Consider the following 57,523-nt stretch of genomic DNA (forward strand, 5'->3'; position numbering starts at 1 on the left):
GCGGCACCGGCTCCTGCTGCTGGCCGGGCGGGTGGCTGCGGGATGGGCCCGGGACGAGCGCGCCGCCGGACTCCAGGCGGGTCTGCTGCTCGTCCTGAACTCGGCGCCGCCCGGGGGGCCGGTCCCGCCGCTGTGCGGCCCGTTCCGTTCGCTGCCCGCACGTACGCAGGGGCTCGTCTGGTACGGAATCGTGGAGCAGGAGCCCGCGGACCGTACGGCCGACTTTCTCGGCCTCACCCACGAGGACGTGGTCTACGGCATGGAGCAGGCGCTCCAGGCCATGGCCCAGGCCTGTCTGAAGTCCCGTCTCGCCGCCTCCGACGACCCCCAGTGCGGCGACTTCCGCCGGCTCATCGAGGAGTCGGTACGACCCGACCATCCGCGTGTCAGCGCCGATCTGCACACCCACATGGCGCACTGCGGACACTGCTCGACGGCGCACGAGGAGCTGTCCGCCCTGCGCGACAACCCGCGCGCCACACTGGCCGACGGCCTGCTGCCCTGGGCCGGCACGGCGTACGTCACGGAAGAGGGCGCGAACCCCGACGCCCACGCCCGACGAGGCCTCACCACCCGCCCGTCTTCGGCGGCCTGGCCACCGCCCCGTACCGTCGTCCTTGCCTCGGCGGTGGCGCTGGGCGTGGCCCTGGCCCCTCTTCTGGTGCTCCTGTTGTCCCCGGACGATGCGTCGACCCAGTCGCCCGTGTCGTCCCAGCAGGCGGTGGGCTCGACGGTGGTCCCGCCCCCTCCGCCGCCGGTGACGGTGACGGCCACCGTATCGGCGACCCCGTCCCCCTCGGCGACGAGCAGGCGCCCCTCCCCCAAGCCGAGTCCCACCCGGACGAAGACGCCCCGCCCGAAGCCGCCGACGCCCAAGCCCTCCCCGACCCACCCGCCGGACGGCACTTTCGCGCAGGTGGTGAACGTCGCCTCGGGCCTGTGCCTGGACATCCGCGACGGCTACATGGAGAAGGGCACGGACGTTGTCACGGCCCCCTGCGACGCCTCCCGCACGCAGCGCTGGCGGGTCGACTCCCGGCTCGACGTCCTCCAGTCGTACGCCGACCCCGACTTCTGCCTGGACAGCCGCGGCGACGTGGACCGCGGCGTCGGAATCTGGGAGTGCGACTCGGTCTACGGCTACAACGGCGACAACCTGAGATTCACGGTGGACGACGACGGTGTGATCCGCCCCGCCATCGACATCGCCACAGCCGTGACCCCGGCCTATGGCGAGAGCCTGTTCCTGGAACGGCTGAGCGGGAGTGCGGAGCAGCGGTGGCGGGCGGGGACGTCCTGACCGCCTCGGACCGCGCCGACGCCCGGGCTCAGATCTCGCGCACCCCCCGCCGCCACACCCCCGCCACCAGCGGGACGCCGGGGCGGTAGGAGAGGTGGACGTGGCTCGGGGCGTCGAGAAGGGTGAGGTCCGCCCGGGCGCCCGGGGTGAGGTGGCCGATGTCGGTGCGGCGCAGGGCGCGGGCTCCGCCGGCCGTGGCCGACCAGACCGCCTCGTCGGGGGTCATGCCCATGTCCCGTACCGCGAGGGCGATGCAGAAGGGGACGGAGGAGGTGAAGGACGAGCCCGGGTTGCAGTCCGTGGACAGGGCGACGGTGACGCCCGCGTCGAGGAGGCGGCGGGCGTTCGGCCAGTCGGCGCGGGTGGAGAACTCCGCGCCGGGGAGGAGGGTGGCGACGGTACTGCTGTTCGCCAGCGCGTCCACGTCCTCGTCGGTGAGGTGGGTGCAGTGGTCGGCGCTGGCGGCATCGAGTTCGACGGCCAGCTGGACGCAGGGACCGTAGGACAGCTGGTTGGCGTGGATGCGCGGGTGCAGGCCCTTCGCCCGGCCCGCGGTGAGGATCGTGCGGGCCTGGTCGCCGTCGAAGGCGCCCTTCTCGCAGAAGACGTCGATCCAGCGGGCGTGCGGGGCGCAGGCGTCGAGCATCTCGCCGGTGACGAGGGCGACGTAGCCGGCCGGGTCCTCGGCGAAGTCGGGCGGCACGATGTGGGCGCCGAGGTAGGTGACCTCGTCGGTGTGGCGGGCGGCGAGGCGCAGGGCGCGGGCCTCGTCCTCGACGGTCAGGCCGTAGCCGGACTTCGTCTCGAAGGTGGTCGTGCCCTGGCGGAGGGCCTCGGCGAGATAGCGGGTGAGGTTGGCCTCCAGCTCGGCGTCCGACGCCGCCCGGGTCGCCGCGACCGTCGTACGGATGCCGCCGGCGCTGTAGGCGCGGCCGGACATCCGGGCGTTGAACTCCTGGGTGCGGTCACCGGCGAAGACCAGGTGGGAGTGGGAGTCGACGAAGCCCGGGAGCACCGCACGGCCACCGGCGTCGACCCGGTTGTCAGTGGCGGGTGCTTTGCTTGATTCACCGGTCCACGCGATGCGGTCGCCGTCGACGACGACGGCCGCGTCCTGGATCAGTCCGAGGGGGGAGCCCCGTCCGAGGGAGGGGTCGTTGGTGACCAGCGTGGCGATGTTGGTGATGACAGTGCTGCTCATCGTGTCCTCATGGGTGGCGGATCCGTGGGCGGTGGTCAGGCGCGCAGGGCTTCGACGGCCCGCGCGAGGGCCTGCGGCACATCCGGTACGAGCGTGTGCGCGCCGTCTCGTACGACATGCCGTCCGCCGACGACCGTGTGCCGCACGTCCGCAGCGGTCGCCGCGAATACGGCCGTCTCGGCGCCGAGCCCGGGCAGCGGCCCCGCTGTCCTGACCGAGTCGAGCGCGATCGTGGTGAGGTCGGCGAGCGCGCCCTGCTCGATGCTGCCCGCCTCCTCCCAGCCGAGGGCGGCATGGCCGTCGGCGGAGGCCGCTCGCAGCAGGGCGGCGGCCGCCCAGTGGCCGCGGGTACGCGTGCGCAGCCGCTCGTTCAGCTCCATCGCGCGTGCCTCTTCGAGCAGGTCGATCACGGCGTGGCTGTCGGAGCCGAGAGAGAGCGGCGAACCCTGTCGTTGCAGAGCGACGGCGGGTCCGATGCCGTCGGCGAGGTCGCGCTCGGTGGTGGGGCACATGCAGGTGCCGGTGCCGGAGCGGCCGATCAGCGCGATGTCCTCGTCGGTGAGGTGCGTGTTGTGGACGCCGGTGGTGCGCCGGCCAAGCACACCGTGGTCGGCGAGAAGTTGCGTGGGTGTGCACCCGTGGACCTCCCGGCAGGCGTCGTTCTCCGCGGTCTGCTCGGACAGGTGCACATGGAGCGGGGCCCGCCGCTCCTCGGCCCATCGCGCCACGGTCGCCAGCTGGTTCGCGGGCACGGCCCGTACGGAGTGAATCGCCGCACCAATCCGCGCGTGATCCTGGTCCTTGAGAACTGAACAGCGTTCCGCCCAGGCGTCGGCCGTCCCGTCGGAGAAGCGGCGCTGGTGGGCGCTGGGCGGCTGCCCGAAGCCGGCGGAGAGGTACGCGGTGTCGAGGAGGGTGATACGGATACCGGCTTCGGCGGCGGCCTGGAGAAGGGCCTCACCCATCGCGTTCGGGTCGGCGTAGGGCGTGCCGTCCAAGGTGTGGTGCACGTAGTGGAACTCGCCGACGGCCGTGATGCCGGCCAGCGCCATCTCGGCGTACACGGCACGGGCGAGCGCGTGGTAGGTCTCCGGGGTCAGCCGGTCGGCGAAGGAGTACATGACCTCGCGCCACGTCCAGAAGGTGCCGGAGCCGACCTGGACGGTGCCGCGCAGGGCGCGGTGGAAGGCATGCGAGTGCGCGTTCGCCAGCCCTGGCAGCGTCAGCCCGCGCAGGACCTCGGCGCCGGGCGGCGGCGTGGGCGTGTCCGTGCGGACGGCGGTGATCCGTCCGTTCGCCACCTCGACGGCGACCCCCGGCTCGACGTGCGTGTCGAGCCAGGCGTGCTCCAGCCAGTACGTCCGCGTGCGGGGGTGCGTCACCTGCAGGCCAGCCCTTCCAGTACGTCGGCGAGTGCGGTCACCCCGGCCACGCAGTCGTCCTCGGCGGCGGACTCGGCCGGCGAGTGCGAGACGCCCGTGGGGTTGCGCACGAACAGCATGGCGGTCGGGATGCTCCCGGAAAGGATTCCGGCGTCGTGTCCGGCACCCGTGCCGAGGACGGGAACCTTGAGGTCGGTGTCCCTGCCCAGGATGCGGGCGAGTTCCTCGCGCAGGGCGTGGTCGAACTCGACGACGGGCGTGAAGGACTCCCGGACGACGTCGAGGTCCACGCCGTGGGCGGCGGCGTACTCCCGGGCGGCCTTCTCGACACCGCTGACCGCGGTGTCGAGGCTCTCCTGCTCGGCGGCGCGGGAGTCGAGCCAGCCACGCACCAGGGAAGGGACGGCATTGACGCCGTTCGGCTCGACCGCGATCTTGCCGAAGGTGGCGACGGCACCGGCGAGTTCGGCCTCGCGACGGGCGGCGAGGACGGTCTCGGCGTACGACAGCATCGGGTCCCGTCGGTCGGCCAGCCGGGTCGTGCCGGCGTGGTTGGCCTCGCCGCGGAAGTCGAACCGCCACCGCCCGTGCGGCCAGATGGCGCTCGCGATGCCGACCCGGTCGCCGGACAGGTCGAGCGCCCGCCCCTGCTCGACATGGAGTTCCACGAACGCGCCGATACGGGCGAGCCGTTCGGGGTCGGCCCCGATGGCGTCGGGGTCGTATCCGGCGGCCTCCATGGCCTGCGGGAGTGTGATCCCGTCGCCGTCGGTCAGCCGGTGCGCCTGCTCGACGCCGAGCTGCCCCGCGGTGAGCCGCGAGCCGACACAGGCGAGCCCGAACCGGGCGCCCTCCTCGTCGCCGAAGCTGACGATGGCGAGGGGCTTGCTGAACCGTGCGTTCCTGCCGCGCAGTTCGTCCAGTGCGGCGAAGGAGGACACGACTCCGAGGGGCCCGTCGAAGGCCCCGCCGTCGGGCACGGAGTCGAGATGCGACCCGGTGACGACGGCGTCCCCCGCGGCGGGATCCCCGAGCCAGGCCCACTGGTTGCCGTTCCGGTCGATCTCATAGGTCAGCCCGCGGTCCTCGGCCTGCGCCTTGAACCAGGCCCGGCACTCGGCGTCGGCATCCGTCCAGGCGAACCGGCGGTAGCCGCCGGAGTCGGGGTACCGCCCGATGGGAAGCAGCTCGCGCCACATCGTGTGAAAGGAGCTGCCGACGGGCTGTGGGCAGTCGTTCCGCAGGGCGGAGCGGGCCGCGCTCGGCGACGGGACGTCCGCCGACGAGGCATCCGCCCCCACCGCGGAGTTGCTGTGCCTACGCTGCACGTCGTTCACGCGTCGTCACCCTCACGCATGGGCACCCGGACCCCACGCTCCTGAGCGACCGACTCCGCGAGGTCGTACCCCGCGTCCACGTGCCGGATGACCCCCATGCCCGGGTCATTCGTCAGAACACGCCGGATCTTCTCGCCGCCCAGCTTTGTGCCGTCCGCCACCGTCACCTGCCCGGCGTGGATGGACCGGCCCATGCCGACCCCGCCACCGTGGTGGAGGGAGACCCACGACGCACCGGAGGCCACGTTCACCATCGCATTCAGCAGCGGCCAGTCGGCGATCGCGTCGGAGCCGTCGAGCATGGCCTCGGTCTCGCGGTAGGGGGAGGCGACGGAACCGCAGTCGAGGTGGTCGCGGCCGATGGCCAGCGGTGCCGCGAGTTCGCCGCTCGCCACCATGTCGTTGAACCGCTCGCCGGCCTTGTCGCGTTCGCCGTAGCCGAGCCAGCAGATACGGGCGGGCAGGCCCTGGAAGTGGACGCGCTCACCGGCCATCTTGATCCAGCGGGCCAGGGACTCGTTCTCGGGGAAGAGGTCCAGGATCGCCTTGTCGGTCTTCGCGATGTCGGAGGCCTCGCCGGACAGGGCCGCCCAGCGGAAGGGGCCCTTGCCCTCGCAGAAGAGGGGGCGGATGTAGGCGGGGACGAAGCCGGGGAAGGCGAACGCCCGGTCGTACCCGGCGAGCTGGGCCTCGCCGCGGATCGAGTTGCCGTAGTCGAAGACCTCGGCGCCGGCGTCCATGAAGCCGACCATCGCCTCGACATGCCGGGCCATCGACTCGCGGGCGCGGGTCGTGAAGCCGGCCGGGTCCTTGGCCGCGGCGGAGGCCATGTCCTCGAAGTCGGTGCCGAGCGGGAGGTAGGCGAGCGGGTCGTGGGCCGAGGTCTGGTCGGTGACGATGTCGATGGGGGCGCCCATGGCGAGCAGCTGCGGCACGAGGTCGGCGGCGTTGCCGAGGACGCCGATGGAGAGCGGGCGGCGGGCGTCGCGGGCCTCGGTCGCCAGCTGGAGGGCGTGGTCGAGGGAGTCGGCCTTCACATCCAGGTACCGGTGCTCGATACGCCGCTCGATCGCGCGCGGGTCGCAGTCGATGCAGATCGCGACGCCGTCGTTCATGGTCACGGCCAGCGGCTGGGCGCCGCCCATGCCGCCGAGGCCGGCGGTCAGGGTGATCGTGCCGGCGAGGGTGCCGTTGAACTTCTTCGCGGCGACGGCGGCGAAGGTCTCGTAGGTGCCCTGGAGGATGCCCTGGGTGCCGATGTAGATCCAGGAGCCGGCGGTCATCTGGCCGTACATGGTCAGGCCGAGGGCCTCCAGACGGCGGAACTCCTCCCAGTTGGCCCAGTCGCCGACGAGGTTGGAGTTGGCGATGAGCACCCGCGGCGCCCATTCGTGGGTCTGCATGACACCGACCGGGCGGCCGGACTGGACGAGCATCGTCTCGTCCTGCTTCAGCCCCTTCAGGGTCCGCACCATCGCGTCGAAGGAGCGCCAGTCGCGGGCCGCCTTGCCGGTGCCGCCGTAGACGACGAGCTTGTCGGGGTGTTCGGCGACCTCGGGGTCGAGGTTGTTCTGCAGCATCCGCAGGGCGGCTTCCTGCTGCCATCCCAGGGCGCTCAGTTCCGTACCGCGCGGCGCTCGTACGGGGCGGGGTCCTGACATGGTCTGCCTCCTAGCGGATTGTTGCTGCCGTTATTCACATCCTGACTCGCTGAATAGAACTAGTCAATACATCGGCCCGTCGGCATGAGCCCGTCGGGGGTGTTTGGCTGGACGCATGGGCGCGGACAGCGGCACCGGCATCGACACGACGGGGGACGCGATGGACAAGGGCAACGGCAGCGGCACCGAGCGGGCCGTCCGGCGTGACGAGGCCGTGCGGGCCGCCGTGGAGCAGGGGCTGCTCGCGGCCGACAGCCCCGTCGTCGGTCTGCTCGACGTCACCGGCATCCGGGAGTCGGCGGCGGAACTGAGGGAGGCGTTCGACGCCGTCGTGGCACCCGGCACACCCGTGCTGCACGCCTTCGCCGTGAAGGCGACACCGCTCGTCCCCGTACTGCGACTGCTGAACGAGGAGGGGATCGGCGCCGAGGTGGCGAGCCCCGGCGAGCTGGCGCTGGCCCGGGCCGCGGGAGTGCCGCCCGCCCTGACCGTGCTCGACTCCCCCGCGAAGACCCCGGCCGAGCTGCGCGAGGCGCTGGCGCTCGGGATCGCCGTCAACGCGGACAATCCGCAGGAGCTGGACCGTATCGACGCCCTGATGCGGTCCGCCCCCAGCCGCTCCCCCCTCGGAGTCCGGGTGAATCCGCAGGTCGGCGGGGGGTCCATCGAGGCCACCTCGACCGCCACGGCGACCTCGAAGTTCGGGGTGGCGCTGCGCGACGAGGGGGCGCGCGAGTGGGTCGTACGGGCGTATGCCGAGCGCCCCTGGCTGACCCGGCTGCACGCGCACACCGGGTCGCAGGGCATCCCGCTGTCCCTGCTGGCGCGGGGCGTGGCGGAGATCCACGCACTGGCCGAGGAGATCAACCGGCGGGTCGGCCGGCAGCAGATCGACACGATCGACATCGGCGGCGGGCTGCCCGTGGACTTCGGCTCCGACATGACGCGGCCGACGTATGCGCAGTACGCCCGGCTGCTGCAGGAGACGGTGCCGGGCCTGTTCGGCGGGCGGTACGGGCTGATCACCGAGTTCGGGCGGTCGCTGCTGGCCAGGCACGGAACCGTGGTGGCCCGGGTCGAGTACACGAAGAGCGCCGGGGGGCGGCCGGTGGCGGTGACGCACGCGGGCGTGCAGGTCGCGACGCGGACGGTGTACGTGCCGGAGGCGTGGCCACTGCGTATCGCCGCCTACGACGCCAAGGGGCGGCCCAAGACCGGGCCCGAGGTGATCCAGGACATCGCGGGACCGGCCTGCTTCGCGGGCGACCTGCTCGCCTCGGGCCGGGCGCTGCCCCTGCTCGAACAGGGCGACCACGCGGTGGCGCTGGACACGGGCGCGTACTACTTCGCGCACCACTACGCCTACAACTCCCTCGCCCGGCCCGGGATCTACGGCTTCGCTCCGAACGGTGAGGGGGGCGTCGCCTTCGCGACCGTCCGCGAGCCGCAGTCCGTCGAGGAGATCGTGGCCGAATCGGGAGGGGCGCACACCGACGCGCTCACCACCCTTCGCCCGCCCGGGCGCGGTTGACCGGCACCCGCCGACATGCGGCTCCACCAGGACCAAAGCGGAGTCAGCCGACCCACCTTAGCCACCCCGAGCATGTTCCGCCGGAAAATGCCGTAACGCTCACCCCTCGCGCACACGTTGCGTAGTTTCGCTGTCACTCAGCCGAACTCCAGGTGGGAGGGGAGTCACGGTGCCCGGAATCGACGAGTGCCTGCTGGAAGCCATGCGACTGCCCGGTGCCAGGGGCGCCGCGCTGGTCGACTGGACCAGCGGGCTGGCCCTGGGCACCGTGGGCGAGTCCCCGGGAGGGGATCACGAGACGGCGGCGGCGGAAGCGGCCGAACTCGCGCGGCTGGCCGCCGAGCAGCACGCCTTCGCATCCGACAGCGACCCGCAGGAGACGGAGGCCGACCCGCCGATCGAGGACCTCATCCTCAGCAACCGGGACAGCTATCACGTGCTGCGGTTCGTGCCGACGTCCTTCGACAGCAGCGTGTTCCTGCATCTGTGGCTGGCCCGCGCGGAGGGCAATCTCGCGCTGGCCCGCATCCGGCTGGGCGAGATGGCCGGACGGCTGGTGCTGGGATGACGGCTGTGAGAACCCCGCCGCCCCGGCTGCCGGTGCGGGACAAGGCGGCTGCCAAGGAGTGCGGCTGGGGCGGTGTGTCGCCGATGCTGACGCGGCTCGCCGCCGAGCGGGCCACGGGCGTCCTCGTCCGCGAGTACGGCACGCTCCATCTCGCCGAGGGCCAGGTGGTGCACGCGGAGAGCCCGTGCGCGCCGTCCCTCGACCTGCTCCTCGCCGTCCGCGGCACGCCCGACGCCGGCACCGGAGGCACGGAGGGCGAGACGAGCGGCCGGCACCGCGCCGCGTCCCGCCCGGCCGAGGGCGCCCCGGTCACACCGGGCGCGCTGGAGCTGTGCCGCCTGGTGGCGCTGTACGACGCGGCGTACTTCGCCCTCGGGCCCAGCAGCACGCCGGGCCGCTTCCGTTACGACGACGCGGAGGTGCCCGGCGCGATGCGGCCGGTGCCGGTGGCGGACCTGGAGCGGGAGACGCTGCGCCGCCGTGACCTGCTGCACCGCATCTGGCCGGACCAGAGGACGGACGGTGCGCCGCTGGTGCGGCCCGACGCGCTCGCCGCCCCGTCACTCACCGCCCGCCGGCGGGCGGTCCTGAACCGGGTGGACGGCGTCCGTACGGCGGCGGACATAGCGCGGGAGCTGGGGCGGCCCGCGTTCCACACGCTGGTGGACGTACGCCGGCTGGTCGCGGCGGGCCTGGTCTCCCCCCGGCCCCAGGCTCCCCCGCCGGAGCCCGCGCCCCGAGCCGCCGGTCCCGCTGATCGGGACCGCGATCCCGACATCACCCTGCTGAAGAGGCTCAGGGATGCGCTGGAGGCCCTTTGAACGGCAGCGACCGCGCGCCGAGAGGCGAGACCTGATGGCGGCGGAAGCGACGGCTGCGGAAGCCGAGATCCTGGACGAGCTGCGCCGGCTGCGCGCCCGTGTGCCGCAGCTCACCGGGGCCCTCGCGGCCGGTGTCGACGGTCTGGTCCTGGCCCAGGACACCCCGGGTGTCGAGGCGGAGAGGGTGGCCGCGCTCACCGCGACCGCCCGCGGCCTCGCCCTGCAGCTGACGGACGCGACCGGTCACGGGGACTTCCGCGAGCTGCTGGTGCGCGGTGTGTACGGGTGTGTGGCGACGTATGCGGCGGGACGGTACGCCGTGCTGACGCTGCTCGCCCAGGACCGCGTCAACGTCGGCCGTCTCCATCTGGAGGGCCGCCGCGCGGGCGCCCGGATCGGTCAGCTCGTCGACGCCCACGCCGAGGCGGCGGACCGGACACCCGCCACGTCACCCGCCAAGTCACCGAAGCCCGCCGCCAAAGCCACGAGAACGCCGGCCGACGCACCGGCCACGGAAGCGGCCGCCAAACCCGCCGCCAAGACCACCACACGAACCAGAACCGCGCGCGCCGCACGCGGCCAGACCGCCAACGCGCGCACCACCACGGAAAGTTGAGAGGAACGAGGAATCACCCATGGCCAACACCGAAACGACGCTGAAAGAAGCGCTCGCCTCCATCGAAGGCGCCACGGGCGTCGCGCTCGTCGACTACACCAGCGGCATGGCGCTGGGCACGATGGGCGGGAGCAAGGGGTTCGACCTGAACGTCGCCGCCGCCGGCAACACCGATGTGGTCCGCGCCAAGATGCGCACCATGGAACACCTCGGGCTCAAAGCGCAGATCGAGGACATCCTGATCACGCTGTCCGACCAGTACCACCTGATCCGGCTGATCAGCGGCCGTGGCGGCAACGGTCTGTTCCTGTACCTGGTCCTGGACGCCAAGCGGGCCAACCTCGCCATGGCACGGCACCAGCTGAAGAAGATCGAGGAGGACCTGGAAGTGTGAGCGTGACGTCGCGCTAGACCAGCGCCGCGGTGCGGCGGCGGGGCCCGCCCGGGGCCACGTCGCCAGCCGCGATGCCTGTGCTGCGGAACGCCTTGACCGGCTTGCCGGCCGGGCGTCCGCCCCGCACCCCGAGCCAGTCGACGCGCACCCACAGCAGGGCCTCCCCGGCCCGCTCGCGCCGCCCGATCCACGCGGCCTTGAGCCGCAGTCCGACGCCGCATCCGGCGAGCAGCATGCCGCCGGCCGCGGGCACGGCGAAGGCGCTGCCGAGCGCGGCGAGGACGGCGAGCAACAGCCACCAGCGGTGTCCCCGGCGCCAGGTGCCACCGTCACGGCACGGTCCTGGAGCACATCGTGCCGTCCCGCGCGGGCGACGCCCCGGGCTAGGGCCGCGTAGCGCCGGCGGCGGCCGTACGACACCACGGCCACGGCGACGACAAACAGCGCGGCCCCGGCCATCACCCCGATCCGCCGGCCGGTGACGCCCGGCACCAGGGCACCCACGCCCGCCGCCATCGCTCCGGCCCACCACAGGGGCGCGGCCCCGGCCCGTACGACGACGGCCACCCGAGCCAGACCCTGACCTCCGCGCGCTCCGCGTGCCACCTTCCGCCTCCTCGCCGCTCCGGCACTGTCCGGCCACGCACGCTAGCCAGCGAAGGTGAGACGAGTCTGAGAGCGGCCCGGGCGAGCCTTACTCCGCCGGCCGAAGAAGAGCCCCGCGGGCCTCACTCCACGAACAGCCCCCGCGCCGCCGCCTTCGCGTCGAACTCCTCCAGCCGTGCCTGCGCCTGCGGCAGGTCGTCGCACATCGCCTCCAGGAGCACCCGGCCGAGCAGCATCGGCGCGCAGGCGGTGTCGAAGGCGAGGCCGGTGCCGACGGCGGCGGGCAGCAGCAGGTCGGACACCTTGGCGACGGGCGCGAACGCGGAGTCGGCGACCGAGACCACCGTCAGCCCGGCCTCCCTGGCGTAGGCGAGCGTGTCCAGGACCTCGCGCGGATGGCGGGGCAGCGCGAAGCACAGCAGCGCCGAGGCACCGGCCCGTACGGCGGCGTCGATACGGTCGTGGATCATCGTGCCGCCCTCGTTGAGCAGCCGGACGTCCGGATGGACCTTGGCGGCGAAGTACGCGAAGCCGTACGCCTGGGAGGCCGCGGCCCGCAGTCCGAGCACCGGCAGCGGCCGGGAGGCGGCCAGCAGCCGTCCCGCCTTCTGCACCGGCCGCGGATCGGCGAGGAGCTCCGCGAGATGCCTCAGGTTCTCGATCTCGGCCTCGACGGCCTGCTGGTACTCGTTGTACGACGCCGTGTCCGCGGCCTGTTCGGCGGGCGCGACCTCCCGCAGATGCCGGCGCAGGGCGGGGTAGCCGTCGAAGCCGAGGGCGACCGCGAAGCGGGTCACGGAGGGCTGGCTGACTCCTGCCAGTTCGGCCAGCTCCACGCTGGACAGGAAGGGCACGTCGGAGGCGCGGCGCACCATGCTGTGCGCGATGCGCCGCTGGGTCGGCGTCAGCCGGCGCCCCTCGAAGAGCGTCTGCAGCCGTCCGGCCGGGCTGTCCGTCACCACCGCTCCCGTGTCCCTGTCCGCGCTCATGTCTCGCTCCCCCTCCAGATGTCAGTGAACCGGTCCAGCAGCCGGGCTCCGGATCGGGTCTCAGGCAGCGCTGACGCAACGCCCGTACTGCGGCGCCGAGTTCGCAGCCGGCCACGAGACGGTACGCGCCGCACGCGCGCAGCGTCTGCCGCGCGGCGGGCGAGGCGAAGCCGGCCTGTTCCCCGACGCCCCGGGAGAGTACAGCGTGGCCGCTTCATCACCCCGTCGAGGACCACCAGGCCGGAACGGCCGGTCCGTACAGCACCCGACACCCGAGCTCCCCTCACCCATGACTTATTCAGATATCAAGAACTCTGCATGACATTATGCAGACAGGCAAGGGCGACAGGGGGGCTATCCCCAGTGCGGCAGGCGTCCCCGCTCCCTAGCCTGAAACGCATGACCGGAATGGACGCTCGGGACACCGAGCTGAAGAAGGAACTCGACGCCACCCTGCACGCCCGCAGGGAACTGGGTGAGGAGTACGAGTCCGCGCTGGTCGACTCGTTCCTGGCGAAGGTCGACCAGCGCATCGACGGCGCCGTGGAACGACGGGTGCGCCGGCAGCTCGCCGAGCAGCAGATGGTGGTGGCCCGGGGCTCCCGGTCGCCGAAGGCCACGGACTCCTGGGGCGAGCGCTTCGGCTTCGGCATCGTCTCACTGGTCCTGGCGATCCCGCTGTCCGCGATCGGCGGCGGCGTGGCCCGTCTGCCCGGCCTGCTCGTCGCCTGGGCCGGCATCGTCGGCGTCAACGCCTTCCAGGCGGTCCGCGCGAACCCCGGCCTCTTCGGCGGCCGGCGCCGCGGGTCCTCCCGGGACGGCGACTGGGAGGACTGACCTCGACACCGCCGGCCGACCGGACGGGAGAAGCAGTGCGCGGGGACCGCCGCAACCCCCGTTGCCGGGGGGCGGGACGACGGCGGTCCCCGCGGGGACGCGGGCCGGGTCAGGGCCGGGCCTCCGCGTCCGTGGCGTCCATGGAGGTCCGGGAGCCGCTCCGGAGGTCCTTGGCGCCGTTCGGCGCCGGCCCGGGCGGGGAGCCTCCCCCAGTGCTGAACGCCTGGGAGTCCCCCCACCGCCCTGCCGACACCCACTAATGTGCCGGACCCGTGTTAAGCGGGTGCTGCGCGGACGTGACGCGCTCGTACCACTTCTGCGAAGTCCACCGGTCCGGTGGGAAACCTCAAGTTCCGCACCGGCACGGGCAGTTCACCGCAGGTTTCCCGTCACTTGCCGCCCTTGGCCAGGAAGGCCAGCAGGTCCTGACGGCTGACCACACCGGTCGGCTTGCCCTCGACGAGGACGATCGCCGCGTCCGCCGCGCCCAGCACCGACATCAGGTCCGCGACCGGTTCGCCGGAGCCGACCTGCGGCAGCGGCGCCGACATGTGCTTCTCCAGCGGGTCCTCCAGGGAGGCGTTCTTGCTGAACAGGGCGTCCAGCAGCTCGCGTTCCACGACCGACCCCACGACCTCCGCCGCCATGACGTCCGGGTGACCGGCGCCCGGCTTCACGACCGGCATCTGCGAGACGCCGTACTCCCGCAGCACCTCGATGGCCTGACCGACCGTCTCGTCCGGGTGCATATGGACGAGGGACGGCATGGCGCCGTGCTCCTTGTCGTTCAGGACGTCGGCGACACGGGCGCTGGGGCCCTCGTCCTCCAGGAAGCCGTAGTCGGCCATCCACTCGTCGTTGAAGATCTTGCTGAGGTAACCGCGGCCGCTGTCGGGGAGCAGGACGACCACGACGTCGTCGGGCCCGAGCCGCTCGGCGACCCGCAGCGCGGCGACGACGGCCATCCCGCAGGAGCCGCCCACCAGCAGGCCCTCCTCCTTGGCCAGCCGGCGGGTCATCTGGAAGGAGTCCTTGTCGGACACCGCGACGATCTCGTCGGCCACGGTCCGGTCGTACGCGGTCGGCCAGAAGTCCTCGCCCACACCCTCGACGAGATACGGCCGCCCGGACCCGCCCGAGTAGACGGACCCCTCCGGGTCGGCACCGATGACCTGCACCTTGCCGTCACTGACGTCCTTCAGATAGCGGCCGGTCCCGGAGATGGTGCCGCCGGTCCCCACGCCCGCCACGAAGTGGGTGATCTTCCCCTCCGTCTGCTCCCAGAGCTCGGGACCCGTCGAGTGGTAGTGGGAGAGCGGGTTGTTGGGGTTGGAGTACTGGTCGGGCTTCCACGCGCCGGGCGTCTCGCGCACCAGCCGGTCGGAGACGTTGTAGTACGAGTCGGGGTGCTCCGGGTCGACGGCGGTCGGGCACACGACGACCTCGGCGCCGTAGGCACGCAGCACGTTGATCTTGTCCGTGGACACCTTGTCGGGGCACACGAAGATGCACTTGTACCCCTTCTGCTGGGCCACGATGGCAAGGCCCACACCGGTGTTGCCGCTGGTCGGCTCGACGATCGTGCCGCCGGGCTTGAGCGCACCGCTCTCCTCCGCGGCCTCGATCATGCGCAGGGCAATACGGTCCTTCACCGATCCGCCGGGGTTGAAGTACTCCACCTTGGCCAGGACGGTCGCCCGAAGGCCCTTGGTCACGCTGTTGAGCCTCACCAGCGGGGTGTTGCCGACGAGGCTGATCATCGAGTCGTGGAATTGCACCGTTGTCTCCGGATGCTTGCAAAACAGGTCTGAGTGGTTCCGCCAGCCTATGGCCTGTTCGGCGCGTACGACGGTCGTTCACCGGCTGTGGGGATTGGGCGACGGTACGTGCGGGGCAAGCAGTGGGTGTACCGGTACGTGGAGGTGGCGGCGACGTATGACGAGCATGTCGAGGGCGAGGGTGGCCCGGCGTATCGCGGCCGGCGCGGCATACGGCGGCGGCGGGATCGGACTGGTCGGCGCGGCGGCCATGGGACTGCTGCTGGCCGAGGTCCAGCTGGCCAAGCGGCAGGTGGGCAACGGGACGGCGCCGCACGCGCCGAAGGCGCAGGGACTGTACGGCCTCGGGTACTCCGTACCCGGTGAGCCGCCCCTGCGGCTGAGGATGCTGGGTGACTCCACCGCGGCCGGGCAGGGCGTGCGCCGGGCCGGGCAGACGCCCGGTGCGCTGCTCGCGTCGGGGCTGGCGGCGGTCGCGGAGCGGCCGGTGGATCTGAGGAACGTGGCGCTGCCCGGGGCCTGCTCGGACGATCTCGACCGGCAGGTGGCGCTGGTGCTCGCGGATCCCGCGCAGGTGCCCGACGTATGCGTGATCATGATCGGCGCGAACGATGTGACCCACCGGATGCCGCCGACGCGTTCGGTACGTCATCTCTCGGCGGCGGTACGGCGGCTGCGCACCGCCGGTGCGGAGGTGGTCGTGGGCACCTGCCCCGACCTCGGCACGATCGAGCCGGTGCAGCAGCCGCTGCGCTGGCTGGCCCGGCGGGCCTCGCGGCAGCTGGCGGCCGCTCAGACGATCGGGGCGGTCGAACAGGGCGGCCGTACCGTGTCGCTGGGCGACCTGCTGGGCCCGGAGTTCGCGGCGAACCCGCGCGAGCTGTTCGGCCCCGACAACTACCACCCCTCCGCGGAGGGCTACGCGACGGCGGCGATGGCGGTGCTGCCCACGGTGTGCGCCGCGCTGGGGCTGTGGCCGGCGGACGAGGAACGCCCCGATGTCTCCCGCCGCGAGGGCTTCCTGCCGGTCGCACGGGCGGCCGCGGAGGCGGCTTCCGAGGCGGGTACCGAGGTCACGGCCGCGATGCCGACGGGTCCACGGGGCCCGTGGGCCCTCCTGAAGCGGCGACGCCGCCGCCGGGTCCCGGAGTCGGAGCCGGCCCCTGTCACTCCGTCGCCGCAAGCCGGCCCGTCCGGCGTTTGAGGACGAGGCCCTCCGGGCCGAGGGGGTCTGGGGGCGCAGCCCCAGGAACGCGCACCCCCGCAACCCTCACAGCCCCACGGCCGCAACAGTTCCGCCCGACCCCCGGAGGGAAAAGCAAGCGCTTAGAAAACTGCGGTCAGGGTCACACCCCCACACTCGTGACCCGGCTCATACGTCCGGGTAACTTCCCAGACAGCCCTGCCCGACCCCCCGGTATGTCTCTGGAGCCGTGATGCCCGAAGCCGTGATCGTCTCGACCGCCCGCTCCCCCATCGGCCGCGCTTTCAAGGGCTCCCTGAAGGACCTGCGCCCGGACGATCTGACCGCCACGATCATCCAGGCCGCGCTCGCCAAGGTCCCGGAGCTCGACCCGCGGGACATCGAAGACCTGATGCTCGGCTGCGGCCTGCCCGGCGGTGAGCAGGGCAACAACCTCGGCCGGATCGTCGCCGTACAGATGGGGATGGACCACCTCCCGGGCTGCACCATCACCCGGTACTGCTCCTCCTCGCTGCAGACGAGCCGTATGGCCCTGCACGCCATCAAGGCCGGCGAGGGCGACGTCTTCATCTCGGCCGGTGTCGAGATGGTCTCCCGGTTCACCAAGGGCAACTCCGACAGCCTGCCCGACACGCACAACCCCTTCTTCGCCGAAGCCGAGGCCCGTACCGCCGCCGTCGCCGAGCAGGAGGGGACGACCTGGCACGACCCGCGCGAGGACGGCCTCGTCCCGGACGCCTACATCGCGATGGGGCAGACCGCCGAGAACCTGGCCCGCGTCAAGGGCGTCACCCGCCAGGACATGGACGAGTTCGGCGTCCGCTCGCAGAACCTCGCCGAGGAAGCCCTCAAGAACGGCTTCTGGGAGCGCGAGATCACCCCGGTGACCCTCCCCGACGGCACGGTCGTCAGCAAGGACGACGGCCCGCGCGCCGGCGTCACCCTGGAGGGCGTCCAGGGCCTCAAGCCGGTCTTCCGCCCCGACGGCCTGGTCACCGCCGCCAACTGCTGCCCGCTGAACGACGGCGCCGCCGCGGTCGTCATCATGAGCGACACCAAGGCCCGCGAGCTCGGCCTGACCCCGCTCGCCCGCATCGTGTCGACCGGCGTCTCCGGCCTGTCCCCCGAGATCATGGGCCTCGGCCCGGTCGAGGCCTCGCAGCAGGCGCTGCGCCGGGCCGGCCTGACCATCGACGACATCGACCTGGTCGAGATCAACGAGGCGTTCGCCGCCCAGGTGATCCCCTCCTACCGCGACCTCGGCATCGACCTCGACAAGCTGAACGTCAACGGCGGCGCCATCGCCGTCGGCCACCCCTTCGGCATGACCGGCGCCCGCATCACCGGCACGCTCATCAACTCGCTCCAGTTCCACGACAAGCAGTTCGGCCTGGAGACGATGTGCGTCGGCGGCGGCCAGGGCATGGCCATGGTGATCGAGCGCCTGAGCTGAGGCCGCCGGCGGACCCCGTTCCGTAGCGACGGCAGCACCCAGTGTGACCCGACGGCCCAGAACCGCGGAAACTCCAAGGTTCTGGGCCGATTTGTGACCCAATCGCCCCCAGGATGTGACCTATCTCCCTCGAGAGAGGGAATCACGCAGGTCAGAGCAGTTCCACCACTAAACCCCGGACCCAAACTCCTGCCCGTTTCGTGACCTTACGCACTGACAGCTGGATGGTCCGCCCTTCAAGCTGATGTAGGAAGTCGGGGGTCGACTTTGAACCGGGAGTACGTCAGTGAGCGCCATGCCGATCGCCTTGCTGCTCATCACGGCCGCCACAGGCGCCGTGGGCGTCGCCGTGCTGCGCACGCTCATGGTGCTGCGCCGGCAGGTCGCGGCCCTTCACAAGGAGCTGGCCGTGAGCAACCGGGCCGCCGCGCAGGGCCGGGTGCCCGCCGCCCGTCGGCCCGCGGACGTCGACGAGATACGTGCCGCCGTGGCCGAGGCGCTCGCCGAGGAGCGTGAGCGCGAGCTGGCCGAGGCGCGGGCGTTCTGGGCGGCCCAGGAGGCCCGTGACGCCTCCGACGCGCCCACGCTGCTCGGTCTGCCGGACAGCGAGCTGTTCCTGCCCCGCCAGGCCGATCTCGTGGGCCTGGAGCCGGTCGCCGAGCCCGGCGCCGATGCCGACGAGTTCGCCGGGGATTCCCCGGAGCTGGCCGCGGCCCGCCGCCGCCACCCCTCCCACCCGGACTTCGTCCCGGTCCAGTCACCGGTCGTGAACGACCACGAGCGCACGGTCGCCGCTCTGGAGGAGCTGGCCGTCTCCCGCGTGGAGCTGACCGATGTCCGCCCCGGCCCGCTGGGCACCCTCGACGTCTATGTCTTCGCCGACGGCACGACCCTCTGCATGACCCCGGGCCACCGCGAAACCGCGGAACGCCTCGCCGCGGCGCTGCGCACCGGCCAGACCCCGGTCCTCCTGGGCGGCTCCGGCATCTCGGGCGCGTACACCCTGACCTTCGCCTGCGGCGAGGAAAAGATCTACATCCTGGCGGACAGGGTCATAGCAAGCGTGTAATGGCGTTCCGGTGGAGACGCCGGGCTACTGCACTGCCGTCAGGGGCGCGGGGAACTGCGCGCCCAGCCCCCACGCACCCGCACCCGCCGAACGCCCCTACACCCCCGCCCTCTTCTGCGCCTCCTCCACCAAGCTCACCGCCTCCACAACCTCCCCCGCGTCCGTCAGCACGAGCGCCAGATCATGCGCGGCAACGGTGACTTGATCAGCCGCGGCGAACATCCCCGCATCCGGCATCTCCAAAGGCTCCGCCCCCGGTGACTCCACCAGCTGCGCCCGCCGCGCAAACTCCCGGGCCAGCCCCAGAGCCTCAGCGGCAGCACCCCGCTGCAGCCGGCTCTGCGGAGCGGCCCTCAAACGATCGGCGAAGTGATCCACCGCACGGGTCAGAGGCGTCGTATCAACCACGCCCCAAACCTATGCGCAGCACCGGGACTGTTGCCAATACGCCAACGCTCAGGCACCGTGACGTGAAGGACCGGCTTATATCCCCTTTGCGTCCGGAGGCGCCGATGTCCCACGTCCTCTCCGAGGAGACCCATCGCAACATGCTCGCCCGCATCCCCCATTGCACCGGTCGTGAAGTGTCCGACTGGCTGCGCACCGTCGACGAAGGCCCCGCCCTCTTCCGCTTCGAGGAGAAGGTCAGCTGGCTCCGGCACGAACACAACCTCGCGTACGGCCACGCGAAAGCGATCATCCATGAGTACGACCTGAGGAGGGCGGCGCGCAAACTGCTCTAGGCGCGCGCACCACGGACATGGCGAAGGGCCCCGGAGTGACCCCGGGGCCCTTCTGCGCAGCGGGCGCTGCGGAAAGCCGTGCGGCTAGTCGTTGCTGTTGAGGATCGCGATGATCCTCAGGAACTCGACGTAGATCCACACCAGCGTCATCGTGAGGCCGAAGGCCGCCAGCCAGCTCTCCTCGCGCGGGGCGCCGTAGGCGATGCCGTCCTCGACCTGCTTGAAGTCGAGGGCGAGGAAGCACGCCCCGAGCAGGATGCCGATGATGCCGAAGATGACGCCGAGCGCGCCGCTGCGGAAGCCGAGGCCGTCACCGCCGCCGAACACGGCGAACAGCAGGTTCACCGTCATCAGCAGGATGAAGCCGAGCGCGGCCGCCATCACGAAGCCGTAGAAGCGGCGGTTGACGCGGATCCAGCCCGCCTTGTAGGCCACCAGCACACCGGCGGAGACCGCCATCGTGCCGAGCACCGCCTGCATGGCCGCACCGCTGGCGATGCGGTTGTCGACGATGCTGGAGAGGACACCGAGGAAGACACCCTCGAAGGCCGCGTACGTCAGGATCAGCGGCGGCGAGGCCTTGCGCTTGAACGACTGCACGAACGCCAGGACCATGCCGATCAGCGCGGCGCCGATGCCGATGCCGTAGGAGCGGCCGATGTTGGCGTCGTCGACGGGCAGCAGCGCCCAGGCGACCGCGGCCGCGAGGACCAGGACGCCGAGGGTGGACGCGGTCCGCAGGACGACGTCGTCCATCGTCATCCGGCCGGTGGTGACCGGGGCCTGCGGCGGCGCGCCCTGCTGGAGGTCCTGCTGGGCGTAAGGGTTCTGCGCGTAGGGGTTCTGCGCGTAGGGGTTGCCGGACGGCTGGGCGTAAGGATCGCCCTGCGCGTACGGGTTGCCCTGCTGCGTGCCGACAGCGGGGCCCCCGGCCTGCGGCGCGGCGTTGAAGCCCGCGTAGCCGTTGTCGCGGCTGAACCCCCGTCGCGAGAAGACCGGGTTCTTGCTCCTCATTTCACTCCTCCATGGCCACACTGCGCGGCCTTGGCTCAAGAGTAATAGGTAGGCAAAGGATTGACCCTAGTGCTTGGGGAGGATCTTTCCCTCGTCGTGCTGCGCAACACGCTACGCGGCTCCTTGATTCCCGGCTGCGGAGGGGGCCATTCATGACCAACCTGCGACACGTCCGGAACCAGCCGGAGATCATCTCCTTACGCCACCCGTACGTCACCCGAACGGGAACCCCGTGCACGCCTCCCCCAGACCGGTCCCGGCGGCCCGGGACGCAGCTGTTCGCTCGGTGAAAATTACTTCACTACTCTCCGTGACTCCGACCACACACGCCCGCTGTCAACGAACGTGTCGTGAAGTCTTCAATGGACGGTGCAGGGAAACGGGCCGCGATGTGCGGCCCGAGAGCATCGGAAGTGCCCGGAGCCGGACTTGAACCGGCACGCCCGCGAAGGGGCAGCGAGGTTTAAGCTCGCCGTGTCTGCATTCCACCATCCGGGCAGGCCATGGGCTCCGCTTCGAGTTCCGAGCCTATCGGGATACATCCCCCGAACAGCGGGCGGGCGGACCGATGTTGTCTTATTTTATTGAGGTCTGAGGGAGCATCAGCCCACGCAACGGCCCATCCACACTTGCCAATAGCGTTACGCGCTGCGCCCGGCCACGCATGCGGAATGACGGAATTTCACCGTCCGAACGAGGACGCTCCACCCGTTCTCGACATGACCCACCCTTCCGGGCGAACGTCATCCCCAGGTATGACACGGCACCTGACGGTCCGACCGGAGTCTGCCTTCGGAACCGGAACAGCGGCTGACTACACGGCTCCGGTCGGCGACCACGATGGACAACGTTCCCGACATCGTCGTCCCGACAGGAGCCCCTTCTCGTGACCACCGCATCCATCGCCGGCCGGACCACCGCCGTGGCCGCGCGCGCCACGGATCTGTCGAAGATCTACGGACAGGGCGAGACCCAGGTGGTCGCGCTCGACCGGGTCTCCGCCGAGTTCCGGCAGGCCGAGTTCACCGCCATCATGGGCCCGTCCGGGTCCGGCAAGTCCACGTTGATGCACTGCGTGGCCGGCCTGGACACCTTCTCCTCCGGTTCGGTGCGCATCGGTGACACCGAGCTGGGCTCTCTCAAGGACAAGCAGCTCACCAAGCTGCGCCGGGACAAGATCGGCTTCATCTTCCAGGCGTTCAACCTGCTGCCGACGCTGACGGCCCTGGAGAACATCACCCTTCCGATGGACATCGCGGGCCGCAAGGCCGACAAGCAGTGGCTGGACACCGTGATCAGGATGGTGGGCCTCGCCGACCGGCTCGGCCACCGGCCCTCCCAGCTCTCCGGCGGCCAGCAGCAGCGTGTCGCCGTGGCCCGCGCCCTCGCCTCCAAGCCCGACATCATCTTCGGCGACGAGCCGACCGGAAACCTCGACTCGCGCTCCGGCGCCGAGGTCCTGGGCTTCCTGCGCAACTCCGTACGGGAGTTGGGGCAGACGGTGGTCATGGTGACCCACGACCCGGTGGCGGCGGCCTACGCCGACCGGGTGGTGTTCCTCGCGGACGGCCGCATCGTCGACGAGATGCACGGGCCGACGGCCGACTCGGTCCTGGACCGCATGAAGCGGTTCGACGCCAAGGGCCGCACCAGCTGACGTCCCCTCACCCTCGTACGTCTGGACAGAGACAACCCATGTTCCGTACCGCCTTGCGCACCGTACTCGCGCACAAGGCCAGGCTCCTGATGACCGTGCTCGCCGTGATGCTCGGCGTGGCGTTCGTGTCGGGGACCCTGGTCTTCACCAACACCCTCTCGGACGCCTTCCAGAAGAGCTCCGCCAAGGGCTTCGACCAGGTCGACGTCGCCGTGACAGCCAGTGTCCCGCAGGACGAGGGCAACCGGATCAACAAGACCCCCGACCTCACCCCGGCGCTGCTCGACAAGAGCGCGAAGGTTCCGGGCGCCGCGTCCGCCGTCGGCGTCGTCAGCGGCTTCACCGCCATCGCCGACAAGGACGGCAAGCTCATCGGCGGCGGCTTCCAGTCGCAGGGCGGCAACTACTGGGGCGCCGAGGACACCCGGTACCCGCTCGTCGACGGGCACGCCCCGCGCGGCACCGGCGAGGTGCTCATCGACTCCGAAACCGCCCGGCGCGCCGGATACAAGGTCGGTGACACCGTGCGGATCTCGGTGGACGGCCCGGTTCTCACCCCGGAGATCACCGGCATCTTCACCACCGACGACGGCAATGTCGCCGCCGGCGGCAGCCTCGCCCTCTTCGACACGGCGAGCGCCCAGAAGCTGTTCGGCAAGCCGGGCACGTACGACGAGATCGACGTGAAGGCGAAGGCGGGCACCAGCCAGGCCGCACTGAAGGCCGGGCTGGACCAGGCCCTGCCGAGGGGCCTCACCGAGACCACCACCGGCGAGCAGCTCGCCGCCGACCAGGCGGAGGCGATCTCCTCCCAGATGTCCGGCCTGAAGCAGGGCCTGCTGGTCTTCGCCGGCATCGCGCTCTTCGTCGGCACGTTCATCATCGCCAACACCTTCACCATGCTGGTCGCCCAGCGCACCAAGGAGCTGGCGCTGCTGCGCGCGGTCGGCGCCTCCCGCAGGCAGGTCACGCGGTCGGTGCTCGTCGAGGCGTTCGTGGTCGGCGCGGTGGCCGCCGTGGCCGGACTGGTCGCGGGCATCGGCATCGGCGCCGGACTGCGCGCGCTGATGGGCTCGCTGGGCGCCACGGTCCCGGACGGACCGCTGGTGATCTCCCCCGGCACGGTCGGCTCGACCCTCGCGGTCGGCGTCCTCATCACCATGCTCGCCGCCTGGCTGCCGGGCCGCCGGGCCGCGAAGATCCCGCCGGTCGCGGCGATGAGCAGCGTGCACGCCCGGGCCACCACCAAGTCGCTGGTGCTGCGCAACACGCTGGGCGCGCTGTTCTCGGCGACGGGCGTCGCCGTCGTTCTGGCCGCCACCTCGATGGACGGCTCGGACGGCCAGGCGCCCATGGGGCTCGGCGCGGTGCTGCTGATCATCGGCGTGTTCATCCTGACGCCGCTGCTGTCGCGCCCGCTGATCGCGGCCGCGGCGCCGGTGCTGCGGGTGTTCGGCGTCTCGGGCAAGCTGGCCCGCCAGAACTCGGTCCGCAATCCGCGCCGTACGGCCGCCACCGCCTCGGCGCTGATGATCGGCCTCACCCTCATCACCGGTATGACGGTGATGGCGGGCAGCCTGCAGAAGTCCATCGACAAGATGGCGGCCTCGGCGATCAGGGCCGACTACGTGGTGTCCATGGCGAACGGCAACGAGCTCTCGCCGGACGTCGAGAAGAAGCTGAAGGCCGTCGACGGCGTCACCGCGACCAGCCCGCTGCGCAACGCGCCCGCCCGCATCGACGGCTCGACCGAGTCCCTGACGGGCGTCAACGGCCGCGCGATCGGCGAGCTGACCGACCTGAAGGTCGACGACGGTTCCTTCAAGGTCTCCGGCTCGCAGGTGGTGGTCGACGGCGACACCGCCAAGTACCGTGGCTGGAAGGCCGGTTCGGACTTCACCGTCTATTACGAGGACGGCAAGAAGCAGCGGATGAGCGTCGCCGGTGTCTACGAGGGCAACGACATGCTCTCCGGCATCCTCCTCGACAGCACGGTGCTCACCCCGCACCAGACGGACCCGGCCGACATGCGGGTCATGGTGAAGACGGCCGACGGCGCGACCGACGCCGTCAAGGACCGACTGGAGAAGGCCCTCGGCTCCAACCCGGCCGTCAAGGTCCAGGACAAGAAGGACGTCTCCAACGAGATCGCGCAGATGTTCACGCTGATGCTGAACATGGTCTACGGCCTGCTGGCGATGGCGGTGATCGTCGCGGTCCTCGGCGTGATCAACACTCTGGCCATGTCGGTTTTCGAACGCTCGCAGGAGATCGGCATGCTGCGCGCGATCGGCCTGGACCGCAAGGGCACCAAGCGGATGGTCCGGCTGGAGTCCCTGGTCATCTCGCTGTTCGGCGGGGTCCTCGGCATCGGCCTGGGCGTGTTCTTCGGCTGGGCGGCGGGTGAGCTGCTGGGCACGAAGATGGCGACGTACGAACTGGTCCTGCCGTGGGCGAGGCTGTCCCTCTTCCTGCTGCTGGCGGCGACGGTGGGCGTCCTGGCAGCACTGTGGCCGGCCCGCCGGGCGGCCCGCCTGAACATGCTGACGGCCATCAAGTCGGAGTAGCCGTACGGCTGCGGGGCCCCGTTCCTCCTCGGGGGAACGGGGCCCCGGTTTGTACGCCGGGGCGGGTCCGGACGCGTCCTCGCCCGGCAGGCACGCTCCCCGGGCTCGGTCTAGTTCCAGGTACGCGCCCGCAGCGGCATCCCCGACGTGCCGGAGGTGGGCGTGCGGATCGCCAGTACCTGGTTGACGCCGATGCGGTTGCGTTCGAAGGCGAGCGCGGAGGCGGCCATGTACAGCCGCCAGACACGGGCACGGCCGGGGCTGGTCAGCCGCACGGCCCGGGCCCAGCCCGCCTCCAGGTTGGCGACCCAGCGGCGCAGGGTGAGCGCGTAGTGCTCGCGGATCGACTCGAGGTCGCGCACCTCGAAACCGGCGCGCTCCAGCTGGGCGACGGTGGCGCCGACGGGAGCGAGCTCACCGTCGGGGAACACATAGGCGTCGATGAACTCGTCGACGCTGTACGCCGACTCGTCCCGCCGCGGGCGACGGCCGATCTGGTGGTTGAGCAGCCGGCCGCCGGGTTTGAGGAGCCGGAAGAGGTCTTCCGCGTACTCCAGGTACCGCTTGCTGCCGACGTGCTCGGCCATGCCGATGGAGGAGATCGCGTCGTAGGGGCCGTCGGCGACATCGCGGTAGTCCTGCACGCGGATCTCGACCCGGTCGGTCAGCCCCTCGTCGGCGACGCGCTTACGGGCGTAGGCCGCCTGCTCGTGGGAGAGGGTGATGCCGACGACGCTCACCCCGTGCTCGCGGGCGGCGTGGATGGCCATGGACCCCCACCCGCAGCCGACGTCCAGCAGTCGCTGACCGTGCGTCAGGGCGAGCTTGCGGCAGACGAGCTCCAGCTTGTCGCGCTGGGCGGTCTCCAGGGTGCTGTCGGGTTCGGGGGCCGGCCAGTAGGCGCAGGAGTACACCATGGACGGCCCGAGGACGATCTCGTAGAAGTCGTTGCCGACGTCGTAGTGGTGGCTGATGGCGCGTTTGTCGCTGCGCCTGGTGTGCAGATGGCCGCGCCTGCGCACCTCCTCCCGGGGCGGAGCGGGCGGCAGCGGGGGCCCGGCGAACCTCACGAGCCCGCGCAGGGCGGCCCGTACCTCGGGATCGCGCAGCGCCTGGAGCAGACTCCTGGCGTCCTCCCCGCGCTCCCACACCAGCCCGGCCACCAGGTCGAGGGCGGTGTAGAGGTCGCCCTCGATCTCCAGGTCCCCCGCGACCCAGGCCCGGGCCAGGCCCAGCTCGCCGGGCCGCCACAGCAGGCGGCGTACGGCGCGGCGATTGTGCACGACCAGCGCGGGTGCGTGGGGCGGTCCCGCCTGCGAACCGTCCCAGGCGCGGATGCGCAACGGGAGTGGGGCTCCCAGCAGCTGTTCGACGAGGTCCTTCAGCCGCAGCGCGGCGTCTGCCATGGCGTACACCTCCGTGACGAGCGATCCCGGAACGTCAGACACCACGTAAACACCTGCGGGGCCGCATGGCAGTCCCCCATGAGCGTTACGGCTGGGGAAACCCCGCGCTCACCCCACGAACGGCCGCACGTACGACGAAGGACCTCCCGCACCACGGATGGCGGGAGGTCCTTCGGTTGGCTCGGTGACCGGAGGTCAGGAGGCCTTGGCCTGCTCGGCCTTCGGCTTCTCGGCGGCCCTGGCCGCGGCCGGGACCGGCGCGGGCTTGGCAGCCTCGTAGAACTCCTCGCGCGGGGACTCCAGCGCGCCGAGCGCCACGACCTCGCGCTTGAGGAACATGCCGAGCGTCCAGTCGGCGAAGACGCGGATCTTGCGGTTCCAGGTCGGCATGGCCAGACCGTGGTAGCCACGGTGCATGTACCAGGCCAGACGGCCGCGCAGCTTGATCTTCATCTTGCCCATGACGATCATCGCGACGCCCTTGTGGAGGCCCAGGCCCGCGACGGCGCCCTTGTTGCCGTGCGCGTAGTCCTTCTGCGGGAAGCCCCGCAGACCGGAGATCACGTTGTCGCCGAGGACGCGCGCCTGCCGCAGCGCGTGCTGCGCGTTCGGCGGGCACCAGGCGTTCTCGTTGCCCGCCTTGCGGCCGACGAGGTCGGGCACCTGGGCGTTGTCGCCGGCGGCCCAGATGTAGTCCGTGCCCTTGACCTGGAGCGTGGGCTCGCAGTCGATGTGGCCGCGGGGGCCGAGGGGCAGGCCGTAGCGGGAGAGGACCGGGTTCGGCTTGACGCCCGCGGTCCAGACGATCGTGTCGGAGTCGACCTCGAGTCCGTTCTTCAGCACGACGTGGCCGTCGACGCAGGAGTCCATCGAGGTGGAGAGGTAGATCTCGACGCCGCGGCTCTCCAGGTGCTCCTTGCCGTACTGGCCGAGCTTGGGGCCGACCTCGGGAAGGATCTTGTCGGCGGCGTCGACGAGGATGAAGCGCATGTCGTCGCGGGACACGTTGGTGTAGTACTTGGCCGCGTCGCGGGCCAGGTCCTCGACCTCACCGATGGTCTCGGCACCGGCGAAGCCGCCGCCGACGAACACGAAGGTGAGTGCCTTGCGGCGGATCTCCTCGTCGGTCGTGGAGTCGGCCTTGTCGAGCTGCTCGAGAACGTGGTTGCGCAGGCCGATGGCCTCCTCGATGCCCTTCATACCGATGCCCTGCTCGGCGAGGCCGGGGATCGGGAAGGTGCGGGAGACGGCGCCGAGCGCGACGACGAGGTAGTCGAAGGGCAGCTCGTACGCCTCGCCGACCAGCGGGGCTACGCGCGCGACCTTGCGGTCCTGGTCGATGGTGGTGACCCGGCCGGTGAGAACCTCCGCCTTGGGCAGCACGCGTCGCAGCGGGACGACGACGTGGCGCGGGGAGATGTTGCCGGCTGCGGTTTCGGGGAGGAAGGGCTGGTAGGTCATGTACGACCGGGGGTCGACGACCGTGACGGTCGCCTCGCCGTAGCGCATCTTCTTCAGGATGCGCCGAGCTGCGTACAGGCCTACGTACCCACCGCCTACTACGAGGATCCTGGGACGCTCCGTGGTGCTCATGCCATCGAGTATCCACCTGGCCCTGGGGGGTCGCTCGTGCGCCCCTTCACAAGCTTGGGCAGGGCCTGTGTTATCCTCCGCGGCCCACGTGATCCACGTCATGGCGACAAGCGGGATCTGGCATATGGGCGGACAGTTGTCCATGCCGCGTGAGCTGCCTCTCCGTGCCCTTGACCCTGCCGTGAGCCCTCCGGAACGGCCGTGTGCGACCCCCTTCCGAAGCCCGCCCGGAACGCCCTCTTGAACACGTTCACACAAGCGCCGATGCCCCGGAAGGGCCAACCGGACCCCTTCCGCCCCTCTCCAGGGCCGAATTCCTTGTGAAGAACTTCACGAACTTTTCCGGCGGGGTGTCCCCGAGGGGCGTTCCGGTGCCCCTCGGGGCGCGCTCACACGCTATCCGACCTGCTCAGTCGAGAGCTACTAGCCGGTAGTGAAGGAGACCCAGGCCACCCCGACCCGGCCGGCTACGCCACCGACCACGCGATCCCGTCGAGGATGTCGTGCTCGCTGACGACGACCTCCTCGGCCCCGGTCCGCTCCATGATCGAGAGCAGTACGAGAGCCCCGGCGGCGATCACGTCGACGCGCCCCGGGTGCATGGAGGGGACGGCCGCGCGCTCGGCGTGGGTGGAGCGCAGCAGCCACTCGGTGATCTCGCGCACCTGGTCGCGGGAGACACGGGAGTGATGGATGGCCGCCGAGTCGTACTCGGGCAGGTCCTGCGCGATCGCCGACACGGTCGTCACCGACCCGGCCAGACCCACCAGCGTGCGCGCCTCGCGCAGGGGGACCGTCTCCTCCACGAGGTCGAGGGCCGTCTCGATGCCGGCGCGCATCGCCGCGATCTGCTCCTCGGCGGGCGGGTCGGCGACGGCCCCGTCGCGGACGAGGTGCCGCTCGGTCATCCGTACGCAGCCGACGTCGACGGAGCGGGCCGCCCGCACATGCTCCTCGCCGACGACGAACTCGGTCGAGCCGCCGCCGATGTCCACCACCAGGTAGGGCGTGGCGAGGTCGTCGCGCCCCGTCAGCTCCTTCGTGGCACCGGTGAAGGAGAACTCGGCCTCCTGCTCACCGGAGATGACCTCGGGCTCGACGCCGAGGATGTCCATGACGCCGCGCACGAACTCGTCACGGTTCGAGGCGTCCCGCGAGGCGGACGTGGCCACGAACCGCACCTTCCCGGCGCCCAGTTCGCGGATCACACGCGCGTACTCCCGGCACGCGGCGAAGGTCCGCTCCAGCGCCTCGGGAGCCAGCCGGCCGGTCCGGTCGACGTCCTGGCCGAGCCGCACGATGGTCATGCGCCGGTCGAGTTCGCGCAGCTCACCGGTGGCCGGGTCGACGTCGGCCACCAGCAGCCGGATGGAGTTCGTCCCGCAGTCGACGGCGGCGACCCGGCTGAAACCGGCGGGCACCTGGGGGGCCTGCACGAAGGAACCGGTGCGCACCTCGGCGGGGTCGGAGACCGCGCCCTCCTCACCGGGGTGCTCGTCCGCCGGGTCGGGCGCCGCGAGCGGCTGCACGCACGGTCCCTTGCGCCACCACTCCGGCAGCATCGCGAGCGCCTCGTCGCCCAGCGGGTTCACGCCGGGACCCGCGGCGAGCGAGTGCCCCACCAGGACGTGCAGGCACTTCACCCGGTCCGGCATGCCGCCGGCGCTCGGGAAACCCTCCAGGACCTCGATGGCGTCCCGGCGGGCGATGTAGTCCTCGTGGGCGGCGCGATAGGCGGCGGCGAGCTCCGGATCGGTCTGCAGCCGCTCCGTCATCTCCTTCATCACGCCGTTCGCCTCCAGCGTGCCGATCGCCGAAGCCGCGCGCGGGCACGTCAGGTAGTACGTCGTCGGGAAGGGCGTGCCGTCGGGGAGGCGGGGGGCCGTCTCCACGACGTCCGGCTGCCCGCACGGGCAGCGGTGCGCGATGGCGCGCAGCCCGCGCGGCGGACGCCCGAGCTGCTGCTTGAAGGCCTCGACGTCCGCGTCGGTGGGCTCGGTGCGCGGGGTGGTCGGCGGGGGCGTTTCCATGCCTGTCTTTCTCTTCGGTTCACTGGTCGGAGGCGTCGGACGTGTCGACCCCGTCCCAGACGTTCGAGTACCAGGGGCGGTCGGCCGCCCCCAGGTCTGCGCGCGACGTCCGGGCCGCGTCGGGGTCGATGACGATGTAACCCGTCTCCCCCGGCATCACATGGTGCAGCCGCTGCCGGATCTGCTGCTCGGCGTACGCGTCGTCCTGCCAGCGTGCCTTGAGGTCGCGCAGCCGCTCGACCCGCTCACTGGCCTGTTCCTTCTCCCGCTCCATGTCGGCGATCTCGGCGCGCTGGGAGACGTACTGCCTCATCGGATAGGCCAGGGCCACGATCAGGGTGCACAGGACGAGGGCGAGCAGCGCCGCGCGGCCGGTCAGCCGGGAGCGGCGGGCCTGCCGCCGGGTCTGGGAGCGGTAGACACGGGCGGCCGTCTGCTCGCCGAGCAGCCGGATCCTCGTCGTGGTGGAGAAACGGTCCCGGTCCTTCCCGGCCATGTCGCCGCCTCCCCTTCATACGTGCGTACGTCCCCGCACACGGTACGGGACCGAGTACGGGGACGTACGTACGACTGGCTAAGGCTTGACCCTGCGGAAGGTCAGCCCTTGAAGCGCGGGAACGCGCTGCGCCCGGCGTACACCGCGGCGTCGTCGAGGATCTCCTCAATGCGCAGCAGCTGGTTGTACTTGGCGACGCGCTCGGAGCGGGCCGGGGCGCCGGTCTTGATCTGGCCGCAGTTGGTGGCGACGGCGAGGTCGGCGATGGTGACGTCCTCGGTCTCGCCGGAGCGGTGGGACATCATGCACTTGAAGCCGTTGCGCTGGGCCAGCTCGACGGCGTCCAGGGTCTCGGTGAGGGAGCCGATCTGGTTCACCTTCACCAGCAGGGCGTTGGCGGTGCCCTCCTCGATGCCGCGGGCGAGCCGCTCGGGGTTGGTGACGAACAGGTCGTCGCCGACGAGCTGGACCTTGTCGCCGAGCTTGTCGGTGATGATCTTCCAGCCGGCCCAGTCGTCCTCGAACAGCGGGTCCTCGATGGAGACGAGCGGGTAGGCCGCGACGAGCTCCTCGTAGTACTCCGTCATCTCGGCGGCGGAGCGCGCCTTGCCCTCGAAGAGGTACGTGCCGTCCTTGTAGAACTCGGAGGCGGCGACATCGAGGGCGAGGGCGATCTGCTCGCCGGGGGTGTAGCCGGCTTCCTTGATGGCCTCGAGGATGAGGTCGAGGGCCTCACGGTTGGAGCCGAGGTTCGGGGCGAAGCCGCCCTCGTCACCGAGGCCGGTGGACAGGCCGCGGCCCTTCAGCACCTTCTTGAGGGTGTGGTAGACCTCGGTGCCCCAGCGCAGCGCCTCGGAGAAGGTCTCCGCGCCGATCGGGGCGATCATGAACTCCTGGATGTCCACGTTGGAGTCGGCGTGCGAGCCGCCGTTCAGGATGTTCATCATCGGCACCGGCAGCAGGTGCGCGTTCGGGCCGCCCAGGTAGCGGAAGAGCGGGAGGTCGCTGGCCTCGGAGGCGGCGTGGGCGACGGCGAGGGAGACGCCGAGGATGGCGTTGGCGCCCAGGGAGCCCTTGTTGTCGGTGGCGTCCAGGTCGAACATGGCCTGGTCGATCAGGCGCTGCTCGGTGGCGTCGTAGCCGACCAGCTCCGGGCCGATCTGCTCGATCACGGCGAGGACGGCCTTCTCGACACCCTTGCCCTGGTAGCGGTTGGGGTCGCCGTCGCGGAGCTCGATGGCCTCGAAGGCGCCCGTGGAGGCGCCGGACGGGACGGCGGCACGACCGGTGCTGCCGTCGTCGAGGCCGACCTCGACCTCGACCGTGGGGTTGCCTCGGGAGTCCAGGATTTCCCGGGCTACGACGACGTCGATGGACGGCACGAGCATCTCCTTCTTGGGATGTGACGCGGGGTACGCCGGGCCCGTGGCCCGGTGTGTGCAGCACCGCTGTGGCTCTGCGAGACGAGCCTAACCGCCTCCGGCCGATCGGCCAGCCGGTCGGCCACGTCGTGGACAGAACCGAGAGTAAATTGTTTCCGAATGGAACAAAGACATCAGGACAAGGCCGGGACAAAAAAGCCCCGCCCCGGTGCGTACGGGGGAACACGCACCGGAGCGGGAGTCTGTGGGGAGGGTCGAGCTACGAGCCGGCTGTCACTTCAGGTGCAGCTGCTGACCCGGGTAGATCAGGTCGGCGTCCTGGACGATGTCCTTGTTCAGCTGGAACAGCTTCTGCCAGCCGCCCTTGACCTTGTGCTTCTCGGCGATCGTGCTGAGGGTGTCGCCCTTGACGACCTTGTACTCGCCGTCGCCCTTCTTGACCTTCTTGCCGGTCGGCGTGGTGACGGTCTTCTGGGCGGCCGGGCGCTCGGCGGAGCGGGAGGCCTTCTCCTCCGTGGTCGAGCGGGTGCTGGTGCCGGTGCCGGTGCTCTGGCTCTGCGAGGAGCCGGTCGACGAGGAACCGGCGCCGCCGCTGTACGGGGTGCTCGACAGGCCCGTGCCGCAGACCGGCCAGGCGCCCTTGCCCTGGCCCGCGAGGACCTTCTCGCCGATGGCGATCTGCTGCTCCTTGGTGGCCTGGTCGGCGGTGGCGGCGTACTGCGTGCCGCCGTACGCGGCCCAGGTGGAGGCGGAGAACTGCAGACCGCCGTAGTAGCCGTTGCCGGTGTTGATGGACCAGTTGCCGCCGGACTCGCACTGGGCGACGGCGTCCCACTCGGAGGAGGTGGCCGCGGAGGCGGTGCCGGAGGCCATCAGCGGGGCGGCGACAGCGGCGCCGGCGACACCGGCGATCGCGATGACGCGGCTGGAGCGCTGGATGGCGGTCGGACGGCGGTGCTTGCCCTTGCCGGAAAACAGCATGGTTGATCCCCTCACCGACGCCTGCGAGGTGAGCTGTCGGGTTCGGGCCGGTTGAGTTGCCCGGCCGTGGCACGCACTGTTCGTGCGCGGCACGGCTTCACCCCAAGCCGGATCCAGCTGAACCGCTGGGCCCGGCACTTACCTTGGGTCCCCCGCTCCTGCCCACGGCGCTCGACGCGACGACTGTTCCCGTACGGCCGCTGGCAGGATTCGGCGTTGCGACAGCCGGGGCTCGCATTGGCGAGCGGTCATGACCGTAGGCACGCGATCCGGGGAATTTCAAAGACGATCAGGGCTTCTGAGACTCATCCCACACTTTCGCCAAACCAGACATTTCAACACGAAGCGTGAGCGAACTCCCGCTGCTTTTCGCCCTATTCGGCACCGACTACGAGGGTCTGACCGGGGACGATACGACCGGGGTCGGGGCCGATCTCCTGCTCGTTCAGGGCGTAGAGCCCGCGCCATCCCCCGTCGAGGTCAAGGGAGTCGGCGATGGACACGAGGGTGTCCCCGAGGCGGACGGTGTACGCGTCACCGGAGGCGTCGCCCGCCCCGCCGTCCCCGCGGGCGGCGTGACGGCCGGAGGAGGAGTCGCTGTCGCTCTCGCCGGCGGCCTCGTCCGCCGTGTCACCGCGGTGCCGGCCGGTACCGAGGGATCCGGTGTCGACCAGACCGGAATAGCCCTCACCCTGCCCGAAGTTGTCCGACTCATCACGCTTTGCCGAGTCGGCGGGCATGCTGTCGGAGTCCTGCGTGTCGTCGCCATCGACACCGGAGCCGGAAGCGGAATCGAATTCGGATGACGGATCGGACTTGTCGGACTCGCCCTTTTCGTTGCCCTTTCCGCGCCCCCCCTCCTTCGATGACTTGCCATGAGAGGGCGACTCGGCCGAGGGAGAGGATGATTCGGAAGAGTCGGACAAGTCGGTCGAATCCGACGGATTGGATGACCTCGACGAATCCGATGAACCCTGCGAGTTCGAATCGCCGTCGTCCGCCGTGCCGGTGTCGACGTCGGCCGAGTCGGAGTCCTCGTCGAGCCCGGCGATCAGACCGCAGGTCGGCCAGGCCTTGATGCCCTGGTCGTCGAGCATCTCCTCGGCGACGGCTATCTGCTGGGAGCGGCTGGCCTGGTCGGGGAAGGAGGCGTAGGCAAGACCGCCGTACTTCTCCCAGTTCGCCTGGGATATCTGGAGACCGCCGTAGTACCCGTTGCCGCTGTTCTCGCTCCAGGAGCCACCGCTCTCGCAGGTCGCGACCTGGTCCCAGGTGGTTCCGCTTGCCGCGCTCGCGCCGGTGGCGCCGAGGAGCGGGATTGCGACGGCGGAGCCGGTCACCCCGGCCGCAACGAGGAGAGCCGGAGCCTGACGGGGGCGACGGTGACGACCGTTCCCGGAGAGCATGCGGAAGCCTTTCGCAGACAGCGGGGACCAACGCGGTGCGCCTTGTGAGACGTCGCGTTGATGAGTGAACGTATCGGCAGACGATCGCTTGTCACAAGTTAATGCCGCGTAGATCACGCGTACATCACGGAGTTGAGTGCGTGTCACCTTTACGCAGGTGAGAGGGGTCATCCACGCGGCGTGAACTCGACGGGCAGCGTGCGCAGTCCACGCATGATGAGGCCGCCGCGCCACCGCAGTTCGGTCGAATCCACGGCGAGTTGCAGATCCGGGAGCCGGGTCAGGAGCGCGGCGAGAGCGGTCTGCCCCTCCAGCCGGGCCAGCGGCGCGCCGAGGCAGTAGTGGATGCCGTGGCCGTATCCGAGGTGCTGGTTGTCGCGCCGCCCGAGGTCGAGGACGTCGGGATCGGCGAACCGCTCCGGATCCCGGTCCGCGGCGGCCAGTACGACGAGGACGGGATCGCCCGCCGCGATGTCCTGCCCGCCGATGGTGAGCGGCCGGGTGGCGAACCGCCAGGTGGCGAGCTCTACGGGGCCGTCGTAGCGCAGGAGTTCCTCAACGCCCGTTTCCAGGAGCCCGCGTTCGCCGTCCGCGAGGGACTTCTCCAGACGGGCTCGCTGCTCGGGGTGCGTGAGCAGGGCGTACAGGCCGTTGCCGATCAGGTTCACGGTGGTCTCGAAACCCGCGAACAGGAGGATGAAGGCCATGGCCGCGGCCTCGTTCTCGGTGAGGTGCTCGCCGTGGTCGGAGGCCCGGATGAGGCCGGAGATGAGGTCCTCGCCGGGGCCGGGTTCGGCGGGCAGCGCCTCGCGTTTGCGGTGGATCAGCTCGGCCAGATAGCCCCGCATCTTCTTGACGGACCGCGCGACCCCGCCCCGCGGACCGCCCCCGTGACGGATCATCATGCCCGCCCAGTCCCGGAAGTCGTCCTGGTCCTCGCGGGGAACGCCGAGCAGGTCGCAGATGGCGTAGATGGGCAGCGGGAAGGCGAACTCATGGATGAGGTCGGTGCTGCCCCGGCCGGCGAACCGGTCGATGAGGCCGTCGGTGAGTTCCTGGACGCGGGGGGCGAACTCGGCGACCCGGCGGGGCGTGAAGGCCTTGCTGACCAGCCGGCGGAGCCTCGTGTGGTCCGGCGGATCGATGTTGAGGAGGTGGGTCATGAGCTCGGCCTTGCGCTCACCCGGGATACCGGTCTTGCCCTGGGCGTGGGCGGGCTCGTCGTGATGCGCCGGGTTCTTGCTGAGCCGCTGGTCGGCCAGGGCCTGCTTGGCGTCGGCGTGACGGGTGACCAGCCATGCCTCCACGCCGCTGGGCAGCCGGGTCCGGTGAACGGGGGCGTGCTCGCGCAGCCAGGCGTAGGCGGGGTAGGGGTCGGTGGCGAACTCCCAGGTGAAGAGGTCGGGGGCGGGCGGCTGGGCGGCGGGCTGGTCGGTCACTGCTCGACGGTATCCGGCGCTTCGGTGTCGGACGCCTCGGTGTCGGGCGCCTCGGTATCCGGAGCCTCGGTATCCGGCGCTTCGGTGTCCGGAGCCTCGGTGTCCGGTGTCCCGGTCCTTGGCGTACTTCCCTCGGCCGCGCGTACCGCGTCCCGGTAGGCCCGGGCCGCCGCGCGCAGCGCCGCCTCCGGGTCGGCGCCGTCCGACTCTGCGCGTATGGCCAGGGCGAGCAGTTCGTAGCCGATGCCCTCGCCGTTCGGAAGCGGTACTTCCAGTCCCGCCGTGCGGACCCGTGAGGCGAGTTTCGCCGCGAGGGCGAGGCCGGGCTGGCCGAGCGGGATGCCCTCGGTCACGGAGGTGCGCCGCTTCTCGACGGCCTTGGTGCGCAGCCAGTGCTCCTTGACCTCCTCGGGGGTGGTGGCGGTCTCGTCGCCGAAGACATGCGGGTGGCGGTGGATGAGCTTGGTGACGATGCCGCCGGCCACGTCGTCGATGGAGAAGGGGGCCTCGGGGTCCTCCTCGGCGATGCGGGCGTGGAAGACGACCTGGAGCAGGACGTCGCCCAGTTCCTCGCGCAGTTCGTCGCGGTCGCCCTCTTCGATCGCCTCGACGAGTTCGTACGCCTCCTCGATGCCGTACTTCGCCAGGCCCTTGTGGGTCTGCCGGGACGACCACGGGCACTCGGCGCGGATGCGGTCCATGACCTGGACGAGGTCGAGGAGGCGGGCGCCGGGCAGGTCGTAGGAGGCGGGGAGCAGCTCCAGCTCGGGCATGCGGACGCGGCCGGAGCCGGCGAGGCGGGCCAGACCGTCGGTCAGTGCGGGCTCACCCTCACCCGTGGCGACGACGACCACCGTCCGTCCGCCGGCGCAGACCCCTACCAGTTCCTCGGCGGTCGGGGACGCCTCGTCGACCGGTATCCCCGCCTCCCGCAGATAGGGCAGCTGCGGGTGCGTGCCGTGCGCGCACAGCACGCGGTCGGCGGCGTGCAGCGCCTGCCAGGCGGGCCAGGAGAGCAGTCCCGGCGCGACACGGTGGCTGGTGGTGAGCAGGACGATACGGCCGGGGGCGGCTTCGGGGCTGGTTGCGTTCACTCTCCGAACGTAACCCACACCACCGTCAGCTCCGCCGGTTATCCACAGGGCGGGCGATCAGGCCCGCCGTGCCGTCACGCCGTCTGCTCCGTGGCCGACGCCGTGACCTCCCGCACCCACGGTGTCTTCGCGTCGACGCGGCTGCTCTTCTCGACGTTCCAGCTGCCGTAGCGCGGGTTGAGGTCGACGTCCAGCTTCTGGGAGGCCTGGGACAGGGCCTCCCAGAAGGCGGTCTCCTGGGTGGTGGTGCCGAGCCGGGCGGCGAGTTTCTGGGCCTCCAGCTGGAGGCGGAGGTTGTCTTCGAGGCGCTGCGGCGGGATGTTGTACTGCTGCAGCCAGGCCGTCTCCAGCGCCTGGGAACCGCCGGCCTGCTGCTCCAGGCCGGTCCGCATCTGCTGGATCTCCTTGCGGGTGACGCTCACGCCCGCGTCCTGCGCGGCGCGGTGCAGCACGCGGTCGAGGACCATGCCGTGCAGGGTGTCGCGGGCGAGCGTGCCGGTCTTGGCGATGGCCTGCTCGTACTGGGCGTCGTCCGGCACCGCGGCGCGCTGGGCCTCGCGCACCTCGTTCACCCTGCTGTCCAGCTGGGCGATGGTGATGCGCTGGCCCCCGACGACGGCCGCCGCGCCGGGATGCGCGTCATTGCCGCAGGCGGTGAGCAGGGGTGCCGCGGCGGCGATCACGGCAGAGAGGACGAGCGCGGTGCGACGGCGGTGCAAGGAAGCCTCCCGAGGAGATTGTGCGACGGTGCACAAAGTCTTGCGGTGATCGATGGTAGGCAGTGACCAGGCTCTGGCCAACCCATTCGACCAACGATTCACCAGGACTTCGGGCACCACCCGCCGCGCCCCACCGGCTGCCCGGGCAGGCGTCGGCCGGTGAGGGCCTCCGGAGCGCGGTCTAGCCGCGCACCTGCCCCAGCCACTGAAGTGTCCGGCGGATCTCCAGCGCGAGCGGGTTTCCCGGCCCCTGGAGGCGTTCGACGTCGTGCAGCAGCCGGCCGAGTGTGTCGTGGGCGGCGGCGCGGTCGCCGAGGGCGAGCAGGAGGTGGCCGATGCGGCGGCGGACGTCGTGGGCGAGCTCGGGGTCGCCGGACACGTACTGGTTCTCGTAGTACGGCAGCAACGCCCGGTACGCCGCGAGCGCCGCCGCCGGTTCGCCGAGCTGTTCGAGGCACTGGGCGGCCTCGTAGCGGTAGCGCAGGGACTGCGGGTCGGCCTGGCCCGCCTCCGCGGCTCGCTCGTCGCCGAGGCGGCGCAGTTCCGGCAGCGCGCGCCGGTACTGGCCGTCGTCCATGAGCGTGGCCGCGTACTGCTTGCGCAGGGTGCGGACGACCGGGGAGTGCTCGCCGTGCTGCTCGGCCGCGGCGGGCAGGATCGCGCCGAGGATGTCGACGGCCTGGGTGATACGGCCCTCGCCGAGGAGACGCTTGACCTCGTCGACGGCCCGGGCGACGTCCGGCTTCTCCGCGACCGGGGCCACCGGGGCGGGCTGGGGCGCGGGAGTGAGGGCGCGGTCCGGCCAGGGGGCGTGCGGGCGGAGGAAGGGGCGCGTGGGATCGAGGGGCGCCCCGGTGGGGGTCCCGCGCGCGGGCAGGAGCAGCGCCAGGTGCTCGTACACCTCCTGTGCGGAGGCGGGGCGGTGCTGCGGGTCCTTGGCGAGCAGGCGCAGGACCAGCGCTTCGAGCGCCTCGGGGACCTCGGGGCGGATACGGCGCACGGGCAGCGGCGGCTCGTACAGGTGCCGGTGCAGCACGCCGAGCGCCGTCGAGCCCGCGAACGGCACGTCGCCGCTGAGCAGTTCGTGCAGGAGCACACCGAGCGCGTACAGATCCGTGTACGGGCCGACCGCGCCGCCCATCGCCTGCTCGGGCGCCATGTAGGCGGGCGAGCCGATGGGCGTGCCGGTGTGCGTGAGCCGGGTGGTGTCGGCATCCATGACGGAGGCGACACCGAGGTCGAGGACGGTGACCGTGCCGTCCTGCTTCACCATCACATTGCGCGGCTTGAGGTCGCGGTGGACGATCGGCACGGCGTGCACGGCGCTCAGCACGGCGCACAGTTGCGCGGCCACCGCGACGGCCCACTGCCACGGGTACGGGTCGTGCTCGGCGAGGTGGTCGGAAAGGTCGGCGCCGTCGACGTACTGCATGACGAGGAACAGTTCCTCGCCCTCGCTGCCCGCGTCGTGCACCGTGACCAGGCCGGGGTGGTCGACCTGTGCGGTGACCCGGCACTCGCGCATGAAGCGGCGGCGCAGTTCGTCGGCCTCCTGGCCCGCCACCTTGTCGGGACGCAGCAGCTTCACCGCCACCCGCCGGTCGAGCCGTTGGTCGTACGCCGTCCAGACCTGGCCCATGCCGCCCTGCCCGATGAGCGTGGACAGTTCATAACGGCCGGCGACCACACGCCCTGTCGCCCCGGTCACCTTCCGCCCTCGTGGTTGCCGTCGTGCTTGCGCAGGTAGTCACTGAGTTCGTCGAGCTCGGCACGCACCTGGTCGATACGTGCGGGCGCCGGACGCTGGGGCGGCGGCGGGGTCTGCGCAGGCGGCTGCGGCACCGGTGCGTGGGGGATGGGTGTCTGGGGGATCGGTGTCTGGGCCATCGGGGGCGGGGTGTTCAGGGTCGGGGGCCGGGTCGTGGTGGTGTACGGCGGCGCACCCTGCGGATAGCCGTACGCCGGCGCGTGCGGGCCTGCCACCGCGAACGCGAGCTGCTGGTAGTGACGTATCTCCGCTGCGAGGTAGTAGGAGATCCCGATGACGATGGTGCCCAGGATCAGCACGAGGCCGATCCAGCCGCCGGCGGTGTGTATCTCGTCGCCGGATTCCGAACCGAGCAGGTAGAGGCCGAGGATCTCGGACACGACCGAGGCGGCGAACAGCCCCCAGTCGAGCCTCCTCCGGGTCACGATGGCCAGGCGCAGCATCATCGTCCAGGCCAGCATGCCGAAGCTGCACACCGAGATCACCACGAACATCACACGCAGGAAGACCAGCACCCCGCTCGACGGGGGCTGCTTCGCCGGCTGTGTGTAGCCGTGGCCTTGCATGGCTGCTCCTGTTGCCTGAAGTGGGCGTACGGGTCGGCCGGCGCTGTCCCGCCGGGGGGGCGGCAACGACGGTCGTGCGATTGTCGCTTCGAGCGTATAGGCCGACACGGACAAGTGGTCCCGGGTTGTACCGGATCGTTGTCGTGCTGATCACTTCGTACGACGTCGCAGGTGCCGTCGCCGTTGCCCACCCGGACGGGGGACGGGCCGGGTCGCCTCAGTCGGGGGCGACCGTCCCGTCCGTCAGGCCGTCGTACATCCCGCGTACGAGGTGCTCGCCGAGGCGGCCCGCGTGGCGCAGCGCCCGCTCGAACTCGTCGAGTGCGCGGAAACGCGCGCCGTAGCGCCGCTGTTCGTCCAGCGGGAGCCGGGGCAGCTGGAGGCGGCGCACATCGAGACGGGTGGCGGTGGACGCGTAGCTGCTGGCCTGGCGGTTGTTGGCGGTGCCGCGCAGGAAGCCGGCGAGGAACCATGCGTCGAGCGCCGAGGGATCGGGGCGCAGGAGAACAAGGTTGCGCCCCAGGGCGGCGCCCGCGGTCGCCCCGCCGATCACGCGCGAGACCGCGCCTCCGCCGAGCACCGGGACGACGACGTCGCCCGGCTCGGTGAGCACGGCCTCCTCGTCGCTCTCGGGAAGCGTGCCGGAGGGTTCCGTTCCGGCGAGGACGTCGCTGTCGGTGAGTACGGGTACGCGCGCGTGGCCGCCGTTTCCGCCGGCGCGCAGCACCAGGGCGCCCCCGCGGGCGAGTTCGCCGACGGTGGTGAGCGGCCAGCGGGCGGGCTGTGCGGCGTCCGCGGGCGGCGGCGTGAGGCCGCCGACCAGGCGCAGGGTGTCGCCCAGGCGTTCGCGCACGGCCGTGAGCTGTTCGGCGCCGTCGGCCGCCGTGGCGGGCGGGAGATGTCGGGCCGGGGCGAGGTCCACGTCGTCGTCGAGGAGGTCGATGACGGGCACCGAGCGGGCGAGACCGGGCTGTTCGTCGAGGCGGCCGGCGCGGTCGAAGGGCCGCCATGCGTCGAGGACGGCGTCCCGCACGGCCCGCCAGTCGGGCCCGCCGCGTCCCTCGGTGGCGAACTGCCCCGCGTCGACGAGCAGCAGCTCGGGCTGCGTGTCCGCCTTCTCGGGCCGGCGCAGCACCCACAGGTGCAGCGGGATGTTGTACGGGGGCGCGGCGCCGACGGGCAGGGCGATGACGGCGCGCAGGGCGCCGCGGCGCAGCAGGTCGGCGCGGATACGGCGGCCGGAGCGGCGGGAGGCGGCGGCGGGCGGCATGAGCAGCACGGCCGTGCCGCCGTCCTGAAGACGGGCGAGCGCGTGCTGCACCCAGGCCAGCTCGGACTCGTTGCGGGCCGGGAAGCCGTACTCCCAGCGGGGGTCGTAGGCGAGTTCGTCATGGCCCCAGTTGCGCTCGTTGAACGGCGGGTGGCACAGGACGGCCTCGGCGCGCAGCTGCGGGTAGGCGTCGGCACGCAGGGTGTCGCCGGTGGCGCCGCGCACGGTGCCGGGGGCGTGCAGTGCGAGCCGGAGCGCGGTGAGCGCGGCGAGGTCGGGGGCGCTGTCCTGGGCGTACAGCTCCTGGCCTTGGTGGGGGGTGACGGCGCTCAGGAGGGCGCCGGTGCCGCAGGCCGGGTCGAGGACCGTGCGGGCGGGGCCGGCCAGGTCGGCCATGAGTCCGGCGAGTTCGGCGGGGGTGAGCGTGTACTGGCGCGGGTTGGCGTCGAGATGCCGGCCGAGCAGGAACTCGAAGGTCCTGCGGGCGCCCAGCTCGGCGGCGAGTTCGGCGGTGCCGCGCAGGAGGGGGGCGGAGGGGAGCAGTTCGGGGCCGGTGGGGGTGTGAACAGCCGAGGTCGCGTGTGTGGCTGGTGGAGTGTTCACAGCGGCGGGTTTGTCCCCGCCGGGTGCGCGGTGTACTGCCGACGGGGTGTTCACAGCATGCGCGCCGTTCACAGCGGATGCTCCGCGCGCGGCAGGTCCCCTGTGAACACCCCGGCCGCCGCGAGCCCGCACCCCTGCCCCCGCACCGAAGCGCGGGGTCAGCACGCTCTCCAGCGCGGCGGGCAGCATTGCGGCGAGACGCTCGTCGGAGCCGGCGCTCAGCTCCAGCCAGTCCGTGGGGCGGTCATGGATGAGCAGCAGAACGCAGCCGGCGTGCGTGAGGGCGGTGACCGGACCCTCGGGGTGCCCGGCAAGCTGCTGCCAGACGCGTTCACGCAGCGGGACTTCGGCGAGTTTGCCCTGGCGGCGCAGCCAGGACTCGACCTCGGCGAGCGCGAAGGACGGGCTGGTCTCGGTGCCCCCGACCGGCTTGGGGAAGTCGGCGTGCCGGCGGCGCCAGTTGCTGACGGCGGCGCGGCCGACACCGGCGAGCCGTGCGATTCCGGCGGCGGTCACCTCTGTCGCGTTGTCCTGCACGCGCCCCGCTCCCCTCGTCCCGTGTGTGGCGTCGAGCATACCGGCGCACTCAGTATCTACCCATTCACGGTCGTGTACATCCGCGATCCCGTGAACAGTGTTGACTCGGTTCACAAGCTCTGCTCTTATTGACCCAGCGAACGAGCGGGCCGGCGAACAGCGGCGTCCGCCGCGTCGGGGGGCGACGTCAAGCCCCTCGGTGCCCGGCCGCAGAACCGTCCCCAACTCACGTCAACCCACTCTCACGTCAACCCACCGCATCCTCATCTCCCTCAAGGACTTCCCATGCGTCGCACCGCACTTGCCGCTCTCTGCCTCGCCGCCGCGGCCACCACGGGACTCACCGGCTGCCTGTCCGGCCAGGACAACGCGGACAGCTCACCCGGCAAGTCGAACAAGCCGAGCCGGAAGGCCGAGCCCTTCGCCGGACTGACCGGCAGCGAGATAGCCGACCGCGCCGTGAACGCCACCACCGGCGCCTCTTCGCTGCGGATGAAGGGCGATGTCGCCGACGACGAGAGCGGCGGCACGATCCGGATCGACATGGCCCTGAACAAGAAGGGCGAATGCGCCGGCACCATGAGCATGGGCGGCGAGGGCCAGGCCGAGTTGATCAAGACCGGCGACACCGTCTACATGAAGTACGACGAGGAGTTCCTGCGCGAGCAGAGCAAGGGCGAGCCCAAGGCGGACGTCGACGCCGCCGTGGCCCTGCTGGCCGGCAAGTGGACCAAGATGTCCGCGACCGGCAAGGACGCCGAGGACATCGCGGGCTTCTGCGACCTGGACACGGTGCTCGGCGACGCCGAGGACGTGAACTCGGACGCGACCCGCGGCAGGACCACCACCGTGGACGGCACGCCCGCGATCGTCCTGAACGAGAAGGACGGGAAGGACCGTTACACGCTGTACGTCGCCACCGAGGGCGAGCCGTATCTGCTGCGGGTCGACGACAGGTCCGCGAAGGCCCCGGCCTCTCTCACCTTCAGCGACTACGACAAGCCGGTGCCGGCGCAGAAGCCCAGCGGCGACATTCTGGACCTGGACGCGCTGTCCGGCTGAGCCGCCCGATCCTCCTGCGAAGCTCGCGGCCGAGGTCAGTCCGCGTGGAACCGTGCCGGTGCCTCGGTCGGGTTGCCGCCGGTCGGCAGCTTCAGCCCGGGGCAGCCGGAGAGGACCTTCTTCATCGCGGCCCCCTCGGCGGCGGTGACCCACAGGCCGTACTTCTTCTTGACCGCGACCTGGGCGGCGACATACGTGCACCGGTACGCCTTGTTCGGCGGCAGCCAGGTCGCCGTGTCACCGTCACCCTTGCCGCGGTTGGTGCCCGCGTCGACGGCGAGGAGGTTGAGGGGGTCGTTGGCCAGGGCTATGCGCTTGCCCGCGTCCCACTGTTGGGCGCCCTTCTGCCAGGCGTCCGAGAGGGCGACGATGTGGTCGATGTCGACCTGGCTGCGGCCGCGTACGAACGTCACGTCCTGGCCGGTGTAGGGGTCGGGGTCGAGCGTCCCGGAGGCGACCTTGCAGCGGCCGTCGCTGAACCTCACCTGCTCCAGGTCGCGTTTGAGGATGTCGTCCCGGGTGTCGCACCGATTGGAGTCGGTGTCGGCCCAGGGTGTGCCGAACCTGTCGCGGTCGTAGCCCGTCCTGGGCGCCCGGCCCTTCACCGGCAGCGACTCGGCGGCGGCGAGGGCGGGGCCCCCGCCCGCTGTCTCCTCCGGCCCCGCGGATCCCGTGCTCTCCGGTATGCAGCCCGTCACGGCGAACACCAGCACCACGGCGGCCATCGCCCCGCCGCCCCTCGCACGCGTCATGGCACGTCCCCCCTTCCACATCAAGGATTCACCCCGTGCCGATCTCCAGCGTCGTCTCCGAGGGCAGCAGGCCGAAGGACAGTACCGCGACCCGGAACTCACCGAGCAGTCCGGCGAGGCGGGCGGTGTCCCATGACCACGTTCCCCCCGTCGCAGGCCTCGCCGGGCTCCGTGCGCCGACGCCCCGTCAGGACCCCAGGATCGACGCCAGGAACTCCCCTACCCAGCCCAGCAGTTCGCGTCCGACCAGTGGCTTGCCGCCCACCTTCGCGGTCTTCGGGCGGGGGACCAGGACCTGGTGCACCGCCGGCTTGATGACGGACCCCGGGTACAGGCGCTTCACCCGCAGTTCCTGGGACTCCCGCAACCCCACCGGCGCGAAGCGGATGTTGTTGCCCTGGAGCACGATCTCGCCGACACCGCACGCCCGCGCGAGCATGCGCAGGCCCGCCACCAGGAGCAGGTTCTCCACGGGCTCGGGCAACTTGCCGTAGCGGTCGACGAGTTCCTCGCGTACGGCCTTGATGTCCTCCTCCGTGTTGGCGGAGGCGATGGACCGGTAGGCCTGGAGGCGCAGGCGTTCGCCGGGCGCGTAGTCGTGCGGGACGTGCGCGTCGACCGGGAGCTCGATCTTGACCTCGAGCGGCGGTTCCTCCTCCACGCCGCCCTCCAGGGAGGCACGGTAGTCGGCGACGGCCTCGCCGACCATCCGTACGTACAGGTCGAAGCCGACGCCCGCGATGTGCCCGGACTGCTCGCCGCCGAGCAGATTGCCGGCGCCGCGGATCTCCAGGTCCTTCATCGCCACGTACATGCCCGCGCCCATCTCCGTGTGCTGGGCGATGGTCGCAAGGCGCTCGTGGGCGGTCTCCGTCAGCGGCTTCTCCGGCGGGTAGAGGAAGTAGGCGTAGCCGCGTTCCCTGCCGCGTCCGACCCGGCCGCGCAGCTGGTGCAGCTGGGAGAGGCCGAAGTTGTCGCCCCGCTCGACGATCAGCGTGTTCGCGTTGGAGATGTCGATGCCGGACTCGACGATCGTCGTGGAGACGAGGACGTCGTACTTCTTCTCCCAGAAGTCGACGACCACCTGCTCCAGGACCTGCTCCGACATCTGGCCGTGGGCGGTGGCGATCCGTGCCTCCGGGACGATCTCGCGCAGCCGGGCCGCCGCGCGGTCGATCGACTCGACGCGGTTGTGGATGTAGAAGACCTGGCCCTCGCGCAGCAGTTCGCGGCGGATGGCCGCGCCGATCTGCTTCTCCTCGTACGGGCCGACGAAGGTGAGCACCGGGTGGCGCTCCTCCGGCGGGGTGGTGATCGTCGACATCTCACGGATGCCGGTGACCGCCATCTCCAGGGTCCTCGGGATCGGCGTCGCGGACATGGTCAGGACGTCGACGTTGGCGCGCAGCTTCTTCAGCTGCTCCTTGTGCTCGACGCCGAAGCGCTGCTCCTCGTCGACGATGACCAGGCCGAGGTCCTTGAACTTCGTCTCGGCGGAGAACAGGCGGTGCGTGCCGATGACGACGTCCACCGAGCCCTCCCGCAGGCCCTCCAGGACGGCCTTGGCCTCGGTGTCGGTCTGGAAGCGGGACAGCGCCCGCACGTTCACCGGGAACTGCGAGTAGCGCTCGGAGAACGTGCCGAAATGCTGCTGCACCAGCAGGGTCGTGGGGACCAGGACGGCCGCCTGCTTGCCGTCCTGTACGGCCTTGAAGGCGGCGCGGACCGCGATCTCCGTCTTGCCGTAGCCGACGTCACCGCAGATCAGGCGGTCCATCGGGACCGTCTTCTCCATGTCGTCCTTGACCTCGGCGATGGTGGTGAGCTGGTCCGGGGTCTCGGCGTAGGGGAAGGCGTCCTCCAGCTCGCGCTGCCAGGGCGTGTCGGTGCCGAAGGCATGGCCGGGCGCCGCCATCCGCGCGCTGTACAGCTTGATCAGGTCGGCGGCGATCTCCTTGACGGCCTTCTTCGCGCGGGCCTTCGTCTTCGTCCAGTCGGCGCCGCCGAGGCGGTGCAGGGTGGGGGCCTCGCCACCGACGTACTTGGTGATCTGCTCCAGCTGGTCGGTGGGGATGTAGAGGCGGTCGCCGGGCTGGCCGCGCTTGGCGGGGGCGTACTCCACGACCAGGTACTCGCGGGTCGCGCCCTGGACGGTGCGCTGCACCATCTCGATGTAGCGGCCGACGCCGTGCTGTTCGTGGACGATGTAGTCGCCGGTCTCCAGCGTGAGCGGGTCGATGGTCTTGCGGCGGCGGGCGGGCATCCGCGCGCCGTCCTTGCCGGCCGCCTTCTGGCCGGAGAGGTCGGTCTCGGTCAGGACGGCGAGCTTCAGCGCCGGGTCGACGAAGCCGTAGTCGATCGAGCCGCACGCCACGTGCACGACGGACGGGGTCAGCGAGGCGAGGTCCGCGTCGAGGCGGGCCGCGATGCCTTCGCCGCCGAGCACCTCGACCGTGCGGGCCGCGGGGCCGTGGCCCTCGGTGACGTACACCGCGCGCCAGCCGTCGGCGAGCCAGCCCTTGGTGTCGGCCAGCGCCTTCGCCGTGTCGCCGCGGTAGCTCTCGGGGGCGTGCATGCCGAGCTTGAGGGTGTCCGCGGACAGTTCCTCGTCCGCGGCGAACGGCGACACCGACCACCACATCATGTCCAGCTCGCGGGCCCGGTCGCGCACGTCGGCGATGGACCACAGGGAGGCCGCGCCGACGTCGATGGGCGCCTCGCCGCCGCCGGCCGTGGCCGCCCAGGAGGCCTGCAGGAACTCCTGGCTCGTCGCGACGAGATCGGACGCACGCGTGCGTACCCGCTCCGGATCGCATACGACGGCCATGGCGTCCTTGGGCAGGATGTCGAGCAGCAGCTCCATGTCGTCGACGAGGACGGGCGCGAGCGACTCCATGCCCTCCACGGCGATGCCCTCGGCGATCTTGCCGAGCAGTTCGCCGAGCTCGGGGTGCGCCTCGGCGAGGGCACGCGCGCGGGTGCGGACGTCCTCGGTGAGCAGCAGTTCACGGCAGGGCGGGGCCCACAGTCCGTGCTCAGCGATCTCCAGAGAGCGCTGGTCGGCCACCTTGAAGTAGCGGATCTCCTCGACGTCGTCGCCCCAGAACTCGATGCGCAGGGGGTGTTCCTCGGTGGGCGGAAAGACATCGAGGATGCCGCCTCGTACGGCGAACTCGCCGCGCTTCTCGACGAGCTCCACGCGCGCGTACGCGGCGGCCGCAAGGGCCTCCACGGTCTCGTTCAGGTCGGCGGTCCGTCCGGTGCGCAGGGCCACGGGTTCCAGGTCGCCGAGGCCCTTGACCTGCGGCTGGAGCACGGACCGTACGGGCGCTACGACGACGGAGACCGGGCCGGTCTCCGGGTCGTCGGAGCTGGGGTGGGCGAGGCGGCGCAGCACGGCGAGGCGGCGGCCGACGGTGTCGCTGCGGGGGCTGAGGCGCTCGTGCGGGAGGGTTTCCCAGGCCGGGTACTCGACCACGCCCTCGGGCGGGAGCAGGGAGCGCAGGGCCGCGGCCAGGTCCTCGGCCTCGCGGCCGGTCGCCGTCACCGCGAGCACGGTGCGGGCGCTCTCGCGGGCGAGGGCGGCGACCGCGAAGGGGCGGGCCGCGGGCGGGCCGACCAGGTCGACGTGCATGCGGTTGCCGTCGGCGGCCGCGGCGATGGCTTCCGCGAGGGCGGTGTCCTTGACGACGGCGTCGAGCAGACCGTGCAGGCTCATTCGGAGGCGGCTTTCGTCGGGGTGGGCAACACGAATCGCCCGACACGCGCGCGGGCCGGGGGCTTCCAGCCTACGACGGCGGGGTGCGTGCCCGGTGCGGATGCGGGCCCCCGGGGCTCCGTCCCCTGAACCCCCGTCCCCTGGACCCCCTCCCCTGGACCCCCGACTGTGCCCGCCCGCCTCGGTCCGCCAAGAAGCGGAGCCCGAAAGACAGCGGTCGGCCCGGGCCGGAGAGTCTCCCCGGCCCGTCCCGGAGAGGCCGCCGGCGCCCCAGCCCCCCGGCCTCCACGTCCCCCAGGGGCTCCCTCGGCCCCGTTCTGCGGACTCGGCCGGGCCAGGACGCAGGCCCGAGGACACGGCGAGCCCCGGCACAGCGGCGAGCCCCGGCGCCGAGCAGCCCCCCGTGGCTTCTCGGTGCCGGGGCTCGCCGCCCCCCGTCGGCTACTCCGTGGCGATCGCGTTCAGGACGTTCATCCGGCCCGCCCGGAACGCCGGGACCAGTGCCGCGAACAGGCCCACGAACGCCGAGCCGATGAAGACCGCGGTGATCGTCGGCCAGGGGATGTCCAGGACGTTCAGGCCCTCCAGGGCGAGCAGCTTCTGGGCCGTCGCGCCCCAGCCCATTCCCAGGCCCAGGCCGAGCAGCGCGCCGAACAGGGCGATGACCACGGACTCCATGCGGATCATCCGGCGCAGCTGGCGCCGCGACAGCCCGATCGCGCGCATCAGGCCGATCTCCCGCGTCCGCTCGACCACCGACAGCGCCAGGGTGTTCACCACACCCAGGACCGCCACGATGATCGCCAGGGCCAGCAGGCCGTAGACCATGTTCAGCAGCTGTCCGACCTGGTCCTTCAGTTCCTGCTTGTAGTCGGTCTGGTCACGGACCTGGTACTGCGGGTACGGGTCCAGCACCTTCTTCAGGGCCGCGTACGCCTGCTCCTGCTCGCCGTCCTTGGCCTCGGCGAACATCATCGTGTTCGGCGGGACCTGGCCGGCCGGCACGTACTTCCGCATCGTGTCGATGCTGATGTAGCGGGCGCCCTGGTCGAGGGCGGTGTCGTCGTCGGTGATGGCGGCGACCTTCAGCTTCGCCGTCTCGCCGCCCTGGAACGCAACCGTGAGGGTGTCTCCGACGTGCACGCCGTGCTTCTTGGCGTAGTCGGAGCCGACCGACATGGCGTCGTTGCCGTAGGCGGCGGAGAGCGTGCCGGCCGTGGTCGCCCGGCGCAGGTCGTCGGCGTACGTCGGGTCCGCGGCCGTGACGCCGGAGCCGTCGGTCCTGCCGTCGGGGGAGGTGAGCGTGGCCTTGAGCTCCTTGTAACGGGTGACGTGGGCGAGGCCCGGCGACCGCTGCATCGCCTTCTCGGCCTGCGGCACGATCCGCTGGTTGCCCTGGACGATGAAGTCCGCGCCGACGGACTTGTCGAGCTCGCTGGTGGCCGAGGCGACCATCGAGGAGCCGACGACCGACAGACAGGCCACCAGGGCGAGGCCGATCATGAGGGCGGCGCCCGTCGCGCCGGTGCGGCGCGGGTTGCGCAGGGCGTTGCGCTCGGCGAGACGGCCCACCGGACCGAAGGCCCGCAGCAGCACCGCGCTGATCACCCGTACGACCCCGCCGGCCAGCAGCGGGCCGATGACGACGAAGCCGATCAGGGTCAGCACCACGCCCGCGCCCAGCATCAACGAGCCGTCCGTCGCCTTGTCCGCCGTGGCGGCCGTGTAGAGGGCGAATCCGCCCGCGGCCGACAGGACGAGGCCGATCAGCCCGCGCAGCAGGCCGGCCCTGCCGTCGGCCGGGGTGCCGGCGTCGCGCAGTGCGGCCATCGGGGAGACCCGGCCGGCGCGGCGGGCCGGCAGATAGGCGGCGAGGACGGTGACCACGACGCCGAGCAGGACACCGGCGACGGGCGTCGTCACCTTCACGGTGAGGTCGTCGGTGGAGAGGTTCATGCCGGCCATCGACATGAGCTTCATCAGGCCGATCGCGATGCCCACGCCGGCGGCGACGCCCAGGATCGAGCCGATGACGCCGAGCAGCAGCGCCTCCACGAGCACGGACCGGTTGACCTGCTTGCGGGACGAGCCGATCGCCCGCATCAGGCCGATCTCCCGGGTCCGCTGGGCGACCAGCATGGAGAAGGTGTTGATGATCAGGAAGATGCCGACCAGGAACGCGATCCCGGCGAAGCCGAGCATGGCGTACTTGATGACGTTCATGAACTCGCCGACATCCTTGCGGTTCTCGTCGGCGTTCTCCTTGGCCGTCTGGATCTTGTACGTGCCGTCCAGGGTCCGGGTGACGTTCTGCTTGAGCTGTGCGTCGCCGACACCGGAGGCGGCGGTGACGTAGATCTGGGTGAACCGGCCGGTGGCGCCGAGGAGTTCGCGCTGAGCGGTCGGGGTGTCGAAGAAGACGATCGCGGCGCCGGGGTTGGTCACCTTGAAGGTGGCGATGCCGACGATCCTGGCCTTGAAGTCACCGGCGACGGAGATCGTGCGCAGTTCGTCGCCGAGTTCGAGGTGGTGCTTGTCGGCGGTGTCGGCGTCGACCATGAGCTCGGTCGGCCCGCGCGGGGCGTGACCGGAGGTGATCTCCATCGAACGCGCGTCGTTCTTCGTCCAGTTGCCGGCGATGGTCGGGGCGCCGTTGCTGGATCCCATGTTCTTGTTGTCGTGGTCGACGACGGTCACCGCCGTCGAACCGACCGCGCCCTCCGCGGACTTGACGCCGTCCGCCTTCTCCACCTGCGTCAGGGTGGACGCGGGCAGGGACTCGGGCTTGCCGTTCTGCGGGGTGTCGTCGGGCTTGGCCGCCTTGGGAGAGACGGTGACGTCGGACGCGGTCGTCGCGAAGAGCTTGTCGAACGTGGTGTTCATGGTGTCGGTGAACACGAGCGTCCCGCACACGAAGGCCACCGACAGCAGCACGGCGACGGCCGAGAGGGCCATGCGCCCCTTGTGCGCGAAGAAGTTGCGCAGGGAGGTCTTCACGACGGTCATGACGTACGCCCCCGGGCGTCGAAGTCCTTCATGCGGTCGAGGACGGTGTCGGCGGTCGGCCTGTACATCTCGTCGACGATCCGGCCGTCGGCGAGGTACAGCACGCGGTCCGCGTAGGAGGCGGCCACCGGGTCGTGGGTGACCATCACGATGGTCTGGCCGAGTTCGTCCACGGACCGGCGCAGGAAGCCCAGGACCTCGGCGCCGGCGCGCGAGTCGAGGTTTCCGGTGGGCTCGTCGCCGAAGATGATCTCGGGGCGGGCCGCCAGGGCACGGGCCACGGCGACGCGCTGCTGCTGGCCGCCGGAGAGCTGGGCGGGCCGGTGCCTGAGCCGTCCGGCGAGGCCGACGGTCTCCACGACCCGGTCCAGCCAGGCCTTGTCCGGCTTCCGTCCCGCGATGTCCATGGGCAGCGTGATGTTCTCGAGCGCGTTCAGCGTCGGCAGCAGGTTGAACGCCTGGAAGATGAAGCCGATCCGGTCCCGGCGCAGCTGGGTGAGCTTCTTGTCCTTCAGCCCGGTGATCTCGGTCTCGTCCAGGTAGATCTTTCCGCCGGTGACGGTGTCGAGCCCGGCAAGGCAGTGCATCAGCGTGGACTTGCCGGACCCCGAGGGGCCCATGATCGCGGTGAACTGTCCGCGGGCGATGTCCACGTCGACGTGGTCGAGGGCGACGACACGGGTCTCGCCGGACCCGTACGCCTTGACGACCTGCCGCGCCCGCGCGGCAACGGCCGTACGCCCTCCAGTGCCCCCGTGCCTGGTGATGGTCACAGCCGATGTCACGGTATGTCTCCTAAGTCGGTCAGCAAATGGAGTGTGCGTGGCTGCTGCTGGTGCGCAGTCGTGTGAAGCGGTACGTCGATGAGTCTGGTCCGTGGAGGGGGTCGGGCGCGCTGGTGCCCGGCGCAGTCTTCTGCTGGGGAAAACCCCACCCCCGCGGGTCAGGTACACCGCCCGTCAGCGGCGTAAAGCCAGGTTAGGAACGGCATGAGCCGCTTCTCGTCCTCCGGCGGTACGAACCCGCCCCGAGCCGTAGTACGGAGGTACCCCTAGGGGCAGTCCACCGCCGGGTGGAGCCGTTCTCGGGGTCCGCTCCACCCTCCGGTGCACCGAGGCTCCACCCTCCCGCGACGTGAGGGTCAAGTGGGACAGTGTCCCGGCAGATAGATGCAGGGGGAAAGGAATCCGCGTGGACGACACAAGACCCGCGATACGGGAGGCCGCCCGCCGCACCGCGCCCGACCGGCGCGGTGCCGTCGTCGCCGCCCTGATGCTGGCGATGGCGCTGGCGGCCCTCGACTCCACCGTCGTGTCCACGGCCGTCCCCCAGATCGTCGGCGACCTGGGCGGCTTCTCCGTCTTCTCCTGGCTCTTCTCCGGCTATTTGCTCGCCGTGACGGTCACCCTCCCCGTGTACGGCAAACTCTCCGACACCTTCGGCCGCAAACCGGTGCTGATCACGGGCGCGGCCGTGTTCCTGCTCGGCTCCCTGCTGTGCGCCGTGGCCTGGAACATGGGGGCGCTGATCGCCTTCCGTGTGGTGCAGGGGCTGGGCGGCGGGGCGCTGCAGGGCACGGTGCAGACACTCGCCGCGGATCTGTACCCGCTGAAGGAGCGCCCGCGGATCCAGTCCAGGCTGTCCACCGTGTGGGCGGTGTCGGCGGTCGCCGGGCCGGGCCTCGGCGGAGTGCTGGCGGCGTACGCCGACTGGCGCTGGATCTTCCTGGTGAACCTGCCGATCGGCGCGGTCGCACTCTGGCTGGTCGTCAAGTACCTGCACGAGCCGGAGCGGGAGACCTCCGGCCCTCGCCCGCGCATCGACTGGGCGGGCGCGCTCGCGGTGTTCGCGTGCGGCGGCGTCCTGATCACGGCCCTGGTGCAGGGCGGGGTGGCCTGGCCCTGGCTGTCGGCACCCTCAATCGGCTTGTTCGGTACGGGACTTGCGCTGGCGGCGCTGGTGGTCGTGGTCGAGCGCCGGGCGGCCGAGCCGATCATCCCGGGGTGGGTGTGGCGCCGTCGTACGATCGCCGCGGTCAATCTCGCGCTCGGCGCGCTGGGGCTGCTGATGGTGGCACCGGCGGTCTTCCTGCCGACGTACGCCCAGTCGGTGCTGGGACTCGCGCCGGTGGCCGCCGGGTTCGTGCTGTCCGTGTGGACGCTGAGCTGGCCGGTGTCGGCCGCGCTCAGCCAGCATGTGTACCGGCGGATCGGCTTCCGCAACACGGCCATGCTGGGCATCGGCCTGGCGGCCCTGATCCTGCTCGCGTTCCCCTTCCTGCCCTATCCGGGCCGGGCGTGGCAGCCGGCGCTGCTGATGCTGCTGCTGGGCGCGGCGCTCGGGCTGTTCCAACTCCCGCTGATCGTCGGTGTGCAGTCGACGGTGGAGTGGGCGGAGCGCGGCACGACGACCGCGTCCGTGCTGTTCTGCCGCCAGACCGGCCAGACCATCGGCGCGTCGGTGTTCGGCGCGATCGCCAACGGGGTGCTGGCCACGCGGCTCGGCGGTGCGAGCGACCTGGACTCGGTGACCCGGGCGCTGGATGCCGGCACGGCCCCGGAGCCGACCCGCAGGGCGATCGCGGACGCGGTGCACGCGGTCTATCTGGGGGCGTCGTGCGCGGCGGCGCTGGCGTTCCTGGTACTGCTGTTCGTGGCGCCGCGACGGTTTCCGTTGCTTAAGGAAGACGGACAGTGACCTCGGGTTCGGCCGATGACGGGCGCTTCATCGGCGCGGTGTGATGCGGGCGGCGACCGGCAGATGGTCGCTGCCTGACTGGCTGGCGCAAGTCGAGCTACAGCGGCGGCAGCAGCGGCTCGTGCCTCGAAGTAAACGACGCCGCCCGCCGCACTCACGTCCCCGTCCGCGACAGCAAGACCCCACCGGCCCGGCGATCATCCTCTCGGCCCCCGCCTGGCAGACCTTCGTCACCTCTCTCGGTCGAACCAGGCCGTCGCCTCCGGCAGGAACAGCAGCACGACGGCGGGCACCCCGAGCACGATCCGCAACGCGGCCTCCACCAACTCCCCGGATGTCGCCGCACCGAACACCTGGCGGAACGACGGCAAAATAATGAACACCATCAGCACGATGGTCGTGAGCCGCACCCCACCCCGCGCACTGCCGTCGAACGTCAGGGCAAGAAGCGCGCACACCCAGACGAAGAGCCATGGTCCGATCAACTGGCCCATGCCGTAGGCCGTCAGCCCGTCCTCCAGCGCGAGCACGACGACCATGCCTGCGAACGCCAGCCCGAACAGCAGCAGTTGAACCGCTCGCACCTGCCGGGGCATCACGGCGTCACGTGTGTCGTTCATCTGATTCCTTCTTTGACAGGCCGCGGGTTCCCTCGGAATTCGTGATCCGACGGAGCCCGCCCCACGGGGACGTGAAAGTGCCACTGATCACACGCTGCTCACAGCCCGGTTAACGGCGGTAACACCCCAGGTCAGACATGGTTCGACGAAGTAAGCGCATACCGACCGCTCAGTTTGGCCAAAACCTCGCGAACGCTTCTACCACCGAGTAGCGTGCGTGACCCCGAACGTCCCACCCCCCACCTCCCTGCGGTCCGCCGCACCGGACCCGAGCCACGCAAGGAGTACCGGGATGTCCTACGACCCCTATGCGTCGTACCCGTATCCACAGCATCCGCACTACCCCCAACACCCCCCGTATCCCTCGCCGTATCCCCCGCGCACCGCGCACCCGCCCTCCCTCACCTACCCGTGGCGGCCGCCCGCCCCGCCCGAGCCGGAGCCGAGGCGAACCCCCTCGCATCCTCCCCTCGGTCACCACAGCGACCTGCGCATCCTGCGCAACGCATACCGGTGGCAGCGGCGCGTGGCCACGCTCACCGCGCTCGGCTACTTCACGCTGTTCCTGATCCTGTCCGCGTTCGCGCCGTCGTTCATGACCACCACCGTCACCGACGGCCTGCCCACGGGCCTGCTGCTGGCCCTGCTCCAACTGCCCGTGACCTGGGTGGCGATCCTCCTGTACGAGCACACGGCGCGCGGCCTCGTCGACCCGATCGCGGACCGCATCCGCAAGCAGTCCGAACTCGACGCCAAGCGGGCGGCGGTGAGGCGATGACCGGCTTCAGCGACTCGTCGCAGGCGATGTCCCTGGTGGCGTTCTCCGCCGTCGCCACCATCACGCTGCTGCTGTGCGTGATGACGGGCCCCGACCGCGACGACCTCGACGAGTTCTACACCGGCTACGGCTCCCTGTCCCCCATGCGCAACGGCCTCGCCATCGGCGGGGACTACATCTCGGCCGCGACCGTGCTCGGCACCGGCGGGGTGATCGCCCTGTGCGGCTACGACGGGGTCGTCCTCGCCCTCAGCACGGCCCTGTCGCTGATGCTGCTGATGTTCCTGCTGGCCGAACCCCTGCGCAACGCGGGCCGGTTCACCATGGGCGACGCGCTGGCACGGCGGATGCCGGGACGCTCCGTACGGATCGCCGCCTGCGCGGTGACCCTCGCCACGCTGCTGCCGCTGATGCTGGTACAGCTCGCCGGCACCGGCCAGTTGCTGGCGTTCATCCTCGGCTTCTCCGCCGACTCGCTGAAGACGGGCTGCATCATCGGCCTCGGCGCGCTGATGATCAGCTACGCGGCGATCGGCGGCATGAAGGGCACCGCCCTCATCCAGATCCTCAAGATCGTGATGCTGCTCGGGTCGGGCGCCGTCATCGCCGTACTGATGCTGAACAAGTTCGACTGGGACCCGGGCGCCCTGTTCGGCGCCGCGGCGCGGCAGAGCGGCGTGGGTTCCGCATTCCTCCAGTCCGGCCTGGAGTTCGCGCACAGCCCCTACCCCGACCTCGACATGATCACGTCTCATCTGGCCGTGGTCCTCGGCGGCGGCGTCCTGCCCCACGTCACCATGCGCATGTACACCGCCACCAGCGCCCGCCAGGTGCGCCGCTCGATGTCCTGGGCGGTGTCGTCGGTTGCGCTGTTCGTCCTCGTCATCACGGTCGTCGGATTCGGCGCGACAGCCCTCATCGGGCGCGCGGTCATCGCGCAGGCGGACCCGCAGGGCAACACCGCCTATCTGCTCGGCTCACGCGCCGCGTTCGGCCCGGACGTCTCGACCGCGGAGACCTTCCTGTTCACCACGGTCACCACCGCGATCTTCCTCACCCTGCTCGCCTCCGTCGCCGGCATGATCCTCGCCTGCGCCAACTCCCTCGCCCACGACGTCTTCGCGACCCGGGTCCAGGAGATGTCGGCCCGCCACGAGATGACCCTGGCCCGGGTCTCGGCGCTCGCGGTCGGCGTTCCGGCGATCCTGCTGGCGACCCTGGTCCAGCACCGCAGCCTGCAGCCGCTGGTGACCCTGTCCTTCTGCCTGGGCGCCTCGGCCATCGCGCCCGCACTCGTCTACAGCCTCTTCTGGCGCCGCTACACCCGCACCGGCCTCCTGTGCACCCTCATCGGCGGCTCCCTCGTGGTCCTGCTGCTGATGCCGGGCACGAATCTGGTCTCCGGCTCCCCCGTCTCCGCCTTCCCCGAGGCCGACTTCAACTGGTTCCCGTTCACCACGACGGGCCTGGTGTCGATCCCGGCGGGCTTCGCCTTCGGCTGGCTGGGCACGGTGGTCTCCGGCCGGAGAAAGGCGGAGGAACAGCGCCGGCAGTACGAGGCGGTCGAGGGGTGGATCCTGGCGGGGGCGGTGCGCAGAGGGAACTGAGGGCAGAGGGGACTGAGGAGAGGGTGCGCCCCGCGGCGTGCGGCGGGGCGGCCGTCCCGCTACTCCGCCGGGGCCCGGCCCGTCAGGGTGGTGAGGCTGTTGTGGACGTGGTCCATCTGCGCTCGTACGTCCTCCCGCACCTCCCCGTGCTCCCGCAGCACCCGCTCCGTCTCCCGGGCGATGTCCTCCTCCCGTCCCCGCGCCTCGGCCACCACCTCCGCGGCCCGCGCCCGCGCCTCCTCCAGCCGGCGTTCCACCGACCCCTGCGCCTCGGCGAACGCCCGCTGCGCCTCGGCAAGCGCCGCCTCCGCGCGCGCCGCCCGCTCGGCCCGAGCCGCATCCAGCGCCAGCGCCCGCTCCTCGGTCTCCCGCTCCAGCTCCGCCAGCCGTTCGGCGTGCTCCCTGGCCCGGTCCGCGAGCATCCCGGAGGTGCGCTGCCGCATCTCGCGCAGCGCTGCCAGCGCCTCGGTGCGGTTCTCCTTCACCTCGCGCCGGGCCGCGATGCGGATCTCGTCGGCTTCGGCACGCGCCGCGAGCAGACGCTGCCGGGCACGCTCCTCGGCCTCGGCGCGCACCGTATCGGCGTACTTCTGCGCGGCCTCACGCACGCCGGCCGCCTCCGCCCGCGCCTCGCCCACGAGGTCCACCGCCCCCTGCCGCGCGCCCTCCCGCACGGCCACGGCCTCCTCCTGCCCGAGCTCGAAGAACCGCCGCGCGCGCTCCCCGAGCGTCTCGTACGTCTGCGGGGCCAACCCGGCCACGGTCTCCCGCAGCCGCACCAGCTCCTCCTCCATCTCCCGGGCCAGCACGGTGAGCCGGGCCGCCCGCTCCCACGCGGCGTCACGGTCCCGGCAGAGCTCCACCACATACGAGTCGACCTGGTCGGGGCGGTAGCCGCGCCCCCGTACCGCCACGAAACCGTGGGTCGAGACCGATGCGCTGCTCATCCTGGAACCCCTCTCCGCCGAACGGCCGCGAAAATGATGATTTCGCGCACATCTTGAGGTATCGGACGGAAATGTTCATAACGCGACACTCCGCGCACACGTCACGGTCGCCCCGGATACGCAGAAGGGCCGGGCCCCGGTCACACGACCGGGCCCGGCCCCTCTCACGACACGCGCGGGAAGCTTCGTCAGTGACGGCGCGTCACAGCAGTCCGTCCCACATCTGCTCCAGCAGCACCGACCACCAGCTCTCCGGTGAACCCAGCGCCGCCGGGTCGAGCGAAGCCAACTGCGCCTGGAAATCGACGGTCCAGCGGC

The 57,523-nt window shown here is 71.2% G+C and carries 45 protein-coding genes, 1 tRNA gene, 5 pseudogenes and 1 riboswitch (2 of these 52 cut by a window edge); of the genes and pseudogenes, 18 read left to right on the forward strand and 33 right to left on the reverse strand.

Annotated features, from left to right (window positions below; all coding sequences use genetic code 11):
- On the forward strand, positions 1-1,300 hold the 3' portion of the coding sequence (locus F7R91_RS23580) for an RICIN domain-containing protein (RefSeq protein ID WP_150951100.1). The gene continues 287 nt to the left of window position 1, outside the view; the window shows 1,300 of its 1,587 coding nt (coding positions 288-1,587); its start codon lies off the left edge, out of view; it ends in the stop codon at positions 1,298-1,300.
- Between the two features lie 28 nt (positions 1,301-1,328).
- Here the strand turns inward: F7R91_RS23580 and hutI are convergent, their stop codons facing one another.
- The 4 genes from hutI to hutU form a co-directional block, all read right to left on the reverse strand.
- A complete protein-coding gene (hutI, locus tag F7R91_RS23585; protein WP_150951101.1) occupies positions 1,329-2,501 on the reverse strand; it encodes an imidazolonepropionase in 1,173 nt (390 codons plus the stop codon).
- A gap of 35 nt (positions 2,502-2,536) precedes the next feature.
- On the reverse strand, positions 2,537-3,883 hold the full coding sequence (locus F7R91_RS23590) for a formimidoylglutamate deiminase (protein WP_150951102.1): 1,347 nt from the start codon (positions 3,881-3,883) through the stop codon (positions 2,537-2,539).
- Positions 3,880-5,082: an allantoate amidohydrolase gene (locus tag F7R91_RS23595; protein ID WP_191971605.1), complete on the reverse strand. Its 1,203-nt coding sequence runs from the start codon at positions 5,080-5,082 to the stop codon at positions 3,880-3,882. Before F7R91_RS23595 ends, F7R91_RS23590 begins: the two co-directional genes overlap by 4 nt.
- 134 nt (positions 5,083-5,216) lie before the next feature.
- Positions 5,217-6,881, reverse strand: a complete 1,665-nt coding sequence (gene hutU / locus F7R91_RS23600; RefSeq protein ID WP_150951103.1) for a urocanate hydratase — start codon at positions 6,879-6,881, stop codon at positions 5,217-5,219.
- A gap of 160 nt (positions 6,882-7,041) precedes the next feature.
- Between hutU and F7R91_RS23605 the strand changes: the two genes are divergently transcribed.
- The 5 genes from F7R91_RS23605 to F7R91_RS23625 all read left to right on the forward strand — a co-directional run bounded on the left by F7R91_RS23605 (position 7,042) and on the right by F7R91_RS23625 (position 10,811).
- Positions 7,042-8,412 carry a type III PLP-dependent enzyme domain-containing protein gene (locus tag F7R91_RS23605; RefSeq protein ID WP_225320759.1) on the forward strand — a complete coding sequence of 457 codons (1,371 nt, stop codon included), beginning with the start codon at positions 7,042-7,044 and terminating at the stop codon, positions 8,410-8,412.
- Positions 8,413-8,581: 169 nt separating this feature from the next.
- On the forward strand, positions 8,582-8,980 hold the full coding sequence (locus tag F7R91_RS23610) for a hypothetical protein (RefSeq protein WP_150951105.1): 399 nt from the start codon (positions 8,582-8,584) through the stop codon (positions 8,978-8,980).
- Positions 8,977-9,801, forward strand: a complete 825-nt coding sequence (locus tag F7R91_RS23615; protein ID WP_150951106.1) for a transcriptional regulator — start codon at positions 8,977-8,979, stop codon at positions 9,799-9,801. The genes F7R91_RS23610 and F7R91_RS23615 overlap by 4 nt, the downstream gene beginning before the upstream one ends.
- A 34-nt stretch (positions 9,802-9,835) precedes the next feature.
- Positions 9,836-10,417, forward strand: coding sequence for a roadblock/LC7 domain-containing protein (locus F7R91_RS23620; protein WP_150951107.1), 582 nt, complete (start codon positions 9,836-9,838; stop codon positions 10,415-10,417).
- 19 nt (positions 10,418-10,436) lie between these two features.
- Positions 10,437-10,811, forward strand: a complete 375-nt coding sequence (locus F7R91_RS23625) for a roadblock/LC7 domain-containing protein (protein ID WP_150951108.1) — start codon at positions 10,437-10,439, stop codon at positions 10,809-10,811.
- A gap of 13 nt (positions 10,812-10,824) precedes the next feature.
- Here F7R91_RS23625 and F7R91_RS23630 read toward each other — a convergent pair.
- From F7R91_RS23630 to F7R91_RS42875, 3 genes and pseudogenes are all read right to left on the reverse strand, one after another.
- Positions 10,825-11,378 (reverse strand): annotated as a pseudogene (locus tag F7R91_RS23630) (hypothetical protein).
- Between the two features lie 161 nt (positions 11,379-11,539).
- Positions 11,540-12,406: a MurR/RpiR family transcriptional regulator gene (locus F7R91_RS23635; RefSeq protein ID WP_150951109.1), complete on the reverse strand. Its 867-nt coding sequence runs from the start codon at positions 12,404-12,406 to the stop codon at positions 11,540-11,542.
- A pseudogene (locus tag F7R91_RS42875) lies at positions 12,403-12,617 on the reverse strand (histidine ammonia-lyase); the annotation flags it as partial. The pseudogene F7R91_RS42875 and the gene F7R91_RS23635, both read right to left, overlap by 4 nt.
- A gap of 197 nt (positions 12,618-12,814) precedes the next feature.
- Between F7R91_RS42875 and F7R91_RS23645 the strand changes: the two are divergent.
- Positions 12,815-13,243: a hypothetical protein gene (locus F7R91_RS23645; RefSeq protein WP_191971606.1), complete on the forward strand. Its 429-nt coding sequence runs from the start codon at positions 12,815-12,817 to the stop codon at positions 13,241-13,243.
- A gap of 389 nt (positions 13,244-13,632) precedes the next feature.
- Here F7R91_RS23645 and F7R91_RS23650 read toward each other — a convergent pair whose 3' ends face one another.
- A complete protein-coding gene (locus F7R91_RS23650; RefSeq protein WP_150951111.1) occupies positions 13,633-15,021 on the reverse strand; it encodes a cystathionine beta-synthase in 1,389 nt (462 codons plus the stop codon).
- Between the two features lie 157 nt (positions 15,022-15,178).
- Here F7R91_RS23650 and F7R91_RS23655 point away from each other — a divergent pair, with 157 nt between their 5' ends.
- The 3 genes from F7R91_RS23655 to F7R91_RS23665 all read left to right on the forward strand — a co-directional run bounded on the left by F7R91_RS23655 (position 15,179) and on the right by F7R91_RS23665 (position 18,747).
- Positions 15,179-16,225, forward strand: coding sequence for an SGNH/GDSL hydrolase family protein (locus F7R91_RS23655; protein ID WP_150951112.1), 1,047 nt, complete (start codon positions 15,179-15,181; stop codon positions 16,223-16,225).
- Positions 16,226-16,457: 232 nt separating this feature from the next.
- Positions 16,458-17,678 carry an acetyl-CoA C-acetyltransferase gene (locus tag F7R91_RS23660; protein ID WP_150951113.1) on the forward strand — a complete coding sequence of 407 codons (1,221 nt, stop codon included), beginning with the start codon at positions 16,458-16,460 and terminating at the stop codon, positions 17,676-17,678.
- A gap of 295 nt (positions 17,679-17,973) precedes the next feature.
- Positions 17,974-18,747, forward strand: coding sequence for a hypothetical protein (locus F7R91_RS23665; RefSeq protein ID WP_191971607.1), 774 nt, complete (start codon positions 17,974-17,976; stop codon positions 18,745-18,747).
- Positions 18,748-18,843: 96 nt separating this feature from the next.
- On the opposite strand, the gene F7R91_RS23670 is transcribed toward F7R91_RS23665, so the two are convergent.
- A complete protein-coding gene (locus F7R91_RS23670; RefSeq protein ID WP_191971600.1) occupies positions 18,844-19,155 on the reverse strand; it encodes a hypothetical protein in 312 nt (103 codons plus the stop codon).
- 104 nt (positions 19,156-19,259) lie between these two features.
- On the opposite strand from F7R91_RS23670, the gene F7R91_RS23675 reads away from it, so the two are divergent.
- Positions 19,260-19,490, forward strand: coding sequence for a DUF4287 domain-containing protein (locus F7R91_RS23675; protein WP_150951115.1), 231 nt, complete (start codon positions 19,260-19,262; stop codon positions 19,488-19,490).
- A gap of 84 nt (positions 19,491-19,574) precedes the next feature.
- On the opposite strand, the gene F7R91_RS23680 is transcribed toward F7R91_RS23675, so the two are convergent.
- A complete protein-coding gene (locus F7R91_RS23680) occupies positions 19,575-20,504 on the reverse strand; it encodes a Bax inhibitor-1/YccA family protein (RefSeq protein WP_150951116.1) in 930 nt (309 codons plus the stop codon).
- A gap of 414 nt (positions 20,505-20,918) precedes the next feature.
- Positions 20,919-21,002, reverse strand: a tRNA-Leu gene (locus F7R91_RS23685).
- A 388-nt stretch (positions 21,003-21,390) separates the two neighbouring features.
- On the opposite strand from F7R91_RS23685, the gene F7R91_RS23695 reads away from it, so the two are divergent.
- On the forward strand, positions 21,391-22,161 hold the full coding sequence (locus tag F7R91_RS23695; RefSeq protein WP_150951117.1) for an ABC transporter ATP-binding protein: 771 nt from the start codon (positions 21,391-21,393) through the stop codon (positions 22,159-22,161).
- A 38-nt stretch (positions 22,162-22,199) separates the two neighbouring features.
- Entirely contained in the window at positions 22,200-24,728 is a 2,529-nt protein-coding gene (locus tag F7R91_RS23700) for an ABC transporter permease (protein WP_150951118.1), read from the forward strand.
- A gap of 110 nt (positions 24,729-24,838) precedes the next feature.
- Here F7R91_RS23700 and F7R91_RS23705 read toward each other — a convergent pair whose 3' ends face one another.
- From F7R91_RS23705 to F7R91_RS23765, 14 genes and pseudogenes are all read right to left on the reverse strand, one after another.
- The gene (locus tag F7R91_RS23705; RefSeq protein WP_150951200.1) at positions 24,839-26,134 is read right to left on the reverse strand and encodes an SAM-dependent methyltransferase; all 1,296 of its coding nucleotides are present in this window, start codon (positions 26,132-26,134) and stop codon (positions 24,839-24,841) included.
- 195 nt (positions 26,135-26,329) lie between these two features.
- The gene (locus tag F7R91_RS23710) at positions 26,330-27,727 is read right to left on the reverse strand and encodes an NAD(P)/FAD-dependent oxidoreductase (RefSeq protein ID WP_150951119.1); all 1,398 of its coding nucleotides are present in this window, start codon (positions 27,725-27,727) and stop codon (positions 26,330-26,332) included.
- A 467-nt stretch (positions 27,728-28,194) separates the two neighbouring features.
- Positions 28,195-29,148, reverse strand: a complete 954-nt coding sequence (locus tag F7R91_RS42880; RefSeq protein WP_225320760.1) for a Ppx/GppA phosphatase family protein — start codon at positions 29,146-29,148, stop codon at positions 28,195-28,197.
- A gap of 204 nt (positions 29,149-29,352) precedes the next feature.
- Positions 29,353-29,757 (reverse strand): annotated as a pseudogene (locus F7R91_RS42885) (DUF501 domain-containing protein); the annotation flags it as partial.
- Positions 29,758-29,776: 19 nt separating this feature from the next.
- Positions 29,777-30,253, reverse strand: a complete 477-nt coding sequence (locus tag F7R91_RS23720; protein WP_150951121.1) for an FtsB family cell division protein — start codon at positions 30,251-30,253, stop codon at positions 29,777-29,779.
- Between the two features lie 101 nt (positions 30,254-30,354).
- Positions 30,355-31,641, reverse strand: coding sequence for a phosphopyruvate hydratase (eno, locus tag F7R91_RS23725; protein WP_150951122.1), 1,287 nt, complete (start codon positions 31,639-31,641; stop codon positions 30,355-30,357).
- Between the two features lie 267 nt (positions 31,642-31,908).
- Entirely contained in the window at positions 31,909-32,616 is a 708-nt protein-coding gene (locus F7R91_RS23730) for a LysM peptidoglycan-binding domain-containing protein (RefSeq protein ID WP_150951123.1), read from the reverse strand.
- A gap of 3 nt (positions 32,617-32,619) precedes the next feature.
- Positions 32,620-32,796, reverse strand: a riboswitch (cyclic di-AMP (ydaO/yuaA leader).
- Positions 32,797-32,990: 194 nt separating this feature from the next.
- Positions 32,991-34,022, reverse strand: coding sequence for a LysM peptidoglycan-binding domain-containing protein (locus F7R91_RS23735; RefSeq protein WP_150951124.1), 1,032 nt, complete (start codon positions 34,020-34,022; stop codon positions 32,991-32,993).
- 167 nt (positions 34,023-34,189) lie between these two features.
- Complete coding sequence (locus F7R91_RS23740; RefSeq protein ID WP_150951125.1) at positions 34,190-35,461, reverse strand: cytochrome P450 family protein; 1,272 nt, start codon at positions 35,459-35,461, stop codon at positions 34,190-34,192.
- Positions 35,458-36,555, reverse strand: a complete 1,098-nt coding sequence (locus F7R91_RS23745) for a nucleoside triphosphate pyrophosphohydrolase (protein WP_225320752.1) — start codon at positions 36,553-36,555, stop codon at positions 35,458-35,460. Before F7R91_RS23745 ends, F7R91_RS23740 begins: the two co-directional genes overlap by 4 nt.
- A gap of 74 nt (positions 36,556-36,629) precedes the next feature.
- Positions 36,630-37,274: a SurA N-terminal domain-containing protein gene (locus tag F7R91_RS23750; protein ID WP_150951126.1), complete on the reverse strand. Its 645-nt coding sequence runs from the start codon at positions 37,272-37,274 to the stop codon at positions 36,630-36,632.
- A 181-nt stretch (positions 37,275-37,455) separates the two neighbouring features.
- Complete coding sequence (locus F7R91_RS23755; RefSeq protein ID WP_269144753.1) at positions 37,456-38,961, reverse strand: serine/threonine-protein kinase; 1,506 nt, start codon at positions 38,959-38,961, stop codon at positions 37,456-37,458.
- Between the two features lie 17 nt (positions 38,962-38,978).
- Complete coding sequence (locus tag F7R91_RS23760; RefSeq protein ID WP_150951128.1) at positions 38,979-39,608, reverse strand: hypothetical protein; 630 nt, start codon at positions 39,606-39,608, stop codon at positions 38,979-38,981.
- Positions 39,609-39,825: 217 nt separating this feature from the next.
- Positions 39,826-42,018, reverse strand: coding sequence for an N-6 DNA methylase (locus F7R91_RS23765; protein WP_150951129.1), 2,193 nt, complete (start codon positions 42,016-42,018; stop codon positions 39,826-39,828).
- 285 nt (positions 42,019-42,303) lie between these two features.
- On the opposite strand from F7R91_RS23765, the gene F7R91_RS23770 reads away from it, so the two are divergent.
- Positions 42,304-43,080 (forward strand): LolA-like protein, encoded by a 777-nt coding sequence (locus F7R91_RS23770; protein WP_150951130.1) that lies wholly within the window; start codon positions 42,304-42,306, stop codon positions 43,078-43,080.
- Between the two features lie 35 nt (positions 43,081-43,115).
- Here the strand turns inward: F7R91_RS23770 and F7R91_RS23775 are convergent, their stop codons facing one another.
- The 5 genes and pseudogenes from F7R91_RS23775 to F7R91_RS23790 all read right to left on the reverse strand — a co-directional run bounded on the left by F7R91_RS23775 (position 43,116) and on the right by F7R91_RS23790 (position 51,341).
- Entirely contained in the window at positions 43,116-43,832 is a 717-nt protein-coding gene (locus tag F7R91_RS23775; protein WP_150951131.1) for an HNH endonuclease family protein, read from the reverse strand.
- Positions 43,833-43,860: 28 nt separating this feature from the next.
- Positions 43,861-43,962: pseudogene (locus F7R91_RS44520) on the reverse strand (SCO6745 family protein); the annotation flags it as partial.
- 57 nt (positions 43,963-44,019) lie between these two features.
- Positions 44,020-47,550, reverse strand: a complete 3,531-nt coding sequence (gene mfd / locus F7R91_RS23780) for a transcription-repair coupling factor (protein WP_150951132.1) — start codon at positions 47,548-47,550, stop codon at positions 44,020-44,022.
- Between the two features lie 441 nt (positions 47,551-47,991).
- A complete protein-coding gene (locus F7R91_RS23785; protein WP_150951133.1) occupies positions 47,992-50,556 on the reverse strand; it encodes an ABC transporter permease in 2,565 nt (854 codons plus the stop codon).
- The gene (locus F7R91_RS23790; protein ID WP_150951134.1) at positions 50,553-51,341 is read right to left on the reverse strand and encodes an ABC transporter ATP-binding protein; all 789 of its coding nucleotides are present in this window, start codon (positions 51,339-51,341) and stop codon (positions 50,553-50,555) included. The genes F7R91_RS23785 and F7R91_RS23790 overlap by 4 nt, the downstream gene beginning before the upstream one ends.
- 406 nt (positions 51,342-51,747) lie before the next feature.
- Here F7R91_RS23790 and F7R91_RS23795 point away from each other — a divergent pair, with 406 nt between their 5' ends.
- Together F7R91_RS23795 and F7R91_RS44060 are read left to right on the forward strand one after the other, a co-directional pair.
- Positions 51,748-53,253 carry an MFS transporter gene (locus F7R91_RS23795; RefSeq protein WP_230989804.1) on the forward strand — a complete coding sequence of 502 codons (1,506 nt, stop codon included), beginning with the start codon at positions 51,748-51,750 and terminating at the stop codon, positions 53,251-53,253.
- 74 nt (positions 53,254-53,327) lie between these two features.
- Positions 53,328-53,390 (forward strand): annotated as a pseudogene (locus F7R91_RS44060) (DUF397 domain-containing protein); the annotation flags it as partial.
- Between the two features lie 93 nt (positions 53,391-53,483).
- Here F7R91_RS44060 and F7R91_RS42895 read toward each other — a convergent pair.
- A complete protein-coding gene (locus F7R91_RS42895; RefSeq protein WP_225320753.1) occupies positions 53,484-53,873 on the reverse strand; it encodes a hypothetical protein in 390 nt (129 codons plus the stop codon).
- Positions 53,874-54,165: 292 nt separating this feature from the next.
- On the opposite strand from F7R91_RS42895, the gene F7R91_RS23805 reads away from it, so the two are divergent.
- Positions 54,166-54,651 (forward strand): DUF485 domain-containing protein, encoded by a 486-nt coding sequence (locus F7R91_RS23805; RefSeq protein ID WP_150951136.1) that lies wholly within the window; start codon positions 54,166-54,168, stop codon positions 54,649-54,651.
- Complete coding sequence (locus F7R91_RS23810) at positions 54,648-56,258, forward strand: sodium/solute symporter (protein ID WP_150951137.1); 1,611 nt, start codon at positions 54,648-54,650, stop codon at positions 56,256-56,258. The genes F7R91_RS23805 and F7R91_RS23810 overlap by 4 nt, the downstream gene beginning before the upstream one ends.
- A gap of 59 nt (positions 56,259-56,317) precedes the next feature.
- Here F7R91_RS23810 and F7R91_RS23815 read toward each other — a convergent pair whose 3' ends face one another.
- Both F7R91_RS23815 and F7R91_RS23820 read right to left on the reverse strand, forming a co-directional pair.
- Positions 56,318-57,205: a coiled-coil domain-containing protein gene (locus F7R91_RS23815; RefSeq protein WP_150951138.1), complete on the reverse strand. Its 888-nt coding sequence runs from the start codon at positions 57,203-57,205 to the stop codon at positions 56,318-56,320.
- A 202-nt stretch (positions 57,206-57,407) separates the two neighbouring features.
- Positions 57,408-57,523 carry the final stretch of an SUKH-4 family immunity protein gene (locus F7R91_RS23820; protein WP_150951139.1) on the reverse strand. Its footprint extends 3,025 nt past the window's final position, so only the last 116 of its 3,141 coding nucleotides appear in the window; the start codon falls outside the window, past its right edge; it ends in the stop codon at positions 57,408-57,410.

The sequence above is a fragment of the Streptomyces luteolifulvus genome (genome assembly GCF_008806595.1).
GTDB classification, from domain to species: Bacteria; Actinomycetota; Actinomycetes; order Streptomycetales; family Streptomycetaceae; genus Streptomyces; species Streptomyces luteolifulvus.

What these genes read in the sequence shown, in the direction of transcription:
- F7R91_RS23785 (WP_150951133.1), bottom strand. Translation starts at nt 50,556, where the DNA reads ATGACCGTCGTGAAGACCTCCCTGCGCAACTTCTTCGCGCACAAGGGG.
- F7R91_RS23735 (WP_150951124.1), bottom strand. Translation starts at nt 34,022, where the DNA reads ATGCTCTCCGGGAACGGTCGTCACCGTCGCCCCCGTCAGGCTCCGGCT.
- F7R91_RS23770 (WP_150951130.1), top strand. Translation starts at nt 42,304, where the DNA reads ATGCGTCGCACCGCACTTGCCGCTCTCTGCCTCGCCGCCGCGGCCACC.
- mfd (WP_150951132.1), bottom strand. Translation starts at nt 47,550, where the DNA reads ATGAGCCTGCACGGTCTGCTCGACGCCGTCGTCAAGGACACCGCCCTC.
- F7R91_RS23635 (WP_150951109.1), bottom strand. Translation starts at nt 12,406, where the DNA reads ATGAGCGCGGACAGGGACACGGGAGCGGTGGTGACGGACAGCCCGGCC.
- F7R91_RS23680 (WP_150951116.1), bottom strand. Translation starts at nt 20,504, where the DNA reads ATGAGGAGCAAGAACCCGGTCTTCTCGCGACGGGGGTTCAGCCGCGAC.
- F7R91_RS23760 (WP_150951128.1), bottom strand. Translation starts at nt 39,608, where the DNA reads ATGCAAGGCCACGGCTACACACAGCCGGCGAAGCAGCCCCCGTCGAGC.
- F7R91_RS23595 (WP_191971605.1), bottom strand. Translation starts at nt 5,082, where the DNA reads ATGTGGCGCGAGCTGCTTCCCATCGGGCGGTACCCCGACTCCGGCGGC.
- F7R91_RS23620 (WP_150951107.1), top strand. Translation starts at nt 9,836, where the DNA reads ATGGCGGCGGAAGCGACGGCTGCGGAAGCCGAGATCCTGGACGAGCTG.
- F7R91_RS23655 (WP_150951112.1), top strand. Translation starts at nt 15,179, where the DNA reads ATGACGAGCATGTCGAGGGCGAGGGTGGCCCGGCGTATCGCGGCCGGC.
- F7R91_RS23645 (WP_191971606.1), top strand. Translation starts at nt 12,815, where the DNA reads ATGGACGCTCGGGACACCGAGCTGAAGAAGGAACTCGACGCCACCCTG.
- F7R91_RS23665 (WP_191971607.1), top strand. Translation starts at nt 17,974, where the DNA reads ATGCCGATCGCCTTGCTGCTCATCACGGCCGCCACAGGCGCCGTGGGC.
- F7R91_RS23625 (WP_150951108.1), top strand. Translation starts at nt 10,437, where the DNA reads ATGGCCAACACCGAAACGACGCTGAAAGAAGCGCTCGCCTCCATCGAA.
- F7R91_RS23720 (WP_150951121.1), bottom strand. Translation starts at nt 30,253, where the DNA reads ATGGCCGGGAAGGACCGGGACCGTTTCTCCACCACGACGAGGATCCGG.
- F7R91_RS23705 (WP_150951200.1), bottom strand. Translation starts at nt 26,134, where the DNA reads ATGGCAGACGCCGCGCTGCGGCTGAAGGACCTCGTCGAACAGCTGCTG.
- F7R91_RS23775 (WP_150951131.1), bottom strand. Translation starts at nt 43,832, where the DNA reads ATGACGCGTGCGAGGGGCGGCGGGGCGATGGCCGCCGTGGTGCTGGTG.
- eno (WP_150951122.1), bottom strand. Translation starts at nt 31,641, where the DNA reads ATGCTCGTGCCGTCCATCGACGTCGTCGTAGCCCGGGAAATCCTGGAC.
- F7R91_RS23700 (WP_150951118.1), top strand. Translation starts at nt 22,200, where the DNA reads ATGTTCCGTACCGCCTTGCGCACCGTACTCGCGCACAAGGCCAGGCTC.
- F7R91_RS23660 (WP_150951113.1), top strand. Translation starts at nt 16,458, where the DNA reads ATGCCCGAAGCCGTGATCGTCTCGACCGCCCGCTCCCCCATCGGCCGC.
- hutI (WP_150951101.1), bottom strand. Translation starts at nt 2,501, where the DNA reads ATGAGCAGCACTGTCATCACCAACATCGCCACGCTGGTCACCAACGAC.
- F7R91_RS42895 (WP_225320753.1), bottom strand. Translation starts at nt 53,873, where the DNA reads ATGAACGACACACGTGACGCCGTGATGCCCCGGCAGGTGCGAGCGGTT.
- F7R91_RS23730 (WP_150951123.1), bottom strand. Translation starts at nt 32,616, where the DNA reads ATGCTGTTTTCCGGCAAGGGCAAGCACCGCCGTCCGACCGCCATCCAG.
- F7R91_RS23605 (WP_225320759.1), top strand. Translation starts at nt 7,042, where the DNA reads ATGGACAAGGGCAACGGCAGCGGCACCGAGCGGGCCGTCCGGCGTGAC.
- F7R91_RS23615 (WP_150951106.1), top strand. Translation starts at nt 8,977, where the DNA reads ATGACGGCTGTGAGAACCCCGCCGCCCCGGCTGCCGGTGCGGGACAAG.
- F7R91_RS23805 (WP_150951136.1), top strand. Translation starts at nt 54,166, where the DNA reads ATGTCCTACGACCCCTATGCGTCGTACCCGTATCCACAGCATCCGCAC.
- hutU (WP_150951103.1), bottom strand. Translation starts at nt 6,881, where the DNA reads ATGTCAGGACCCCGCCCCGTACGAGCGCCGCGCGGTACGGAACTGAGC.
- F7R91_RS23810 (WP_150951137.1), top strand. Translation starts at nt 54,648, where the DNA reads ATGACCGGCTTCAGCGACTCGTCGCAGGCGATGTCCCTGGTGGCGTTC.
- F7R91_RS23675 (WP_150951115.1), top strand. Translation starts at nt 19,260, where the DNA reads ATGTCCCACGTCCTCTCCGAGGAGACCCATCGCAACATGCTCGCCCGC.
- F7R91_RS23815 (WP_150951138.1), bottom strand. Translation starts at nt 57,205, where the DNA reads ATGAGCAGCGCATCGGTCTCGACCCACGGTTTCGTGGCGGTACGGGGG.
- F7R91_RS23710 (WP_150951119.1), bottom strand. Translation starts at nt 27,727, where the DNA reads ATGAGCACCACGGAGCGTCCCAGGATCCTCGTAGTAGGCGGTGGGTAC.